This is a genomic window from Mesorhizobium sp. M1328, assembly GCF_040318075.1.
Lineage (GTDB): Bacteria > Pseudomonadota > Alphaproteobacteria > Rhizobiales > Rhizobiaceae > Mesorhizobium.
On the sequence record NZ_JAMYLO010000021.1, the window covers coordinates 57,028 to 114,698 of the forward strand.

At 59.3% G+C, this 57,671-nt stretch carries 46 protein-coding genes, 4 pseudogenes and 1 riboswitch (2 of these 51 only partly in view); of the genes and pseudogenes, 20 read left to right on the forward strand and 30 right to left on the reverse strand.

What is annotated here, in order from left to right:
- The 6 genes and pseudogenes from NKH23_RS27830 to NKH23_RS27855 form a co-directional block, all read left to right on the forward strand.
- Positions 1-1,357 carry the 3' portion of a Fic family protein gene (locus NKH23_RS27830; protein WP_353035816.1) on the forward strand. Its footprint begins 176 nt before the window's first position, so only the last 1,357 of its 1,533 coding nucleotides appear in the window; its start codon lies beyond the left edge, outside the window; the stop codon is at positions 1,355-1,357.
- 24 nt (positions 1,358-1,381) lie between these two features.
- The gene (locus NKH23_RS27835) at positions 1,382-2,278 is read left to right on the forward strand and encodes a hypothetical protein (RefSeq protein WP_353035818.1); all 897 of its coding nucleotides are present in this window, start codon (positions 1,382-1,384) and stop codon (positions 2,276-2,278) included.
- Between the two features lie 205 nt (positions 2,279-2,483).
- Positions 2,484-2,999 (forward strand): hypothetical protein, encoded by a 516-nt coding sequence (locus NKH23_RS27840; protein WP_353035820.1) that lies wholly within the window; start codon positions 2,484-2,486, stop codon positions 2,997-2,999.
- Positions 3,000-3,550: 551 nt separating this feature from the next.
- Positions 3,551-4,136: pseudogene (glyA, locus tag NKH23_RS27845) on the forward strand (serine hydroxymethyltransferase); the annotation flags it as partial.
- 54 nt (positions 4,137-4,190) lie between these two features.
- Positions 4,191-5,366, forward strand: a complete 1,176-nt coding sequence (gene metK / locus NKH23_RS27850) for a methionine adenosyltransferase (protein ID WP_353035822.1) — start codon at positions 4,191-4,193, stop codon at positions 5,364-5,366.
- Between the two features lie 110 nt (positions 5,367-5,476).
- Entirely contained in the window at positions 5,477-6,469 is a 993-nt protein-coding gene (locus NKH23_RS27855) for an adenosine kinase (protein WP_353035824.1), read from the forward strand.
- A gap of 32 nt (positions 6,470-6,501) precedes the next feature.
- On the opposite strand, the gene NKH23_RS27860 is transcribed toward NKH23_RS27855, so the two are convergent.
- Entirely contained in the window at positions 6,502-7,176 is a 675-nt protein-coding gene (locus tag NKH23_RS27860) for a transposase (protein ID WP_353035826.1), read from the reverse strand.
- A gap of 286 nt (positions 7,177-7,462) precedes the next feature.
- Here NKH23_RS27860 and NKH23_RS27865 point away from each other — a divergent pair.
- A pseudogene (locus tag NKH23_RS27865) lies at positions 7,463-8,779 on the forward strand (MFS transporter); the annotation flags it as partial.
- Between the two features lie 212 nt (positions 8,780-8,991).
- Positions 8,992-9,825, forward strand: coding sequence for a helix-turn-helix transcriptional regulator (locus NKH23_RS27870; RefSeq protein ID WP_353035828.1), 834 nt, complete (start codon positions 8,992-8,994; stop codon positions 9,823-9,825).
- 317 nt (positions 9,826-10,142) lie between these two features.
- Here NKH23_RS27870 and NKH23_RS27875 read toward each other — a convergent pair whose 3' ends face one another.
- Positions 10,143-10,397 carry a hypothetical protein gene (locus NKH23_RS27875; RefSeq protein ID WP_353035830.1) on the reverse strand — a complete coding sequence of 85 codons (255 nt, stop codon included), beginning with the start codon at positions 10,395-10,397 and terminating at the stop codon, positions 10,143-10,145.
- A gap of 555 nt (positions 10,398-10,952) precedes the next feature.
- Positions 10,953-11,153, forward strand: a riboswitch (cobalamin riboswitch).
- 95 nt (positions 11,154-11,248) lie between these two features.
- Between NKH23_RS27875 and metE the strand changes: the two genes are divergently transcribed.
- Positions 11,249-13,585, forward strand: a complete 2,337-nt coding sequence (gene metE, locus NKH23_RS27880) for a 5-methyltetrahydropteroyltriglutamate--homocysteine S-methyltransferase (protein ID WP_353035832.1) — start codon at positions 11,249-11,251, stop codon at positions 13,583-13,585.
- Between the two features lie 267 nt (positions 13,586-13,852).
- Here the strand turns inward: metE and NKH23_RS27885 are convergent, their stop codons facing one another.
- Together NKH23_RS27885 and NKH23_RS27890 are read right to left on the reverse strand one after the other, a co-directional pair.
- A complete protein-coding gene (locus tag NKH23_RS27885; protein WP_353035834.1) occupies positions 13,853-14,755 on the reverse strand; it encodes a dihydrodipicolinate synthase family protein in 903 nt (300 codons plus the stop codon).
- A 52-nt stretch (positions 14,756-14,807) separates the two neighbouring features.
- Positions 14,808-16,040 (reverse strand): trans-sulfuration enzyme family protein, encoded by a 1,233-nt coding sequence (locus NKH23_RS27890; RefSeq protein ID WP_353035836.1) that lies wholly within the window; start codon positions 16,038-16,040, stop codon positions 14,808-14,810.
- An 83-nt stretch (positions 16,041-16,123) separates the two neighbouring features.
- Here NKH23_RS27890 and pdxR point away from each other — a divergent pair, with 83 nt between their 5' ends.
- From pdxR to NKH23_RS27905, 3 genes and pseudogenes are all read left to right on the forward strand, one after another.
- The gene (gene pdxR, locus NKH23_RS27895) at positions 16,124-17,620 is read left to right on the forward strand and encodes a MocR-like pyridoxine biosynthesis transcription factor PdxR (protein WP_502912381.1); all 1,497 of its coding nucleotides are present in this window, start codon (positions 16,124-16,126) and stop codon (positions 17,618-17,620) included.
- A 159-nt stretch (positions 17,621-17,779) separates the two neighbouring features.
- Positions 17,780-17,878, forward strand: a pseudogene (locus tag NKH23_RS27900) (MOSC domain-containing protein); the annotation flags it as partial.
- A gap of 197 nt (positions 17,879-18,075) precedes the next feature.
- Positions 18,076-18,783 carry a B3/B4 domain-containing protein gene (locus NKH23_RS27905; protein ID WP_353035838.1) on the forward strand — a complete coding sequence of 236 codons (708 nt, stop codon included), beginning with the start codon at positions 18,076-18,078 and terminating at the stop codon, positions 18,781-18,783.
- A gap of 648 nt (positions 18,784-19,431) precedes the next feature.
- Here NKH23_RS27905 and NKH23_RS27910 read toward each other — a convergent pair.
- Entirely contained in the window at positions 19,432-20,487 is a 1,056-nt protein-coding gene (locus NKH23_RS27910) for a cytochrome-c peroxidase (RefSeq protein ID WP_352493370.1), read from the reverse strand.
- Between the two features lie 746 nt (positions 20,488-21,233).
- Complete coding sequence (locus NKH23_RS27915; protein ID WP_502912382.1) at positions 21,234-21,482, reverse strand: DUF982 domain-containing protein; 249 nt, start codon at positions 21,480-21,482, stop codon at positions 21,234-21,236.
- A 611-nt stretch (positions 21,483-22,093) separates the two neighbouring features.
- Between NKH23_RS27915 and NKH23_RS27920 the strand changes: the two genes are divergently transcribed.
- The gene (locus NKH23_RS27920) at positions 22,094-22,564 is read left to right on the forward strand and encodes a Ros/MucR family transcriptional regulator (RefSeq protein WP_352615682.1); all 471 of its coding nucleotides are present in this window, start codon (positions 22,094-22,096) and stop codon (positions 22,562-22,564) included.
- Positions 22,565-22,791: 227 nt separating this feature from the next.
- Here the strand turns inward: NKH23_RS27920 and NKH23_RS27925 are convergent, their stop codons facing one another.
- Positions 22,792-23,004 carry a cold-shock protein gene (locus NKH23_RS27925; RefSeq protein WP_023679670.1) on the reverse strand — a complete coding sequence of 71 codons (213 nt, stop codon included), beginning with the start codon at positions 23,002-23,004 and terminating at the stop codon, positions 22,792-22,794.
- Positions 23,005-23,375: 371 nt separating this feature from the next.
- Here NKH23_RS27925 and NKH23_RS27930 point away from each other — a divergent pair, with 371 nt between their 5' ends.
- The 3 genes from NKH23_RS27930 (at position 23,376) to NKH23_RS27940 (ending at position 27,931) form a co-directional block, all read left to right on the forward strand.
- Positions 23,376-23,603 carry a hypothetical protein gene (locus NKH23_RS27930; RefSeq protein WP_352764212.1) on the forward strand — a complete coding sequence of 76 codons (228 nt, stop codon included), beginning with the start codon at positions 23,376-23,378 and terminating at the stop codon, positions 23,601-23,603.
- 958 nt (positions 23,604-24,561) lie between these two features.
- Positions 24,562-25,983: a M16 family metallopeptidase gene (locus tag NKH23_RS27935; protein WP_352515954.1), complete on the forward strand. Its 1,422-nt coding sequence runs from the start codon at positions 24,562-24,564 to the stop codon at positions 25,981-25,983.
- 490 nt (positions 25,984-26,473) lie between these two features.
- Positions 26,474-27,931 (forward strand): NAD-dependent succinate-semialdehyde dehydrogenase, encoded by a 1,458-nt coding sequence (locus NKH23_RS27940; RefSeq protein WP_502912383.1) that lies wholly within the window; start codon positions 26,474-26,476, stop codon positions 27,929-27,931.
- Positions 27,932-28,762: 831 nt separating this feature from the next.
- Here the strand turns inward: NKH23_RS27940 and NKH23_RS27945 are convergent.
- From NKH23_RS27945 to NKH23_RS34715, 5 genes are all read right to left on the reverse strand, one after another.
- On the reverse strand, positions 28,763-30,901 hold the full coding sequence (locus NKH23_RS27945; protein ID WP_353035841.1) for a class I tRNA ligase family protein: 2,139 nt from the start codon (positions 30,899-30,901) through the stop codon (positions 28,763-28,765).
- Between the two features lie 200 nt (positions 30,902-31,101).
- Complete coding sequence (locus tag NKH23_RS27950; protein WP_352819008.1) at positions 31,102-31,881, reverse strand: phytanoyl-CoA dioxygenase family protein; 780 nt, start codon at positions 31,879-31,881, stop codon at positions 31,102-31,104.
- A 506-nt stretch (positions 31,882-32,387) separates the two neighbouring features.
- Positions 32,388-33,650, reverse strand: coding sequence for a lysine N(6)-hydroxylase/L-ornithine N(5)-oxygenase family protein (locus NKH23_RS27955; protein WP_353035843.1), 1,263 nt, complete (start codon positions 33,648-33,650; stop codon positions 32,388-32,390).
- Positions 33,651-34,261: 611 nt separating this feature from the next.
- A complete protein-coding gene (locus NKH23_RS27960; protein ID WP_352485074.1) occupies positions 34,262-34,471 on the reverse strand; it encodes a hypothetical protein in 210 nt (69 codons plus the stop codon).
- Between the two features lie 508 nt (positions 34,472-34,979).
- A complete protein-coding gene (locus tag NKH23_RS34715) occupies positions 34,980-35,285 on the reverse strand; it encodes a hypothetical protein (protein ID WP_502906959.1) in 306 nt (101 codons plus the stop codon).
- Here NKH23_RS34715 and NKH23_RS27970 point away from each other — a divergent pair.
- From NKH23_RS27970 to NKH23_RS27980, 3 genes are all read left to right on the forward strand, one after another.
- Positions 35,261-35,662, forward strand: coding sequence for a hypothetical protein (locus tag NKH23_RS27970; protein ID WP_353035845.1), 402 nt, complete (start codon positions 35,261-35,263; stop codon positions 35,660-35,662). The two genes, NKH23_RS34715 and NKH23_RS27970, sit on opposite strands and share 25 nt — an antisense overlap.
- Before the next feature lie 165 nt (positions 35,663-35,827).
- Positions 35,828-36,508 carry an OmpW/AlkL family protein gene (locus NKH23_RS27975; RefSeq protein WP_353035888.1) on the forward strand — a complete coding sequence of 227 codons (681 nt, stop codon included), beginning with the start codon at positions 35,828-35,830 and terminating at the stop codon, positions 36,506-36,508.
- A 202-nt stretch (positions 36,509-36,710) separates the two neighbouring features.
- Positions 36,711-36,977 carry a DNA -binding domain-containing protein gene (locus tag NKH23_RS27980; protein WP_353035847.1) on the forward strand — a complete coding sequence of 89 codons (267 nt, stop codon included), beginning with the start codon at positions 36,711-36,713 and terminating at the stop codon, positions 36,975-36,977.
- A gap of 19 nt (positions 36,978-36,996) precedes the next feature.
- On the opposite strand, the gene NKH23_RS27985 is transcribed toward NKH23_RS27980, so the two are convergent.
- The 18 genes and pseudogenes from NKH23_RS27985 to NKH23_RS28075 all read right to left on the reverse strand — a co-directional run bounded on the left by NKH23_RS27985 (position 36,997) and on the right by NKH23_RS28075 (position 55,833).
- The gene (locus NKH23_RS27985; protein ID WP_353035849.1) at positions 36,997-37,512 is read right to left on the reverse strand and encodes a DUF2285 domain-containing protein; all 516 of its coding nucleotides are present in this window, start codon (positions 37,510-37,512) and stop codon (positions 36,997-36,999) included.
- Between the two features lie 52 nt (positions 37,513-37,564).
- Entirely contained in the window at positions 37,565-37,804 is a 240-nt protein-coding gene (locus NKH23_RS27990; RefSeq protein ID WP_352908131.1) for a transcriptional regulator domain-containing protein, read from the reverse strand.
- Between the two features lie 28 nt (positions 37,805-37,832).
- Positions 37,833-38,465, reverse strand: a complete 633-nt coding sequence (locus NKH23_RS27995; RefSeq protein ID WP_353035851.1) for an acyl-homoserine-lactone synthase — start codon at positions 38,463-38,465, stop codon at positions 37,833-37,835.
- 82 nt (positions 38,466-38,547) lie between these two features.
- On the reverse strand, positions 38,548-39,282 hold the full coding sequence (locus NKH23_RS28000; RefSeq protein WP_353035853.1) for a helix-turn-helix transcriptional regulator: 735 nt from the start codon (positions 39,280-39,282) through the stop codon (positions 38,548-38,550).
- Between the two features lie 702 nt (positions 39,283-39,984).
- Positions 39,985-40,341 carry a DUF1883 domain-containing protein gene (locus NKH23_RS28005; protein WP_353035855.1) on the reverse strand — a complete coding sequence of 119 codons (357 nt, stop codon included), beginning with the start codon at positions 40,339-40,341 and terminating at the stop codon, positions 39,985-39,987.
- A 34-nt stretch (positions 40,342-40,375) separates the two neighbouring features.
- Positions 40,376-40,906 (reverse strand): Mov34/MPN/PAD-1 family protein, encoded by a 531-nt coding sequence (locus NKH23_RS28010; protein WP_353035857.1) that lies wholly within the window; start codon positions 40,904-40,906, stop codon positions 40,376-40,378.
- Positions 40,894-42,666, reverse strand: a complete 1,773-nt coding sequence (locus tag NKH23_RS28015) for a ThiF family adenylyltransferase (RefSeq protein ID WP_353035859.1) — start codon at positions 42,664-42,666, stop codon at positions 40,894-40,896. The genes NKH23_RS28010 and NKH23_RS28015 overlap by 13 nt, the downstream gene beginning before the upstream one ends.
- A 210-nt stretch (positions 42,667-42,876) precedes the next feature.
- Entirely contained in the window at positions 42,877-43,731 is an 855-nt protein-coding gene (gene purU / locus NKH23_RS28020) for a formyltetrahydrofolate deformylase (protein ID WP_353035861.1), read from the reverse strand.
- 18 nt (positions 43,732-43,749) lie between these two features.
- Positions 43,750-44,476 (reverse strand): annotated as a pseudogene (locus NKH23_RS34720) (electron transfer flavoprotein subunit alpha/FixB family protein); the annotation flags it as partial.
- A gap of 30 nt (positions 44,477-44,506) precedes the next feature.
- Positions 44,507-45,913, reverse strand: coding sequence for an aminotransferase (locus NKH23_RS28035; protein WP_353035863.1), 1,407 nt, complete (start codon positions 45,911-45,913; stop codon positions 44,507-44,509).
- 164 nt (positions 45,914-46,077) lie between these two features.
- Positions 46,078-46,575, reverse strand: a complete 498-nt coding sequence (locus tag NKH23_RS28040) for an Lrp/AsnC family transcriptional regulator (RefSeq protein ID WP_353035865.1) — start codon at positions 46,573-46,575, stop codon at positions 46,078-46,080.
- A 505-nt stretch (positions 46,576-47,080) separates the two neighbouring features.
- Positions 47,081-48,625: a fumarate hydratase gene (locus NKH23_RS28045; protein ID WP_353035867.1), complete on the reverse strand. Its 1,545-nt coding sequence runs from the start codon at positions 48,623-48,625 to the stop codon at positions 47,081-47,083.
- A gap of 6 nt (positions 48,626-48,631) precedes the next feature.
- Entirely contained in the window at positions 48,632-50,065 is a 1,434-nt protein-coding gene (locus tag NKH23_RS28050; RefSeq protein WP_353035869.1) for an NAD-dependent succinate-semialdehyde dehydrogenase, read from the reverse strand.
- Between the two features lie 193 nt (positions 50,066-50,258).
- On the reverse strand, positions 50,259-51,185 hold the full coding sequence (locus tag NKH23_RS28055; RefSeq protein WP_353035892.1) for a LysR family transcriptional regulator: 927 nt from the start codon (positions 51,183-51,185) through the stop codon (positions 50,259-50,261).
- A 121-nt stretch (positions 51,186-51,306) separates the two neighbouring features.
- Positions 51,307-52,209, reverse strand: coding sequence for an HpcH/HpaI aldolase/citrate lyase family protein (locus NKH23_RS28060; RefSeq protein WP_353035871.1), 903 nt, complete (start codon positions 52,207-52,209; stop codon positions 51,307-51,309).
- Positions 52,210-52,339: 130 nt separating this feature from the next.
- On the reverse strand, positions 52,340-53,491 hold the full coding sequence (locus tag NKH23_RS28065) for a CaiB/BaiF CoA transferase family protein (protein ID WP_353035873.1): 1,152 nt from the start codon (positions 53,489-53,491) through the stop codon (positions 52,340-52,342).
- Between the two features lie 15 nt (positions 53,492-53,506).
- On the reverse strand, positions 53,507-54,760 hold the full coding sequence (locus tag NKH23_RS28070; protein ID WP_353035894.1) for a methylaspartate ammonia-lyase: 1,254 nt from the start codon (positions 54,758-54,760) through the stop codon (positions 53,507-53,509).
- Positions 54,761-54,837: 77 nt separating this feature from the next.
- Positions 54,838-55,833: a succinylglutamate desuccinylase/aspartoacylase family protein gene (locus tag NKH23_RS28075; protein WP_353035875.1), complete on the reverse strand. Its 996-nt coding sequence runs from the start codon at positions 55,831-55,833 to the stop codon at positions 54,838-54,840.
- A 767-nt stretch (positions 55,834-56,600) separates the two neighbouring features.
- On the opposite strand from NKH23_RS28075, the gene NKH23_RS28080 reads away from it, so the two are divergent.
- Positions 56,601-57,671, forward strand: the 5' portion of a protein-coding gene (locus NKH23_RS28080) for an MFS transporter (RefSeq protein WP_353035896.1). Its footprint extends 582 nt past the window's final position; the window shows 1,071 of its 1,653 coding nt (coding positions 1-1,071); its start codon is at positions 56,601-56,603; the stop codon falls past the right edge of the window.

The following is a 57,671-nucleotide window of genomic DNA, read 5'->3' on the forward strand; positions in this document are numbered from 1 at the left end:
GGCACAGCAGCAAGACACCACCCCCTGGTACGCGAGCTTCTGGGAGTTCTGCTCCCTTTACTGCAATGACCGGTTCGGCAAGGACTGGTTCCTGTCACCGGAGCAGTCGCTGCTTCTGCACGCGGAAGCGCCCACTATTCCGCCTCAGGTGGTGGTGAACACCCCCAAAGGCACGAATAACAAAATCGACCTGCTGTTCGGCACTTCGCTCTATGACCTCAAGGTCAAGGAGATGCCGGCCGAACTGACAGAGAAAAACGGCCAGCGCGTGTTCACTGTCGAGGCCGCCCTTACCCGGGTGCCGGAAGCGTTCTTCCAGCGCGCCCCTATCGAGATGCAGATCGCCATGGCGTCGGTGCGCGACGTATCAACCGTTCTGGCCCTGCTGCTTGATGGCGGCCATTCCGCCGTGGCGGGACGGCTTGCGGGGGCCTTCCGTCGCGTAGGACGCGACTCCTTTGCCGATGAAATCGTGGCCGCCTTCAAAGCCGCCGGCTATGACGTGCGCGAATCCGATCCGTTCGCGGGACAAATTGGAGTGACAACTATTGCGGCGGGCGTACCGCCGTTGGTCGCCCGCCTGCGCGCGATCTGGCAATCGCAGCGCGAAGCCATCATCGAGATATTCCCGAAGGCACCCGGACTGCCGTCCGACAAAGACGCCTATATGAAGTTCGTCGAGGATATCTACGAAAGCGACGCCTACCATTCGCTGTCGATAGAAGGGTACAGCGTCACCCCGGAACTCATCGACCGGGTGCGCGAGGGGAGCTGGAATCCGGAGATTGATGAAGAGGACCGCAAGAACCGAGATGCGCTTGCCGCGCGTGGCTACTACCTCGCATTCCAGAAGGTCAAAGACTCTGTTGCCGCGATCATCAACGGCAAGCCAGCCGGCGCGTTGACGCGGGACACTCACCGGGAGTGGTACCGGGAGCTGTTCGCGCCGTCAGTGACCGCCGGCATCCTCAAAGCCAGCGCGCTTGCGGGATATCGCAATCACCCTGTGTACCTGCGCGGCTCGCAGCACGTGCCGCCGCGTACCGAAGCGGTGGCCGATGGTATGAATGAGCTGTTCGACCTGCTGGAGGCGGAGAAGGAGGCCTCCGTGCGTGCCGTGCTGGGGCATTGGCTTGTGGGCTATGTGCACCCCTATCCGGACGGCAACGGACGAATGGCGCGGTTCCTCATGAACGCGATGCTGGCTTCAGGCGGTTACCCCTGGACAGTCGTCAGAGTCGATGACCGGAAGGCCTACCTCGCAGGGCTGGAGGAGGCGAGCGGCAATATGAATGTGAAAACGTTCGCCGCCTTTCTCGGCGAACGGGTGAAGTGGTCCATGGAGAAGGCGGCGTGAGGTCGGTGGTGTGCCATGTTTAACTTGCTTGTCTCGGGTCGGGGCGAGTGGTGGGAAACGCCGCCGTTCACGTCAACCATTGACCGGTTCAAGGAATATAGCGGCGCCGAGGCCGAGGCTATCGACCTCGCGCGCCCTGAAACATTGCGCCGGCTGGAGGAAATCCCGGCGCTTTTGATGTACGAAGTCGGGGCGGGAGGCCCGCACGCGCGCGTGGTCCGGCACAGCCGCATACGCAATATCGTTCGGCGCGGACACGAACTGGCCTTCACCTTCGAGCCCGATCCGAAACATGCCTTTCTCGACCGGTCAGCGGTGTTGAGAATTGCGGACCGGCTGGGCATTCAACAGTTCGAACAGCACCGTACGCACTGGGCGATCAAGGATGGTGACATTCCGGCCGAGCTGATTGCCACCAGCACCGCTGAACGGGCGCAGCGCACCGTTGCCGTGGTTGCGGCAGAATATGTAGAAGCGCGCCGCGAGGGACGAAGGAGAGAAGCTGCCGAACTGGCCGAAGAACTGGAGGATTTTCCTCCCTCGCTGGAGAAAGCACTGTCGCTCGTCCCGGCGCGTATCCTTCAGCAGCCGACACCCGAATTATACCCGATCCTTGGGATAGAGCCCCGCACGCCCGAAGGCCGCAACGCCGTCGTGGCCGTCGTCGCAAGGGATCACAATGGGCAGGACTTGCCTGCCGACTGGTCTTATTCGCTGGCGTGGTTCCTAGACCTTTACGGCAGCGCGACGGAAGCGGGGCGCCTTGACGGCGCGCTGGCCGAATGCGCAACGCATAGGATCGCGCTCGGCACTGGCGAGGGAGAAGCCGCCGCCCCGGTTGAAGATATCGGCTACGCACTCTGGCGCTGTTCGCGAAGCCCGAAACTTATCGGCGATCTGCGCCGGGAATCGCTGAGATAGCGCAGGAGGTTTTGTCGCTTACCAAAATCAACGAAGCTTCCCATTCCCATTCTAGCAGCCAGAAGAGTGGGTGAGCTCTTTAAATATCTATCCGAGGAATCGATAAGCTCAGACTATCGCAAGTATACATAGTTTTTTCTGTTATAGGGTCTGCTCGGCTGCAGGCAAAGAGCCCGGATAAACTTCAGCACGAAAGCAGAATTGAATGAAGGTGGGCTACATGGAGTTCTCATTTGGGTATGCTTTCACCGAAAACCTTATCCGGTCATCGTCAGCCGCACCTGTAGGCGCGCCGGTCTTTCCAAACCTCATACAGGAGGGGCATTCTGGCTTTGACATCCGCATCAATTTCCCAGGGGTTCCGCTGTTTTTCCAGTACAAGCTTCCGGAGCTGATGAAGCGAGGAACTGCCTTTGAGGTTGCGAGCGGACATTGTCCCGGTTTGTCGATACCATTTTTTCGGATTGCGATGATGCGCAGGGATGTGTCGCGTCAGCATGAACTGCTTCTTCGGTTTGAGGCGCGCTATCCGTCAAACGTCTTCTATGCGGCTCCTTGTATTGCAAACATCAGCGATTTCGACCGCTCTTATAATGGAGCAACCGTAGCACGGCAGTCCATTTTCGTCTCACTAGAGCGCGCAGTCACTGACATTCTCGTAGCGCGGGAAATTGCGCGTGTCGATCTTGGCGTCGACCTGCTGGTGGCCCAACCACGCTAACGACATCATACCGCTGATTAGCCCAGCTTTTGTCTAGGCCACAGTTATGAGACTACGGACCACTTGGCCAGGAAGAAGACCGGATTGAAAGCGAACCTTCCTTGTCATCTTTGCATCACGGTCAGTCTGCACGAGATTGACCGCTGCAAGCCGGGAGCACGAGCGGGCTGGGCAAACGTTGCAACAGATCCATCAAGGAAATTCATAGACTCTTAGCAACTCCGGTTCGCTGTGAATGCTAGGCTTATTGCAACGTCTGAAGGCAGTGGGGTCCAAACCGTGGCGCCGCTTATTCTCCGACCCGCCGAACTGCGTGCAATTTCGGCTAAAGGCAATGGCAAGAAGAGCGCCCATCTTGTTTGTTCGACACAGCCATATCGGCTCAAAACAGTATCTTCACAGCCACCGACATTGTCCGGTCGATGGACAACCAACCATATAATTTGGTTCGAAAGCCGCAACATCTGTGGAGAACGCGAAATGACAAATTCAGCAGGACGAGTGCCCAGGCTTTCCAAGTGGCTTGGTCCTGACCAATGTTGACACTCGTCATTTTGTCAAGGAATGAAGATCGTTATCAAGCGCAGTATCATTCGAAGGGCAAATGCAATTTCGCCAGACGAATAGATCGCGCTGTCTTCCCTCAACTGCAAGGCGGCCCCCATATGAATGTTATCGCGGCGCTAGCTGTCGCTTTGAGGGAAGCCGCAGACCCGTCCTTCCGCAGTTTCGGCCAACAGATTGTCAAAAATGCCAAGGCTCTGGCCCACGCGCTTCTGGACCGAGGTTATGACCTGGTCACCGGGGGCACTGACAATCACATGCTGATCCTTGATCTTCGCGATCGACCACTATCAGGCAAGGCCTATGCCGAGCGGTTAGCGAAGGCAGGCATCATTACGAACTTTAATATGGTGCCGGGGGACCCGCGCCATCCTGAGGTCACAAGCGGAATTCGCCTGGGGTCGCCAGCAGTGACGTCAATGGGCTTGCGCGATGTGGAAACCGTGCAAATTGCTGGCCTCATGGACTCCGTCCTCCGGCGAGCCAGAAGACAAAGATCTCCATGCCTGCGTGCGAAGAGACATTCCCTACTTGTGCGCTGCGTTCGAGGTCCCGGGCCTCACCGACAGGTAAGGTGGGCTAAGCAAAATGCCCCATACAACTCCAACACCCGAAGCGAGGCATTTCATGGCTAGGCAGTTCGTGTTCTCTTCCGAATCGGTTGGCGCGGGACATCCGGATAAGTTGGCCGACAACATCTCGGATGCCATCCTCGATGCCATCCTCCGCACCGATCCCAAGGCGCGCGTCGCCTGTGAAGCGTTGGTAAAATCAGGGATGGTCGTTCTGGCTGGCGAGATTACCAGCGATGCGCAGGTGGATTATAGCCAAGTTGCGCGCGATACGATTCTCGATATTGGATACGACGACGAGGCCGTCGGCTTTGACGGCCGGCGTTGCTCCGTCGTCCATGCACTCACCGAGCAGTCGCCCGACATCAGCCAGGGCGTTGACGAGGGACGAGGGCAGGACCTCCAACAGGGAGCGGGAGATCAGGGCCTCATGTTCGGCTACGCATGCCGCGAAACCGATACTCTGATGCCTTTGCCGATCCAGCTCGCACATCGCTTGACGAAACAACAGGCAGATGTCCGGAAAGCACGACAGCTTGGCTGGTTGCGTCCTGACATGAAATCCCAAGTCTCAGTGCGCTATGAGGGGTTGCGCCCGGTCGCCCTGGATACCATCGTCGTATCGACCCAACATGACGAGCAGGTCTCGCAAGAGACGGTCCGCGAGGGCGTCATTGAGGAAATCATAAAGCCTGTCCTGCCGACCCACCTGGAGACGGAAGGCATCAGAATTCTGGTCAACCCGACGGGGAGGTTCGTAGTCGGCGGGCCGCGCGGCGACTGCGGTCTCACTGGACGCAAGATCATCGTCGATTCCTATGGTGGGATGGGTCGTCACGGCGGCGGCGCCTTTTCGGGCAAGGACCCGTCCAAGGTTGACCGCTCAGCTGCCTATGCGGCCCGGTATGTCGCAAAGAATATCGTCGCTAGCGGACTTGCGGACGTCTGCGAGGTGCAGCTTGCTTACGCAATCGGCGTGGCCAGTCCGGTTTCTGTCATGGTCAACACGTTCGGGACAGCGAGGGTTGAGGAAAGAAGGATCGAGCGCCTCATTCTTGAGTTGTTTGATCTCAGACCGAAGGGCATTATCAAGATGCTTGATCTCTTACGCCCTATATACCGCAAGACCGCGACCTATGGCCATTTCGGCCGTGAAGAGCCTGACTTCACCTGGGAGAAGACAGACAGGGCCGACGAATTGCGTCGCGAGGCAGGACTTGCCGCCCCGTGAGGGGCTGGCGCCGAACGGATTGGCAAGCGGAAAGCCCATTCCCACTGGCCAGACCGGCCCGCGGCCGGCATGCCAGAAAGCCGGTGGGTTTTTTGGCGGAGACATGAATTATGCCGGACTATGACGTGCTTTGTATCGGAAATGCCATCGTCGACATCATCGCCCAGTGCGACGAGGCGTTCCTGGAGACCAACGGCATCATCAAGGGCGCAATGAATTTGATCGACACGCGGCGCGCCGAACTGCTCTACAGCCGCATGGGCCCGGCCATCGAAGCCTCCGGCGGCAGCGCCGGCAACACGGCGGCGGGCGTCGCCTCCTTCGGCGGCCGCGCCGCCTTCTTCGGCAAAGTCTCCAACGACGCACTCGGCGAAATCTACGCGCATGACATCCATGCCCAGGGCGTCGCCTTCGACACCAGGCCGCTTAACGGCGAACCGCCGACGGCGCGCTCGATGATCTTCGTCACGCCGGACGGCGAGCGCTCGATGAACACCTATCTCGGCGCCTGCGTCGAGCTCGGCCCGGAGGACGTCGAGGCCGACAAGGCGTCGGGCGCCGCGGTCACCTATTTCGAGGGCTATCTGTGGGACCCGCCGCGTGCCAAGGAGGCGATCCGGCAGACGGCGAAGCTCGCCCATGCCGCCGGGCGCGAAGTGTCGATGACATTGTCGGACTCGTTCTGCGTCGACCGCTACCGCGACGAGTTCCTCGATCTCATGCGCTCCGGCACCGTCGACATCGTCTTTGCCAACAGCCACGAGATCAAGTCGCTCTACCAGACCGCGTCATTCGACGAAGCGCTGGCGCGGATCCGCAAGGACTGCAAGATCGCCGCCGTCACCCGCTCGGAAAAGGGCTCGGTGATCGTGCGCGGCGACGAGACCGTGACCATCAATGCGACCAAGATCCGCGAGCTGGTCGACACCACCGGCGCCGGCGACCTCTACGCCGCCGGCTTCCTCTACGGCTACACGCAAGGCCGCAGCCTGAAGCAGTGCGGCGATCTCGGCTCGCTAGCGGCCGGGCTGGTCATCCAGCAGATCGGCCCAAGGCCAAGGCAGAATCTGCGCCGAGAGGCCGAGCAGGCGGTATTGCTGTAGGTGGGGAGCCAAGAACCAGCTGCCCACCCTTCTTAATCCAGCCCGAGCCTTTTCTTCAGTTCCGCATTCTCCTTGCGGAGACGATCGGCAAGCAGGCTCTTTAGCCGCTTGTTTTCTTCCTCGAGCGCGACGAGATCCTTCAGCCCGTCACTGTCCGCCGCCGGCGCCGCCGCCTTCTTCCAAAGATAATATGTCTGTTCCGAGATGCCGGCTTGCTTCACCGCACTCTTGAGAGTAGCGCCGCCGGCGATCGAGGTCTCGATCTGCGCCAGCTTCTGGGCACGATCCTTCGCGGAGTAGCTCTTTCGGCCTGTTCGCGCTGACGGCGGTGCTTCAGTGGCCGCGGATATCGGCTTGGCGCCGTTCTTGCGGGCAGGCGAGCTCGCCTCAGCTTCTGGCTTCCTCGACCGCCGCGCTCTCGCCTTCGGTTTTGGCGTTTCCGTTTTGTCTGCCGGTTCGCTAACTACTGCTGACTCGGTTTCCAGAGGATTGGCCATGAAATGCTCCACTCGCGGTTCGTGCAAAGGTTCAGCATCAAGGACCACTACAGTAGAGTCAACAAGCTGACGATTTAACGGCTCGACTTCCTTTGTTGTCTCGGCCATCGCCGCGGCGATGTCGAAATTGCCCCAGATGGAACGTGCGGATTTTTGATGATTGCGCTTTTGTTTGACTTCCACGGTGAATGGTCGCGTCTGCCGCCTCATAGTTCCTTCCTGAATAGGAGAATGAAGTCGCCGCTCGAATTTTTGGCGCTTCCTGCTTAGCGCGGAGCATTATCGTATAGCCGCTCAACGGGCAAGTGATGCCGGTTCGATGGCTGACCCATCTGGGGGATTTGAGCGGCTTCGCGCGTCCTGCGCATGCCTGTAAGGCCGGCAAGTTTTCTGGGTTAGCAGGCGCGCACTGTGGCAGCTTGGCTTGTACGGCGAGGCCATGGTTGAGTGAGGCGAAACAAATCCAGCCCCGCGGTCAATCCCGAGGCTTCCAACAATGGCGAAGAGAACATCTTCACTCGTTCCTTTTGAGCACAAGACCTTCCGTTCGCTATGGTCGGCTGCACTCATTTCGAACCTTGGCACCCTAGTGGAAGGTGCGGCGGCAGCTTGGCTGATGACGAGCATCGCCACCTCCCATGGAATGGTGGCGCTCGTCCAGTCATCGACCACCCTCCCCTACATGATCTTCTCGCTCGCGGCGGGAGCGCTCGCGGACAAGTTTGACCGTCGCCGGATCATGTTGACTGCGCAACTGCTGATGGTCTGCGTATCCGCCTTCCTGGCGTTCCTGACCTATGCGGGGAACGACACCCTGGACCCTTCTGGGTCTCACCTTCCTAATCGGCTGTGGTTCGGCATTGCACGATCCCTCTTGGCAAGCCTCCATGGGAGATATCCTGCCTCGCGAACACCTGCCAAGCGGGGTTGCGCTCAACGGCATGAGCTACAATCTCATGCGCAGCATCGGGCCGGCGATTGGCGGCATAATCGTGGCCACAGCCGGTGCGGCCTTCGCGTTCCTCTTCAACGTCCTTTGCTACTTCGCTCTGAGCTGCGCTGTTGCGATGGAAAGCCGAACGGGCACGACAAGCGCTGCCGCGGGAGGCTTTCGGCAGTGCGATGGCGGCGGGCTTCCGTTACGTGCTCTTGTCGCCGAACCTTCTCAAGGTGATGTGCCGGAGTTTCATTTTCGGCCTCACCGCCGTTGTCATTTTGGCTCTCCTGCCGTTGGTCGCTCGCGAACAGATCAAAGGGACCGCAGTCACCTACGGCGTGATGCTCGGCTTCTTCGGCCTGGGAGCGATTTGCGGCGCGCTCCTCATCGGGCGGGTCCGAGAAGTTCTCTCCAACGAATGGGTCATTCGCGGTGCGTTCTTTGTATTGGCGATCAGCTGCTTCTTTCGGGCATGGAGCGAGCACGTTGGGCTGAGCTGTCTCAACCTCATGCCAGCCGGTGCGGCCTGGATTCAATCATTCTCGCTGTTTAACGTCACAGTGCAGCTTTCGGCGCCGCGGTGGGTGGTTGGACGCGCCCTCTCTCTATCAGACGGCCACATACGGCGGCATGGCGGCGGGAAGCTGGCTTTGGGGCGAACTGGCGGATGTCCAAGGTGTTTCGGGAGCCTTGCTCGTCCGCCAGCTGGTTCTTGTGATTGGGGGACTGATGGGCATCCTTCTGCCTCAGCCGGATTTTGAAACGCTCAATCTGGATCCGACCAACAAGTTCAGCGAACCGACGCTGCAACTTGACCTGCGGCCACGAAGCGGTCCGATCATGGTGATGGTCGACTATCGTGTCGATCAGAGAGATCCAGACTCGCCCACAATAATTATCTGAATTTCAGCAGTAATTTTTGATCGCCCATTCGTGCTGTGTACCAGCCCTGTGTCTTGCGCAAGTGGTCACGAACGGCTGCCGGAGCCTCGAAGACGCCCTAAAAACACATGCTGCGATTTTTGAACACGCTTGACGTGTTAGATTAATTCATCCACAATGCGTGTGTTGAACACGCGAGGTGAGTTATGAACATGAGAGAGCTTAGGGTTCGACTGGGCATGACTCAAAAAGATTTGGCAGAGCAGATGGCAACGACGCAACAGACTGTGGCCCGTTGGGAAACAGGCAAAACGCAGTTGAACGTCGAGCAGATCAAGGACCTTTGTCTCACGTTGAAATGCACGGTCGAGGAGCTGTTGGGCTGGAAGATTGATGTCGAGGAGTGGCGCACGAGCCCGTTTGCAATTGCCGATGCCGAAACGCGATACGGCACGCTCAGAATCAAGACGACTGTTGGCAGCCGCCAATATCCTATCGATGAAAAGGCGCGTGAATCGATTTTACGTCAGTTGAAGGAACTTCATAATCTTCGTAGAAATAACACAAGCAGGCCATGGCTGTATTGTTGGAGCCTTGACAACAAAATACTCTTGATAAATCCGCAATATGTCCGCACCATTGAGCTTATCGGTGACGATGTAGAGGAGATGCCAGAGTATTATCATCCAGAAATCTATCGGGCTTTGGATGACTGGGATAAGGGTGAGGTTTCAGGAAAGCTGAAGAAAGAATGCGATGCCATCATCGCAGAGATGGGTGATCAGGAAGCCGTGCGCATGGCCTCCTATGTTCGCGTCACATATGACGACGGAGAAGATGAGTGGAACTTCTTGGATGAAGAAACCGCTACGACTTTCTTCGGATTGGAAGCTGCGACCTTCGACGTTCCCCAGTGTAGTTTCGCCGAAGTGGAGGAAGAAGGTTACTACCGAGCGCGATACGCCAACCTTGATCGCGTCGCGGTGATGGAGGTTCCAAGCGACCGTTATCACAGATTGACCGCGCCCGAGGAAGCTTAGAACCATCCACGAAGGGCGCATGTTACATCTCGACCTTGCGTGGTGCGTTTTCAGTACGAGATGACGTTAAGCGTAGGTAGTGGCAGGTAAGAGTGCTCGACCAGAAGCTCAACTGCCTCCTCAATATCGCTGCCGATGTGCGGCAGGACACGTCCACGGGAGCGTGGATAGGCGTGAAGTTCCTGCACTCCACGGTCCGCTCTCCCATCGCCGGTGTGTGCCCGACGCCATCTTGTGGACGAGCTTGGCCGCCTGCACCCGGTTGTATTCCGGCTTGCGGTCCGCCTGGGCGGTCCGCCGCGATGGCTATCTCCATGTCAATCGGCGCCGAACTTTGACTGCCCGCTGCTTTCGATGAATTTGGCGAGGTCCCGCGCATAATCACTCTTGGTCTTCTCCTTGAGGCCCTGTGTCGCGAACTTGTGGTCCAGCAGGGCAAACAGGTCCAAGTCCCCTTCCGCCTGTGGCGCTGGCTTGCCCTCACCGCCCTCGGCTTCCCAATTGGGGACCGCTTCTGCGCGCTGCACCGTGGCGATTGTCCGCCCAAGACGCATCACAAGATCGAACGCCAAACCGTGCGCGTGCACGACGATTTGCCGCTCAGGCCTCATTTGGACAGGACTTGAGCTGGCCCGGTGGTTTGAGCCGGGTTACCTTGAGCCGGTGGGCTGCGAACAAGCAGTTCGAGGCATTGGCCTCGATCACTTCGCAACACGCCGCGGCGCCTGGCCTCGGTGTGCTCCCCCCGAAATCGTTGTGTCATATCACCGAGGGCATCACGGCCAACAGCTTCCACATGGGCAACAGCCTCGCCATTGAGCCGAATGTGGTCGCGAGCAGATCACCAACGAAGCGGTCGGAACCTCGGAGCCGAAGTTCGACGCCGAGGTGGTTCGCATGATGCGCTAAGCAGCACCACGGCGCTTGCCGGTATGTTTGCTGCCGGCAGCCGACGAACTCCTATCCTCCTGGACAAGGGCGCCGTGCGTCATTGCTTTGATTTACCGGCCGCTCAAGGCTTCCACAGTTTTCGCTTTCGAGGCGACCTTTGGAACATGCCAACGGAAATTTAACATAACGACATAAACATTTCTTTATGCGGCGTTGACAAAGAAGCGAACTGCTGTAATTGTCTCCCGCGTCGTGGTTCTCCGTACGGCGCTGCCGCAGCGGAGCTAAGAGGGAAGCCGGTGCGATGCCGGCGCTGCCCCCGCAACTGTTAGCGGCGAGCCAACCCCACTGATGTCACTGAGGCGAATAGCCTTGGGAAGACGGGTAGAGGCTATGACCCCGCGAGCCAGGAGACCTGCCACGGCGAATTACGTCCACGGGCGGGGTGTCTCGGTGGCCGCTGCAGCCTGGCGTTCGTGCCGGCCTGCTAGCGCCTTCCTTGTCACCGACGCCCCAACCATCGGGGTCTGGCATGACTGTCTCTCAGCAAATTCCTGTAGCAACGCTCGGCGTGCCCCGCTTCGGTCGTCGGCGAGAACTGAAATTCGCGCTTGAAAGCTACTGGTCCGGAAAATCGTCCGCTGCCGACCTTCTCACGACCGCGAAGGCGCTCCGTGCCGCTAGCTGGGAGGAGCAGCACGATCGCGGCGTGTCGAAAATCCCGTCGAACGACTTCTCGCTCTACGACCATGTGCTCGACACCGCAGCCATGGTCGGCGCCGTTCCATCCCGTTACGGCTGGAATAGCGGCGAGGTTCCACTTGACATCTACTTCGCAATGGCGCGGGGCAACCAGGGTCAGACGGAGGATTGTCGACACGCTGGTCACCAGCAGGCGGCTCATCGGTCTGATGTAACCGCGATGGAAATGACCAAGTGGTTTGACACCAACTATCACTACATTGTGCCGGAACTCAACGATGATCAGACGTTCGCCCTCTCGTCGACGAAACCGGTCGATTACTTCATCGAGGCTAAAGCTCTCGGCGTTCACACACGCCCAGTCATCCTTGGACCGATCACCTTCCTCAAGCTGGCGAAATCGCCTGCCGAAGGATTCGATCCCATCGCGCTCCTGCCGCGGCTGCTGCCCGTCTACGAGCAACTCCTGCAGAGGCTGAAGCTGTCTGGAGCCGACTGGGTGCAGATCGATGAGCCAGCGCTTGTCCTCGATCTGAACCCGAACGAACGAGCTGCGTTCGAATTCGCCTATGGCCAGCTGTCGAAAGCCGCGCCCGAGCTGAAGATCATGCTGGCTACCTATTTCGGGCCGCTGGGAGACAATCTCGAAACCGCGGTTTCTCTGCCCCTGGCCGGGCTGCATATTGATCTCGTGCGCGCTCCCGAGCAGCTGGAAACGGTGGGTCGGCTCGCACCGAAGGATCTGGTGCTCTCGCTTGGCTTGATCGATGGCCGCAACGTCTGGCGTGCGAACCTGCCCGCCATTCTCGACCGCATCAAACCGATCGTCGCCGGCTGGCCCTTGGACCGCGTCGAGATCGCGCCTTCTTGCTCGATGCTGCATGTGCCGATCGACCTCCGCATGGAGACGGAACTCGACGCGGACATCAGGTCGTGGCTCGCCTTCGCGGCCCAGAAGACCGACGAGTTGGTGTTGCTTGCCCGGGCCCTGTCCCAAGGCAGGGATGCGGTGGCAGGCGCGTTGAAAGCGTCTGCCGAGGCCGCCGCCACTCGCGTGACATCCACGAAGATCCATGACCCGCTGGTTGAGGGGCGGATCGCCAGCATTGACGACAGCATGAAGCGACGAGAGAGCGCTTTTGCCGAGCGCTCCAGAGTCCAGGCCGGCACGCTCGGGCTGCCGCCGTTCCCGACGACGACCATCGGGTCCTTCCCGCAGACGCCGCAGGTACGCAGGGCGCGGGCCGCTCATGCGAAGGGCCAGCTGAGCTATGTCGACTACGAGACCTTCCTGAAGAAGGAGATCGAGGCTGCAATTCGCTGGCAGGAAGAGATCGGGCTGGATGTGCTGGTGCACGGTGAGTTCGAACGAAACGACATGGTACAGCATTTCGGCGAGCAGCTGTCCGGCTTCGCCTTCACCCAGCATGCCTGGGTGCAGAGCTATGGGTCGCGTTACGTGCGCCCCCCCATCATCTTCGGCGACGTATCGAGGCCCAAGCCGATGACGCTGCGCTGGTGGCAATTCGCCCAGTCGCTTACGGAAAACCCTGTGAAGGGAATGCTCACAGGCCCGGTGACCATTCTCAACTGGTCTTTTGTTCGCGACGACGTACCCCGCTCCGAAGCATGCCGCCAGATCGCGCTCGCCATCCGCGACGAGGTGACGGATCTCGAATGGTCCGGCGCAAGGATGATCCAGATCGATGAGGCCGCGTTTCGCGAAGGATTGCCACTGCGCCAGTCTGACTGGAACGACTATCTCGACTGGGCTGTCGAATGCTTCCGGATCGCTTCAACGGGTGTAAAGGACGCGACTCAAATCCATACCCACATGTGCTACTCGGAGTTCAACGAGATCATCGACGCGATCGCTGAAATGGATGCGGATGTCATTTCGATTGAGACATCGCGCTCGAAGATGGAACTGCTGGACGCCTTCACGAGCTCCAAATATCCGAACGAAATCGGTCCCGGAGTCTACGACATTCACTCACCACGCGTCCCGGAAGTCGGCGAGATTTCGGATCTCGTCATGCTTGCCCGCGAGCGACTGTCGGATTCCCAACTGTGGGTAAACCCGGACTGTGGCCTCAAAACACGCAAATGGGAGGAGGTCCGCCCTGCCCTGATGAACATGGTCGATGCAGCACGTGCGCTCCGGTAGAAAGTGTAGGCCGGAGGGTTTCCTGGTTGCTCACCATGTGGTGAGTGACCGGCTGCCGCATGTCGGCCGTGAATGTGCCAAAACGCGATCACATCTTTTGAAATAAGTCACTCGAGCGAAATGTGCACTTTCCTTCGGCACGTGTATTAATCGCGCAGGAGTACCGTTTTCTCCCTGTGACGTGTCGAGTTCGATTCTCGGCTCGGTTCATCGAAATGCGCGGGTACATACATGACAGGTTCCTTCACTGGCCGCCGGGTTCGCTGTTCACCGGTTGACATCCGATGGCAAGCGTTCCAACGCGGCGGCGATCTGGCGCTTCGCTGCTGAGGGCAGAGGCAGGATGGGACGCGGGGGGTCGGCACGGCAAATGTCGAGTAATTCGGCAAGTGCATAGACGACGCGAAGGCTCGAGAACTCCTTGAAGAGGCTCCAGAGCGGCGCAAGCGTGGCATCGATCCGTCGCGCTTCGGCCGCATCGCCCTGTTGCGCCGCCGTGACGATCTTCACGCAGACCTCGGGCAGGATGCCGGCGAGGACGCTGTACCATGTGTCGGCGCCGGCGATTATGGCCTCTGCAGCGTTCCAGTCGCCGCTGTAGCCGATCGAGAACCCTTCCGGCACAGTGCGCCTCTGGTCGGCCAGATGGCTCTTGATCGCATCGCCCTTGTCTGTCGGATTCTTGATAGCGACAATCCCACCCACCTTTGCCAGGCGGCTGACGAGTGCTGGGGTGAAATGGAAATGCGTCGTTCCTGGATTGTCGTAGACGACGATCGGCAGGCCGCTCTCGCACGCCACCGTCGAGAAATGTTCGAACACCTCGTCATCAGTGAGCGGGGTGTAAGAGGCGGCGGCAAGCAACCCCGCGGCAGCCCCAAGGGCCTTAGCGTCCTGCGCGAGCCTCACTGCTTCGTCGGTGCGCAGCGCGCCCACACCCACCACGACCGGCATTTGTCCTCCGGTTTCGTCCAAGGTCTCGGCGAGCGTCCGTCGCCGTTCCTCGCGCGACAGATACATGTAGGTGCCGGTGCTGCCGAGAAGACCGATGGAGTCGACCTGAGCGGCGCCAAGCCGAGCAATCAGCTTGCGCAGAGCAACGGTATCGACGCGGCCGTCCCGATCGGTCGGCGTGATGGGAAACGCGGAAAGGCCGCTCAGGAATGCCATGGCAAGGCTCCGGGTTTGTACGTGAGCGCAGGACTGGCCGGACGACAGGTCATCACAAGGCGTCCAGAGCCCGCCGCAGGTCGGCGATTAGGTCATCGACGTCTTCAAGACCCACCGAGAGACGCATGAGGTCCTCGCCGACTCCATCGGCCAGATGCGCATCCTTGCGGATCGGCTGACGAGCACGGGTCAGGCTTGCCGGATGATAGATGAGGCTGTCGGCATCGCCGAGGCTGACAGCCCGGGTGATCAGGTTGAGCCGGTCCATCATCCGCCGCGCGCCCTCGAACCCAGCGTGGAGGCCAAAGGCCAACATGCCCGACCCTTGGGACATCTGCTTTCGCGCCGTCACCTGATCAGGGTGCGAGTCGAGGAAGGGATAACTCACCCATGCCACCGCCGGGTGCGCCTCGAGCGCCTGAGCCACCGCAAGGGCCGTGGCGCTGTGCCGTTCCATGCGCAGCGTGAGCGTCTTCAGACCGCGCAGGATCAGGAAGGCTGACATGGGCGAGAGCGCTGCGCCGGTGATGTAGCGCAGGCCCGTCTCGTGCAGCGTGCGGAGCGTTTGCGCGTCGCCGAGAATCGCCCCGCCAAGGGCATCGCCATGCCCATTGATGTATTTGGTCAGGGAGTGGAGCACGAGGTCGGCCCCATGTTCGAGCGGCCGCTGGAGCGCGGGCGAGGCGAAGGTGCTGTCGACCGCAACCTTTACACCGCGCGCGTGGGCGCGCTCGGCAATGGCAGCGAGATCAAGGATGCGGCTCAGCGGATTCACCGGCGTCTCGAAAAAAACAAGCCGGGTCCGCTCGGTGATCGCGGCATCGAGATTTTGAGGATCGGACAGGTCGACCGCGACGACCTTGATGCCGAAGCGGGGGACCGCCTGTTCGACCATGGCAAGCGTGTTCGCATAAAGCGTCTTGTGGACGATGAGTTCATCGCCTTGGGACAGGAGCGACAGGATTAGTGTGCCGAAAGCCGCCATCCCCGAGGCAACGACCAAACCTGCCTCGGCTCCTTCCAGATTGGCGAGCCGTTGCTCGAGGATCTCCGTCGTCGGATTGTATTCGCGCGCATAGAGCCTTCCGCCAAGGGCGGCGGCGGCCTCGTTCGCTGCCACGCTTTCGAATCCATAGGTCGAGGTCAAGAAGACTGGCGGCTGAACGGCATCGGAAAAGCGGGCCGGATCGTAGCCATGATGGATCGCCCGAGTGGCGAATCCGGGACCGGTGTCGTTGGGCGACCGCGTGAGAGCATCGGTTTCCGATTGATAGGAGCGGGTCATTCGGCCTCTAAGATCTTGCTTGGGTTTCCGAAAGATTGACGGCAAACTGGCCAATGTGAAATATCCAGTTGGCGATGAATGAAATGGTCCAGTCTTCAAGTGCCGGTTCTGCAGGTCGCTCGCACGCGATGGGTGCACGCCAGATCTACGAGGCTCTTCGCGAGCAAATCCTCGGCGGCGTCTATGAAACCGGTAGTCAGCTGCCGTCCTCCCGCGGCCTGGCAAATGACCTTGGGGTTTCGCGAACCACGGTGACGGTCGCCTATGACCAACTGACCGCGGAAGGTTTCATCGACGTCCGTCAAGGCGCACGACCTCGCGTTGCATCCTCGCTGATCGCTCCTGAGACGAGCCGCACTGTCGCGAAACGAGTCGGCCCGGTTCATCTGTCCGCCTATGGCGAACGACTGCGCGTTACGCCGCCCTGGCCGGATTATCTGCCGACTGGGCTGAAGGTCGATTTCCGCTATGGCGACCTGGCGCCGTCAGACTTCCCCGCATTGGTCTGGAAACGTGCGATGAACGAGGCGATGGGGCAGCGCCCGTTGCGTCTTGCCTATGACGACCCTCGCGGCTCGCGCCGGCTGCGCCAGGCGCTCCAGGGCTATCTCTGGCGCGCCCGAACGCTGAGCTGCGACCTCGAGCAGATCATCATCATCAACGGTTCGCAGCAGGGCCTCGATCTGTGCGCTCGCCTGCTTCTCGATCGTGCCGACCGCTTCGTCATCGAGGACCCGTGCTACAGGATGGCGCGTCAGGTCTTTGCCAGTACGGGTGCCTTGCCCATCCCCGTCACCGTCGACGAGGACGGGATGAAGACGGAGTTGCTGGCGGGGATCGGGGCGCGACTGGCCTATGTCACGCCATCGCATCAGTTTCCGCTGGGCGGCGTCATGCCGATCACGCGCCGCCACCAGCTTCTGGAATGGGCGCGGCACAACAATGCCTACGTGATCGAGGACGACTACGACAGCGAATATCGCTACGACATCAATCCGGTCCCTCCGCTGCACAGTCTCGAGGACCACGGGGCTGTCATCTACCTCGGCACGATCTCCAAAACGCTCTCGCCGATGCTGCGTATCGGCTACCTCGTCGTCCCGCCGGAATTGCAGGAGGTCTTCGCAACCGCCAAACAATTCGCGGACCGGCATTCGCCGGTGGCTGAACAGGAGGCTCTGGCCTCTTTGATCGAGAGTGGCGGCTACGAAAGCCATGTGCGGCGCGTGCGCAGGCTGAACGGCGAGCGTCGGGGGACGTTGCTGGGCGCCTTGCGGCGCAGCTTCGGAGATCGCATCGCTGTCCAGGGAGCAGAGGCCGGTCTGCACGTCGTCATTTGGTTCGACGAACTGCCGCGATCGCGGGAAACGACCCTGGTCGAAGCCGCCCGAGGCGCGGGCCTGGGGCTACACCTGATCTCGCCCCTTTACGAGCGGCAGTCGGACGAAGGCCACATCGATCGCATGGGGCTTGTCATGGGCTATGCCGCCTTGAGCATTCGGCAGATCGAGAAGGGCGTTGAGATCCTGCGAGCGGTTGTCAAGCAGGTGCAAGACGCGTTGCCGGGACACAGTGGCTAAAACGGCGGGGACGTGGCGTGCTGGCGAGGAAACCGACGCTTGGGCTGAACCGCATTTCGTTGCAAAGCCAACTGGACTGGGAAAACGCTATGCAACTGGTGCTGTTGATCAGGCCAGTTTGCGCGCAGGATTTTCGTGCGAGACGAATTTTAGCGATGCATGACCTGGCAAGGAAAGCTGCTTCACATCCATATCGCGCCCGCTGCCTCCTATGCAATGGAGGAACTGGCGGAGGCGCAGCTTGTTGCCGGCAGAGGCGGGCTCGAGCACCCGCAAGAGATAATCGACGATCTCTACCAGGCCTTGTCCACGGCCGAATGATGGAATTATGCGGCGCATGGTGCGGCATGCACCATGCCGATGCCAGAAGATCTGGACGATCGACAAGCACCTTTCTTCAAACATTTCCCGAACGACCCCCAGCGCAAAGCCTCCCCATGAGAAAAGAGCATCCCATGTCTTTCACGCCATTGGTTGCCCCCGAGATCAAGGCCCGCTACCCGGATTTTCATCTGATCAGCATTGTGGTGCGGAACGCTGAAATCGACGTGCCGGATGCACAGGCGTTGAACGACACGATTGCGGCGGCGGAACAGGCGGCGCTTCGCGATGACGCCCAAAGGGACGCGCATCTTGCGGCGTGGGCCGTTGCCTACGAGGCTTTCGGCACAAAGGCCAATCGAACGCCGTGCTCGGCCGCCGCGCTTCTCAAGCGGGTGCGGAAAGATGGCTCTCTCCCGCGGATTTCCCCACTGGTTGATGTCTACAATGCCGTCAGCGTGTTGTATGGCGTTCCGATTGGCGGGGAAGATCTCGATCTCTACCAGGGGGTCCCGAGACTTTTAATTGCGAAGGGAGCGGAGCCATTCGACACGATCCAGCAAGGTGAAATGGTAACCGAGCATCCCGAACCGGGCGAAGTCATCTGGTGCGATGATGCCGGTGTCACGTGCCGCCGCTGGAACTGGCGGCAGGGGCGGCGCACCATGGTCACGGTCGATACCCGCGCCATGTGGCTCGTGCTGGAAGCCCTCGGCCCAATGTCAGCTAAACAGATGACGGCCACCGGAGAGCATCTGATGGGACTTATCCAAGCGTTGTGCCCGGGTGCGCGAATCGAAACAGCGCGGATCGACGAGTCCACTACATCTCGTGTCCCTTAGGGCATGGCCCCACCTTCCGGAAAAACACCCCACCAGCCCTGTCCGGATCTGGCGCTCCTTGCTCGCTCCGCTGGCCTACACAGTTGATTGCGAACGACCCAGAACGGCTCTCGAAAACGAGCGTCGAACGAAATCAGATCACCGTTTGTTCTCCCTTAGCGTTTCGCGAAGTCCGGGATCGCACGAAGCTCTCTCAGGAGGCATTCTCCGTGAGGTATGGCCTCGATCTGGCAACGCTTCGAAACTGGGAGCAAGGTCGCTCGAAACCGGATGCAGCGGCGAATACTCTCCTTTGGACCATCGCCCGGAATCCGGAAGCAGTCGAAGAATCGCTGGACATGGAGGACGGAGTGGCTGCCCCTTCGCCCTAAGGGGGCCGATCACTTCGGCGCGCGGCAATTCGGCCGCCAGCGCGATGGCCGGCCGCCGCGCGGTATCGCCAGCGCGCGAGCCTCATGCGTCAGACGCCTTCCTTGGCATGTCGCACGCCAGATCCCAAACATGATTCCATCAGAACGAGCTGGTGACGGAAGCAGTGTCTGCACTTTGGAAACGAGCCATTTGCGTTCTCATGGACGTCGCGACTCGTCTCGTCCAGTAAAAGTCGCAATCATTGTCAATTGCGATGTTCCGCAGTCAGCTGGCCGTTTATTTTCCTAAGATCTGCGTTACAGGCCGGGGCGTTGTCGCCGTTTCGGCGGGTAAAATGGGATAGGCGAGCTCGGGTGCCTTTCCGGTCAGCGAGTTGAGGAAGGCAACAAGCAGGTCGACTTCTTCGTCCGCCAGTACCACGCCAAGCTGGGTGGTTCCCATGATGGCAACGGCCTGTTTCAGATCCCAAACCTTGCCCGAATGAAAGTATGGCGCGGTGAGTGCAACGTTGCGCAGCGGCGCCACGCGGAAAACATAGGAATCGTCGGCAGTATTGGTGACCGCAAATCGGCCCTTGTCTTTTTCCGGCAGGACCTCGGCGCTGGGCTGTTCCACGAGGCCGAATGGGTAATAGGCTTGCCCACCAACGTTGATACCGCCATGGCAGGACGAGCAGCCTTTGTCCATGAAAAGCGCCAGGCCCTGTTTCTGTTCGGAAGTCATGGCGGCGTCATCGCCATTCAGGAAACTGTCGAAGGGGGCCGGCGTGACCAGTGTCGCCTCGAAGGCTTCGATTGCCTTGGCGAGGTTGTCGAAGGTGACCCGATCGGCTTCAGCCGGAAAAGCTGCATCGAACCACTCGACATATTGCGGCATGGACTTGAGCGTGGTGATGACTTGGCCCGGTGTATTGGCCATTTCGATCCCGGCTTGGACCGGTCCCTTCGCCTGAGCCTTCAGGTCTTCGGCACGACCATCCCAGAACTGGGCGATGTTGAAGACAGCGTTCAGTACAGTCGGCGCGTTGCGCTGTCCCTTCTGCCAACCATGGCCGATCGAGGTTTCGTGATTGTCGTCGCCGCCGGTGGCCAGGTTGTGGCACGAGTTGCACGACAAGACGCCTGACGCAGAGACGCGTGGATCGAAGAACAGTGCCTTGCCGAGAGCGATCTTTTCCGGGGTGATCGGGTTGTTGGCGACTGCCGGCGTGGTGGGTGGCAAAGCCTTGAAAGTGGCCATTGCCGTTTCTCTGAGGTCTGCGGGGATCGAATCCGCAGCAAAGGCGGTGGCCGTCAGCAAGGGGACAGCCATCGTACTGAATAGGATTTTCATAAATGATCTCGCTGCGTCGTGCACGCAGCCACTCTGGGATATGCGGCTCATGAACGCCCTGCGCTAGATCAGTTGCGGGAGAGGACCGGGGGTCTGACACCTGTTTTTGCGGCAGAGCTTGGACCGTCCCGGAATTGAACGCTCTTCTCGATTGGATTTTGGGAGGCGGAGGATCGCTGCTCGGCAAGCGGCGGCGCCGGAGCCGTGCTCCGGTGCGCCTTCAACTATGAAGAAATCGGGGCCACCGTGTCGGATTCGGTTTGGGGCCGGTTATCTGTTCCGCAGCAGGTCCTGCTCGACTTCCGCCTGCCTTCGCCAGATCGACCTTGGCCCAAATCGATCCGCGATAGTGTCTTGTAGCACCTTTGCGGGACGATCTTATTTCGACTGTAGAGGGCCGTTTGGGGTGAGCAGAATTACACGAATTTCAGAGGCGCCCGAGTAGCTGTTTTAATTGGCTTGTAGGCCTCCATAGAGCGAATATTGGCAGACGACGGAGCACAATTTTGGCTTCGTTTATCATCTTGCTTCGATGGGACAACTGCTTTGCAATCATTACACGGTAATTTACCATCATGAATTTGAGAACCAAGTCCCACGCAGTGATTTTCACACCGGAGGCGTTGCAATGCTATCGCGAGAAGCTGATTTACAAATACAACAATCTACGCTCCAGATGCCGGCGAAATCTCGACACAATAACCTCGTCGGCGTACCCGCTCCAGCCTCACACACGACTGCGGCGCCTATACTTGCGCTTTTCCACTGCCCGACATGCAGGCAGCGAGCCATTGCATCGCCGAGGTTGCATCTTCCAATATGGCGACCTGTTTCGCAAAGCGGAAAACAGCCTTGCGCGCTGCGCTCGCAGGTTTTCGTCCGTTGTATGCATCAAAGCACGCCCTGAGGGCGGCTTCGTAGATCCGGTCTCTGCGATCTTCTGGCCATTCGTTGAGAAAATCGATAGCATCCGCAGGACTGGCAATCTCTTGCACGATGTGCGCTGCCCGCCTTACGAAAAGTGGGCTGCTGAAAGTCCCTGAGCTCATTCGTTCCTGCCGACCTGCTGAACCGCTAGTTTGCGTGAACAGGCGCCTCCTCTACACCCGCCCACCATTGCGGAATGTGTTGTCACAGCGATAGCGGTTCAATAGCAAAGCAGCGGCGTGATGTCCTCGGTTTACCAGCGGGCCAAACCCTAATATCCTGCTGCGAGAGCGGCTCACCGGATGAATCTACATCGTTTCGACCATTGCGAATCAACTCTTGATAGTTCCTCCACGCGCCATCAGGAAGCGGCCACTGCTCTGCCACCGATTTCACAGCCAAAGAGAGGATGGCGAAACAGAAATAGCCCGCTTCGTATCGAGATTACTGGTCATTTCGGCGCAAAGCTTACGGCCGAGACGCGCCTGAAAATGCGCAAGCACCGCGGCAGCTCGCCAACAACGGACGGATCAACGGTCACGACGGCGGGATACCGCGCCGTAGATCTCGCTGGACGAGCATCGCAATAATCCTGTCGAGACCTTGGTTGCTTTCAGCGGAGACCGCCACTATGAAGCGACGCTTCGCCGACTGTGTTTCACGCCGCCTGGAGAGTTTCATGACAGAAGAAGCCGAAAAAAACATCGACACCCTCATCGAGCTCACGGCCGATGTGGTCTCAGCCTATGTCTCCAACAATCCGATCCCGGTGGGGGATCTCCCTGCCCTCATCGGCCAAGTGCACGCGGCTCTGAAAGGGACGGCCCGAGGTGTCTCTACAGAAGAGCCGGTTGCCCTTACGCCTGCAGTCCCGATCAGGAAGTCGGTGACACCGGACTACCTCATCTCCCTTGAGGACGGGAAGAAATTCAAATCGCTAAAGCGCCATCTGTCGACCCACTATGGGCTGACGCCAGATGGATATCGGGCCAAATGGGGCTTGCCGGCGGATTATCCGATGGTCGCGCCGAACTACGCCGCGGCGCGCTCTTCATTGGCCAAGACGATGGGGCTCGGCCGCAAACCGAAAGCGCCGGAAGCGCCGGAGCCGGCGCCGACGAAGCGAACCCGCAAGAAGGTCGCGGCTTGATTTCGGCAATCGAGATTCGTTCTGGAGCGTTGCAGCCATCGGCTTAATCTGCTCGTCATATAAAAAGGCGGGGCCAACCCCGCCTTCCTTTCAAACAACTTTGTTTCATGAGGAATTCGCGACGCCTGCAGCAATCTGCTGCCCTCAGTTTTTGCTCGCTCCTATCGAGCGGCCGTGAGGACCTCCGGACCTACGCGCCCACTCTTGCCAAGACGCAGGAGAAAATTTCAACCAGCTTTGCTGAGGCTGCCAGCGGAGGACTTGCCGGTGCGGCGATCCTGCTCGATCTCATAGTTGATCTTCTGGCCGTCAGCGAGGGTCGAGAGGCCCGCGCGTTCGACAGCGGAAATGTGGACGAAAACATCCGGACCGCCATTGTCGGGCTGGATAAATCCAAACCCCTTGGTGCTGTTGAACCACTTTACCGTTCCAGTAGGCATATACGTGTTCCTCCTTAACAATTGCAACGTGGGCAGGCCATTAGGCCTGCCGACTCATAGCCGAGACTTGGGCGCAGTAAAAAGCGAAAAATTGTTAAACCCCGATCAGCTGGCGTACTCCATTTTGGCCGAAGTCGCCAGCGAGCACTGTCCTACACTACCGCTCGAGCATGGCCGGAAGCGCCCGATCCTTCCAACGCTCCTCAGCCCCACGTCTACGGCTGGTGCTTGGAGGCACGGGACGTAAGGCCGACCGCTGCTCGTGCCGCCAGGTCAAAGGCCGGGTAGTTCACGGAGCTACCTTCGTGCATAACGGCTTGCCAAGCGCTTGAAGGAGTTTCGAATTGGATTGTTTCAAGAGGGTCGAGGGGTTGATCGATGCCACCAGCGTGGAAGCGATCGATAACGCGCGCGTTTTGCTGGACCAGTTCAAGGGCAAGTCAGAAACAATCGCCCAAGCGATCGACGACTTCCTACTTGATTTCATGACCTTGCTGTTTGTGGTAGAAGCTACCCGCGAGCGGTTCCACAGTCCGGCGAGGCGGTTGGCGCGCATCAGATTGAGCAGGATCAGGCTGTTACTCACCCGATGCTCTTGACCTTAGGGACCACGCCGCCAGCGATGCGTTTGCAGCCGCAAAGAAGGCAAAATCTGTTCGCCGGCAAACCGAGCACAGCCAGGCGGTATTTACGCAGATGAATTCGATCGCGACCGCCAAATTCTTCTGTTTGGTACCCAGCGACGACGGCAAGCGCGGACAGCTTCCGTGCTGCTGTCCTCCCGCGACAAACGTGCCTGCATGCCCCCTATCCACGGCGAGCTCGACGGTTATTTCTCACGTTTGACCAAGGTCCCGCGCAAACACTCCCCTTTCCCGCAGCAACTCATCAGGCTCAACGGCCTCGCGGCAGGCGCATTACGCCAGAAGCGCGCAACCGCATCGTTTTTTCCCGCCCGACTCTTACGATCTTCGTTTTCCGACGCCTCGCGGATATCGCCCAACTTGCCGATTTTGGATCAGATCCGTCCTAGCGCGCGAGCGGGCTCCGCGCTCGAGTTGGCTGGGCTGCTCACGCCTCTGCCCTTCAGCATCGACCCGGTCTGGCTGTCGAGGACAGGGTTCAGCTGGGGCGACCAACATCTCCATTCTCACCGTCAGTGCAGCGGCCATTCGAAGCGCATCCTATACCCCTCCCCGGCAGCGCGCCCAATCGTCTTCCTAACAAAGAAGATATTCTCAGCCGCGCGCGTCGCGTTCGGCCCTGTCCGATGTCCGACAATGTCGGATGCGCAACATGGCAGAGCCCGATTTGTCCACTGCCTCGAACGGTATCTGATCTGGCACGGTGCATGCTTGGTCATCCGCAAGGCGTCGCGGACCAAGGAGAATCCGTCCCATGATCACCTCACCGAGAAATACCGCCGCAGGTCTCCTGGGTCCATCCAAAGATGAGGCTCGGGTAAGGCCTGGCCCCACGAAGAGCTTATTCATCTGCCTCGGCGCTGCCCGCCGATCCTCCCACGCGGGGAGACGGGGACGCAGCGCCTTCATCAAAATGAGGAACAAATCACTTTGCCTCGAACCTTGCCTTTCGACCAGCCACCACAACCGGAGCCATCGATCGTCCGCCTGGCTGCGCAACGCGTTCATTGCCACCGCGCTGGCCCTGGTGACGACCGCTCCGGCTCTGGCCGCCACCGCCGGCGGCAAGGTGACGGATTTCCTGCTCGACAACGGCATGGAAGTGGTCGTTATCCCCGATCACCGCGCGCCGATCGTCACTCATATGGTCTGGTACAAGATCGGCAGCGCCGACGAGCCACCCGGCAAATCAGGCCTTGCCCATTTCGTCAAGCATCTGATGTTCAAGGCGACGACCAACCACGCCGCCGGCGAGTTCGACCGAGCCGTCTCAGCCATCGGCGGCTACAACAACGCCTTTACCGCCTATGACTATACCACCTTCCTCGAGACGGTGGCGCCCTCGGCGTTGGGTGAGATGATGGGCTTCGAGGCCGATCGCATGTTCAACCTCATCCTCAACGAGGATGATATCAAGACCGAGCGCGACGTGATCCTGGAGGAGCGCCGTTGGCGCAGAGAGACGAACCCGCATGCTCTGCTGGACGAGGAGGTCAACGCGACGTTGCGGCAGAACCAGCCCTACCGCATTCCGGTCATCGGCTGGATGCAGGAGATGGAGAAGCTGAACGGCACCGACGCATTCACCATCTACAACAAATACTACCGACCGAACAACGCCGTGCTGGTGGTGGCCGGCGACGTAGAGCCTCAGACGGTGAAGGCGCTGGCCGAGAAGACCTATGGCAAGGTTGTGCGCGGGCCGGACCTGCCCCCGCGCAACCGCCCGGACGAGCCGGAGCAGAACACCAGGCGCACAGTGACGCTGACCGATCCGCGCGTTTCGGTGCCGAGCTTTTCCACTCATTGGGTGGTGCCGTCCTATCATACGGCAGAGCCCGGCGAGGCCGAGGCGCTCGACCTGCTGGCCGAGATCCTCGGCGGCGGTAACCGCAGCCGGCTATATCAGGAGCTTGTCGTCAAGCAAGGCATAGCCTCGGCGGCCGGCGCCTCCTTCCAGGGCACCATGCTAGACGACACCAATTTCACTATCTCCGGCTCGCCGCGCGGCGATGCAAAGCTCGTCGATCTCGAAGCGGCGGCCGTTGCCGAAGTCGCCCGGATCGCCAAGGATGGCGTCACCAGCGACGAGCTGGACATGGCCAAAGACCGCTATATCCGCTCGGTGATTTTTGCGCACGACGAGCTGGACCACATCGCCAACATTTATGGCAAGACGCTCACCACCGGTGGCAATGTGAAGGACGTGCTCGAGAGGCCGGACCGCGTCCGCAAGGTCACCATCGACGAGGTCAAGGCGGTCGCCGCGCGTTATCTGGTGCTCGACCATTCGACCACAGGCTATCTTTTGCCGCAGCAACAGGCGGGGAATTGATCATGAGCTCCATCCCCATGCAAATGCGCCGGCCGGTCTTCCCTCGGCGCGCCTTCGCCACCCTGTTCCTCTCCATCCTCTTTCTCGTCTTGCGGGCGCTCGCCCGGTAAACGGGATCTGTTTAAAGCCGCGAGGAGCGGTTTTCGCGGGCTTTGCCAGGCATTTGCCGGTTGAGGCGTTTTTGGGGTGCGCTCCTCCTCAGGCCAGCCTCTCTTCGAGTGGATAGAGTCGCCGATTCGGCGCAGGCCACCAGCATCCACTCCGCGCGGCTGGCGAAGCCGAGTGTCCGTTGTTCAATCGTTCGACTAGTAGAACCGCGAGGCATCTTCTAGCGTATTCAGGTATTCTCCCTTTCCAGTTGGGTACCGTGGTCTACCAGCTGTCTGGCCGAGGCCCTATAAGGAACCCGGACGTCACGGAGTACATACCGCACCTGCTATATATACCTGCTGCGTTGAGGAGGAATCCGGTATTGCCCCTGTGCCTGCCGATGATCCGTCACCTGAGATCCCCTGACCTGTTTGGACCCATTGATCGCGTGCCGGCACTTGGCACGCGGACTAGCGAGCGGACATTCGAGGTCCTCAACCCGTCGACTGGCGAAGTGCTGGCAGAACTACCCGACATGGGTGTCGAGGAGACATGCGCTGCGATCGACAAGGCCTATGTCGCTCAGCCTGGATGGGCAGGGTTGACCGCACGTGAGCGCAGCGACGTTCTATGGCGATGGCATCAGTTGATCATCGACTACGCCGACGATCTCGCCGAGATTCTCACCGCGGAGATGGGCAAGCCGCTTGCCGAAGCCAAGTCGGAGGTATCGCATGCTGCGGCGTATCTGCAATGGTACGCCGAGGAGGCCAATCGCGTCTACGGCGAGACGATCTCCGCACCATCGATGGACCGCCGAATGCTGGTAATCAAGCAGCCCATCGGAGTTGTTGGCACGATAACGCCATGGAATTTCCCGGCCTCGATGGTGGCGCGCAAAATCTCGCCAGCCTTGGCGGCGGGCTGCACGATCCTCCTCAAGCCCGCTGAACAGACGCCGCTCGTGGCGGGAGCAATGTTCGCCCTCGCCCATCAGGCTGGCTTTCCCGAAGGCGTCGTCAACCTGATCTATGCGTCCGAAGGTGACGCGGTCGGCCGCGAACTTTGTACCAATCCCAAGGTCCGCAAGATCAGCTTCACCGGGTCGACTGAGATCGGGCGCCTTCTCATGCGCCAGTGCTCGGACCAGATCAAAAAAGTCAGCCTTGAGCTCGGTGGCAATGCACCTTTCATCGTCTTCGATGATGCCGATATCGATGCCGCGGTTGACGGTGCGATCCAGGCGAAGTTCCGCAATGCCGGCCAGACCTGCGTTTCGGCGAACCGCCTTTACGTCCAGTCGGGCGTTCACGACGAGTTCGTCGAGAAATTCGTGGAACGGGCTCGCCAACTTCAAGTTGGTGACGGTTTCGCTCCCGGAGTGGACATCGGACCGCTCATCGACAAGCACGCTTTGGCCAAGATCGAATCCCATATTGCCGATGCAGTCGCCAAAGGCGGCGCAATTCGATGCGGGGGCAAACGCATCGGCACGAATGGCACGTTTTTCCAACCGACAGTCCTGACCGGTGTCTCCAGCGAGATGACCGTCGCGCAACAAGAGACATTCGGGCCGCTGGCACCGATTATTCGCTTCAAAGATGCGGATCAGGTCGTGCGTGAGGCCAACGACACGATCTACGGCCTCGCGGCCTACTTTTATGCCTCCAACCTGAAGCGTGTCTGGCGTGTGGCCGAGGCCTTGGAATATGGAATGGTCGGGGTAAATACCGGCCGGATGTCTTCAGAAGCGGCGCCGTTCGGTGGGATAAAACAGTCCGGCATCGGGCGGGAGGGATCCCGCCATGGCCTCGAGGACTACCTAGAAATGAAATATCTCTGCATGGGCGGCATCTGAATTTTCGGCTTGCAGGGTTCACAGACCGGGTAACCTGGCGAGCGATCTCCAAATATGTGAATTGTAGGATCGCCTCCTCGATTGGGAACTGAGGGGTGGCTCCGTACCCGAGCAAACACGCAATCCTGAAGGAGCACCCTGGCTGGACTTATCTCTCGACGAGACTAGCGTCTGCATTGTCGGCGAAGACGGCGTGCATGTGACGGAGGATACGCTTGCGAGGGATTTGGCGGCCCTCGCCGACTATCTTCAGGCGACGGGCTGTCTTTGCGCGGGTCTGGTTGGAAGCTTGTGCACCATCGCGATCGTGAACGCTGGTTGTGCGCAATATCCGGTTTCTGGGGCAGAATTTTGAACCTGCTATCTTCCGATTGTCAGTAGCTCAGTTGTTCTTCGGCCGACTGCCGCGCCAGTACAGGCTCGGACAGATCGAAGATACCATCAGGCAAGCATTCGCATTCGACATTTCCGGTGATCGGCGCACGATCCAGGGCGCGCCAGGTTCACCAAGCGCCTCGAACCGCATGACGGTCTTGACCGGCTGGAGGACGGAAATCCCGCGATGCCGAAGAGGTTGGTCAGCGCAGTCGAGCCCACACGGCATTTGCGGCACGAAACAGCAAGGGTTGGGAAGCGATCGGCCGAGCGGTCCTCGAAGGCGCGGGCCAGGGTGACGACGATGCGTTGGTTCAGGTCCGCCAATCTGGTCTCTACCGTCTGATAGCGGCTTCGGTCGCCAGTGACAGCGAGTAAAGATATTTGGCATCATCGGCTTTGATTGCCGCGCAGATCTGGTCGAGATTGGGACAGCTCACTGGTGCACCTTTGGGCTCATAGTGCTTCCTCCTCATCGAGATGAGGATTGCCGGATTTGGCGTAGAACATCAACACGGGTCCGAGATCAAAGCGCGTCCCGGGCGCAAGGCGCTGGACGGACCGGGGCCATGTTTCGGTTGAGACGCCATCGATGCCTCGCGCCAGCGTTCTGGCGAATCGGGGCATCAGCGGAGCAAGTGTCGGTGCCAGAATCGCAGCGGCCGTCGTCTGAAGGGCTAGCGAAGTCCGATTGCGGGCGGGATAGAAACGTCGCGCCGCCGCATAGTCTCGCGCCCGACGGTAGATCACGCAATCGCGCACGAAATCGCAGACCTGAGCGGCCGCGCGCCGGACCGAGAAGCCTTCGTCCGAATAGGCGCGCTCCATCGCCGCGCGATAGATCTCTATCCGAGCAAAGAAGGCGCGGTCGACCGGGCTCCAGTCGCCTGCATCGGGTACACGGCCGGCAAAATCCTGCTTGATTTCCTGGTTCAACGCATCAAGCCAGTTCAGCCATATCCCTTGGAACACCTCGTTCTCGGTGCGGCGCAGCGCGTCCAGCGTGAAATCGGTCCGCTCACCTTCCGGGCGTGTCAGGCCCAAATGGAGGCGCACGACGTCGACTGTCTTTGGGCTCAGAACCTCCTTGCCCCAGACCGCATGGCGGCAGCTGGTTGAGAACTTCTTGCCGTCGAGCAGGTAGAACTCGTTGACGTGATAGTGGATGCGTGGCGTCCAGTGAGAGAAGACCTCTGCGTAAAGAGCTGGGTAGAGTAGCGCGTGGTAGAACGAATTGTCGAAGCCGAAGAAATGGACAATCTGCCAGTCGTTGCCGGGCATCTCCGCCTTCCAGTTGCGACCCAGCAAGCGGCCGAGCGCCTGGATGTTGTAAAGAAAACCGAAGGCCATTTCCGGCCAGACCCAGATCACTTGCCCCGGGAACCCTTCGGCCGGCAGGCCCCAGTCCGAGGGGTGGGTAATGGGCACTGAAAAGTTGCCGCGTCGGCGTAGGCGCGCGAAGAGATCCAAGATCCGTAGCGGGACGCCCGACGCCCTTAGATGCCGGTCGATATTGTCGTAGCATCGGTCCAAGGCAAGTTCCGGGCGGCGGACGGAGCCGACCAGCGGCGCCTCGGTAGACTGCCGTGACCGGGCTGCACCCAAGTCGTGGCAAAGGTTTGGGGCGCCGCATTCCTCGCAGATGTTGCCACCGGCGGAGCCGCCGCAATCGGGGCAGAGGCCGCTAACATCCGGCTCGTAAAGATAGTGGCCTGTCACAGCGTCGAAAAGCGCAGGGCTCTGGCGCAGATCTACCGCCGTGCTGCTCAGAAGACTGCGGAAACACGCGGCTTGAAACTCGCCGTAACCGTCATCGCCCATTGTGGGTTGGAAGCTGTGGACGTCACAATCGAGAAGTGCAAGCGTGGCGCGAATCTCGTCGGCGTAGTAGCGCGCCACGTTTGCAGGCGTCGATTGATCGGCATCGGCGCGTGTCGTGACGTAGCTCTGGTTGTCATCGCTTCCAGTGAGGTGATATGCTTCGACTCCTTTCATGCGCAGGAAACGAGTATACACGTCGGCGCCGAAATAGGGGCCAGAAAGATGCCCCAGATGCAGATCGCCATTTGGCGTTGGCGGCGTGGAGAAGACGAAGATCGGCCCGCGTGGAGCCGTGGTCTTTGCAGCGGCATCAAGGGCGGCCTCGCCGTCTCGCCAGTAGACATCGACGAAATCTAGGTCTTCGTTTCCGTCGTTGCGCAGCACATGCGCTTCAAAAGGCTGGAACAGAACGATATCGCCCGCCTCGACCGAGATTTCCCCACGGTCGATCGTGACCTTGCCCGCGCCAGACAGGACCACGAAGGCCTCGATTTCGTCATGCCGATGGGGCTCGGATGTAACGCCCGGTGCCAGCCTACCGAACGAAAAACCCGTGCCGACGCTTCCCGTTCCAAGCGTGGCCATGTCGATACCGAACGCCCGCGACAGCTCCGTTCGAGAAAACGTGTATTTGCGCATGACAACGAACCTAAGCTGTTGAAGCCGTGGGATCTTCGGCTGCCAACGCAACAGCCTCTTGTCCAAGTTGCGCAGAGAAGCGGCAGCCCAACCCGTTGGCGGCCCCGGCCAGAATAATGCGGCTCTGGGCCGCAAGGCGGGCGACGAGGGGGGCGCCAGTCGGGCTGTAGGCGTCATAGAAGACCGCCCTGCGACCACCTCCATAATCCACGTGCCGAAGCGTCGTAACGGGCTGCGGTCGCTCCGCGAGCCCGCAAATCAGAACGCCATACTCTCCGCGCATTTTCGAGCGGCCGATCAGTTTCGTGTGCATGCCTCCGCCTTGCTGCGTGAGCTCAATCGCGATAGAAAATGCCATTTGGGGGCTTGAGATTGTCGAGATCGGCCACTTTGCCCTCGGGTGGGTTAAGGGCGCGCTTAAGCACGTTATATTCAGCGCGGGTCGGTCCACCGGTTGAAGCACGCTGGAACACCAAGTAGAGTGTCCGCCGCGAACGATTGCTTTTGTTCGGTCGTGAGTAGTGCGGTGCGTAATCGTCGAAGATGAAGATGTCGCCAGCCTTCCATACTACGGGTTCCCAGGAGAACATTTCGGCGACTTGAGGATCGATCACCCCACCGGCATCCATGGGAAACACCCCCTTCTTGTGGTTGCCGGGGCTGAAGAAAAGCCCGCCGTTTTCCGGGTCGGAGTCGTCGATGCCTATGGCAACCACCGCATGGACCATCCGGTCGGGGAGTTTGTGTGGAATGTGATAAATGTCCTGATGCGGGAGATAGCCGCCGCTGTCGGGGTAGTGGAAAATCAGCAGCTCCTTGAGCCTGCGCGAATCTTCGCCAAGCAAATCCTCGACCGCTGACTGTATGCGCTGATCTTCTAAGAGCAAACGACGCAATGGATCATGGAAGTCGAGAAAATTCTCGATCTTGGAGATGATCTTTCGATTGTCCGTCGTCTTCTCGAACCACATGAGCCATTTATCATCGCTGACATCCCAGCGTGACATATCTTCGACAAAAATAGAGATATCTTCCTGAGCCGCCGGAGCGAAGAACCTTTCGAGCCTGACGTATCCGTCTTTCTGCCACTTTTCTCTTTGTGCATCAGTCAACATACGAAAAGCCTCCTGTTGGAAAGACTGGTTGGTCGGACATCCCAATTAGGGCAGTCGGGCGCTGGTCAAGTTGCGGGTCCACAGAGACGGACTCACGTCATGTGGGACGGCGATGCTAAGTGCGTTCCGCTCCGGCGGATATTGCCCGCAGAAGCTCGGCGCGAGACTGCCTATGTCAGGCTCAGCCGGGTCCAGGGGTTCCGTAAACTGGGCCGGATCAATCGCTTCACCCGGTCCAGCCACGACACGCATTGCTAAAGGCCGGCACCATCCGCTGACCGCCGACCCAGCCATGGCCGGCAAGACCACGGCGCTCTTTCGAGTGAGCGACCTGGTACGGTCTTGACAACCGTAGGGGAAATGCACGCCCCCAGAATAATGCGATGCGCCGCTTGGTCCAAGGGCTTGTTCGGTCACGATGATTTCGGAGAAGCCTCCGGCCTTCGGCGCAGCGGAGGCGGACATCATTCCTAGGATGCCACCGCCGATAATCAGAAGTCTACGAGTCATATCCCGCTGCCCATTTCTTCGGCTACGGGGTCGGGCCAGCGCTCGATCGAGGTATGGCTGATGAAGCCCGGATGCTCGGGGTTCGCGCATGGCGCGCGCCCAAGAAGGCTATCGAGGATGCGGCGCGCGCGCCAGGCCAGCAGGCTTAGGTTCGGATCGGCCAGGCCGCGCTGCCCGAGGCTCGCGTTTTGTACGAAGATGCGTCTGTCACCCGGTCCGTCCCAGCTCACCGAAAAATCCTCGCGAATAGCTAATTCATTGTCGATCTGCTCCAGCCGGTGCGCGATGGGTGCCAAGAAGTCTGGGACCGCGTTCTCGTAACCGGTGGCCAGGATGACGATGTCAGCCGTGACTTCTTCGACCTCGTCCATGCCGTGCTGCAGGGTCAGTCTGTGACCCGCGCCGGCGTTGATGCAGTGCGAGACGGTGCAGCCCGGCCGCAGTGTGATGTCGCATCGGTTTGGCTCGAAAAATGCGTGGCGGTACAGCGCCTGATAGATCGCGCGCAATGTACTTTCCGAAATGCCGTCCGAGGCAAGCACGAAACGCCGCAGGAGCAGCTTGCGCTGCGACTCGCTCATCGCCGCGAAACGATCCGAAAAGCAGGGCATGAACAACTCGTTTGTGAACGGGCTGTTGTCGAGAGGCAGGTAGTTCTCACGCTGCGAGACCCAAGTGATCGAGGCAGGCCGCCGTTCTTTCGGCAGGCCGACAAGGTGCAACATCACCTCGGCTCCCGACTGGCCTCCGCCAACCACGCAGACATGCTTTCTCCGCACCTCAGGATGGATGTGCAATAAAACAGATGAGTGGAACAGGTTGCGTCCAGTCCAGCCCTGAAATTGAGACGGAATTTGCGCCTGCTTGCCAATGCCGACCACGAGGTTTCTGGCGCCGAGAACCGCCTTATCCGTCCGCACCCGGAACTCGCCGTCAAATCGGATTTCGCGCACCGTCTCGCCGCCACGTACAAGTGGGTTCCTTTGGAAGACCCAGTTCAGGTATTGCTCAAACTCAACTCTGAGCACGGCTTCGAACTGTGCGTTCAGGAAGTGGTACAGACGCCCCTTCTCGTGCAGGAAGTTTACGAAAGTGTAGGCTGATCGCGGATTCACCAGCGTGACCAGATCCTTGAAGTGGCTGACCTGGAGCTCCGAGGAATCAAAAGCGATGCCTGAATGCCAGCGGAAGTCGACCTGCCGATCCAGGAACAGTGCCCCTTGCCCAACTTGCTCGTGTATCTGACACGCGAGGCTCAAATTGGACGGCCCAGCACCGACCCCAACGCAAGATAACTCCACTTGGCTTTCCTCCTATAGAATCTTCCCACTAGGCGGCTTGTTCGCGGCTAGTATCGGCCATAGCCATTGGCCCCCTCGCGGACGTTTCGATCCCCGGTGCCGACCGGATTTGCGAGAATTGTCCTGCGGGTTGTCGAATGTAGACCCGAGCATTCCAGCGCGGTGACAATCGACGGGTCATGCCGGGGACGTGGGTTGGGGGCATCAACGTATATCCTTTCCGCCCGCCTCGATGACCGCCTCGCCGTTACGCGAGACGCTTTCCAGGCCCATCAGGTGTTTGAAGCCGGCCGAGTCGCCCGCCTCGACCATGACGCGCCGGCCTTTCGCCGGCTTGATGGCGGGCGAGAGCGCGGTTTTTCTGCGGCGACGGCATTTTCGGTGCGCATGATCATGGACGACGTCTCGCTGATGCGTTCGCAGAATCCCGTGCATGGGCCGTGCCAGAGAAGGAAAACCTTGTTAAACAGCGGGTTGGCGGATTTGCGATCCTGTCGGAAATCCGACATTGAGGGGGGACGCCACCGGCGGCGCCCGATTTGCACGTCGATGTCGCCTTTTCCGAATAGCTAATCGGGCACCTTCTGCACCAGAATACTTCTCATGGAGACCAGCACGAAGCCTTCATGAACGGACAGTGCATAACCCGGTGTCTCTGCCGGACAGATCGCGATATGCCGTCTCCCATCGAGGTCGGCAGTTGCAAGAGCTGCCAAATCCTTCGCCCTATCGTGCCGTTGCACTGGCTCGATCCCGACATCCTCGGAGGCGGCGATCATGAAGAGTGACGCATCTCATGTCCGCCGCGACGCCTCTCTCATGAGGAAGCAATTCTCTGTGTTGGTGTCGGATCGATGCTCTTGATGACATGGTTGCGGATGGGCGCATGCCCAGACCTGAGCGCATCAATGATTGCGCGATCTGGGAACTTCACCAACTGGATTGTCGAATCTCTGTAAAGATAGCGGGAAGGAGAATTGCGTTCTGACCACTCTGCCGGTTCCAAAAGCACATGCGCCATTCGGTTCCTGCGACTCAATCCAGGCGGAGGGATGAGGCCGCAAAGCAGTCTTTTGCGCGCCCACCGGTGGGCCAGGGTGGAGCCGTCGTAAACGCAGTTATTCGATGATCGCCGCCGCGGAGTCCTCAGGCTGTGCCGCGCCCGGCACCGGCGACCTAGTGGTCGTCGATCGCCCCGTAGCCGATGTCGATCTGAAGCTCGGCCAGTTTCGCGGTGAGCTTCATTGCTATTCCGCCGTGCCCACCGAGCTCGCACAGGAGGTTCTCTCAGGCGGTCACGGCTGCATTCGTTGTCGGATCTTCGACGATGTCGGACATGAGACACAGCGCCATCAGGGTGATCGCATTGTTCTGAAATGATTTTTTCATTTGGCACGACACCTGCAAAGCAGTCCGCAAAACGCGCTGCGGCACGGACAGAGGAGAAATCATGCCATGATCAAGCTCGCCGAACATGCGGTCGCAGCCGCGAAAACTGAGCTTTCCCGGGCCGACGGAAGACTTTGCGCCTGTTTTCCAGGCGACATCACTCTTCGGGTTAGCCGGACATGACCGTATTCGATTTCCGCCCAACGCTGAATGCTCCGTACGATGATCCCCATCTTTGGCTCGAAGATGTAGAAGGAGAACAGACACTTGCCTGGGCCGACAGCCAGTCTGCCAGGACCCTGAGGCACTTCGGTGGAACACAGTTCGATCGCGACCACGAGGCCCTGACAGCGATCTTCGACCGTCCTGACAAGGTTCCCGTGATCACGCGCCGCGGTCAGTACCTCTACAATTCTGGCAAGATGCCGGAAATCCGCACTACTATGGCGCCGGGACCACCCTTGCCGCCTATCCGCCGATCCTGCTCGCCACCACGAAGCGGGACGACCGCGTCCCACCCGGGTCACGCGCGTAAGACGGCCGCAAAGCTGCAGGCCTTTGGTTATCCCGCTTACTTCTAAGTGAGTACAGGTCGATGATTGCGAGCACGGCGCAAATAATTGGTGCGCGGTCCCACGCAAACTGCGCATGAGCGCTCCGCCAATCACGCAATTCGAACAAGACTTTTCGTAGTTCAGTGCATCATTTCTAAACAGCAAGGAGAGAATATCATGGCGAGAAACCAAATGCGCGCGGCACGGGGAGTAACAGCGGCCGTTTTCCTCATCGTGATGGGACAGCAGGCCGTCGCGGCGGACCTTGCGCAAGCCGCGAGCGTCCCGCAGGCGGGAGCCTCGGTCACGGAAGCGCCAAGCCCTTGGCAGATCCGCCTGCGTGCGTTGGGGGTCGTCACTGAGGATTCGGGCTACGTCAAAGCAGTGCCCGGCTCCGATCTTTCCTATTCGAACACGGTGACGCCGGAATTCGATATCTCCTATTTCTTCACGGACAACATCGCCGCCGAGCTCATACTCGGCACCACCTATGCAAACATCGGGGGCCAAGGAGCGATCGGCGGGCTGGGCAAGATCGGCAAGGTTTGGCTGCTGCCGCCTACGCTCACATTGCAGTATCATGTTACCAATTTCGGCGCTTTCAAGCCCTATGTTGGTGCCGGCGTGAACTACACGATATTCTATAACCAGGATGTCGGCAGCGCCGACGCTCTCAAGGTTAGGAACACGTTCGGCGCCGCGCTGCAGGTCGGGTTCGACTACATGGTGGATCAGCACTGGGGCGTCAACTTCGACGTGAAGAAGCTTTTCCTCAAGCCAGACTTCGACGTCACGGTCGACGGCGCGAAGCTGACGGGGAAGGCTGCGCTCGATCCGTGGTTGATAGGCGCAGGTGTCACCTACCGCTTCTGATACGCAACGCGAAGGCGGCCTGCTACAGCCGATCTGAAATGAAGGGCGCCTCGGGCGCCCTTTCCACGCCGGCCGCTGCACGGGCGAGTCGACCCGGATCATTGGGGGGTGGGGCCTTGTAACCCTTGGGCATCCACATTGAGTTTCTCAATCCGCTGGCGGAGGGCTTCGCGGAGGCCGTTTTGCGGGGGTATAATCAGCGATGTTACAGCCCAAATCGATCACGCCGATTGCCGACGAAGTCCCCTGGTCGGAGAGCCTTACGAGCTACGACAGGCAGCATTTCACGATCTATCTGCGTATTCTGGATGCCTGTGCCGACCATGCCGGCGAGGAGGAGATGGCCAATCGCATTCTCGGCATTGACCCGTCCACTGAACCGGTCCGCGCCAAAAAGGCTATCCGCAGCCATATCGACCGTGCTAATTGGATGGTGACGACCGGCTACAAGGAACTGTTCGCCGGCTGACGCACAGCGCGGATCTCATTCAAAGAAGGAAATTCAGATATTCGCCGTTCATGAGCGCACGGCCACGTGAGACGGCGCGGCGGATACGATCGCGCAGGTGATCTTGAGGATCGTTCCAGTCGGACCGGACGCGCGCTTGGCCGACCAGCGCTTCGGCGATTTCGCGATGTGATGCTCCGGCAAGCGCGCCATCGAGAGCGCGGAGGACGAAGTTCAATCGGGGCCCGCGTCTTTCCGGCGGAAACAAGCGCGCGGGCAGTTTACCGCAGGCACAAAGGGCATTGAGGCACTCCAGCGCTAACAGACGATGCTTCGAAAGTGCTGCCGGCCAGATCGCCTCGGTGCGCAGGTAAACAGGATGCAGGACATCCGCTCCCGAAACAGCAAGCTGGAGGCTGCGCTCCGCATCGCGAAGAAGAACCTCCTGGCTCTTGTCGGGCATCAGCAGGACTGCAGCACGACATGGCAATGCCGCCAGCTCGAACGACGATATAGTCGACGATGCAAATTGCCGTTCCGCGATGACAGGCAACACGCTTGGGCACCGGCGGGGACACCAAAACACAGGCGCATTGCGCCCGTAAGATTCAGCGAAACGAAACACCCCAGCGCGACAGGTTGCCGGCCGACGCGATCACCTCGACGGTGGTTCCATGCGGCAAACTGCTGGCCTGCCGGCGCGCAGCAAGCACATCATGCTGGAATACCGGATTGCGCCGCAAAAACTCCCAGGCCCAGCCACGCAGCGTCAGCTGAGCGGCATAGTCGTATGACCTATCATTCCACCAGTCGGGCAGATCGGCGTCCGTCGCAAGAGACGTGGACATGACTGTGCTCTCCTGCCGGGCGTCACATTCACGCCACCCGGCGAAGCACCGGCGCCCATAGCACCGGACTGTCGATACCGCTATTTTGTCGTACCGCATGGAGTGTCGCTTTCGACACTTCGAGGTAGCCCGCCAGTGCGCGTGTCGCGCCGATCGTGTGCGGGTTGCCGATCCGCTCGAGGGGCCAGCCGGCGCGACGAAGAATGCGCTCCATGCGCAAGTCGGTGACCGTGACGACGTGGCTGAGCCGGCGTGAGAGGCCGAACTCGATCATGCCGGCGAAGAGCTCGTATGTGCCGAGAGCGATACCGCCCGCTCCCTTTTGCGCAGATGAAGCTATGTCGAGCGCAAAACGGCTGCTTTCCCACACGCTCGGATCCTCAGGTGCAGCCCTTCCTTCCAACAACATGGGAAAGGTATCGCGAATCATGGTCGGGCCCGCTGAGGGCAGAAGGCGAACGCAACCCTCCACCCGGCCGTCGAAACCGCGCAACAACAGGTAGTGCGGTCTGAGCGCGTCAAAGGAATCGATTTCATAGCCGCCATTATCCTGCACGTCCCAGCCTAGGCGTTCCTTGAAGACGCGAAATCGAAGCCGATACATTGCATGCAGTCCGTCAGCAAAGTCGTCGTAGCACTCAGGCGCAATAAGCTGGATCATCATAGGCCTCCAATAGCGGGAAACATTTCCTCGCCATTGGAGACGATCCTTCGCGAAAGCGCAGCCTGTGCAGTTCCGGAGGTCAAGCCGACTTTGGAAGCGAAAAGCCTGAAGCCGCCAGACGCGTAATCGCCTGTCGGGTGGTTGTCACGCCAAGCTTCTTGCGGACGTTTGCCAGATGGAACTCAGCCGTATACCGCGAGATCTCCAGGATGTCCCCGGTATCTCGGGCGGACTTGCCACGCGCCGCCCACTGCAGGCACTCGTATTCACGCGGCGTCAACAACACACCGCCAACTGTTTGATCGCCCGATAGTCTGCAGCGGACGAACGTATGAAAACAGCTCGCGAAAAACGGAAGACCTTGCTCGTAGCGATCGGCCACGCGAAAGTATGCAGGATCGGGCTTGTCAGCGGCAAAGGTCATAGCCGCAAAATTGCCGCGACCATCAATGATCGGGATCGTCACGCCGCAGCGGATGCCGAACTGCGCTGCTTCCTCGAAAAACCTAAGCTGAGGCTCGGACAGATCAAAACCTTTTAGGTCAAATCCCCATCGAAATGGGGACTTTCCATAGCTTGCACGTAAAATGACCGGGTCGACGTTTTGATACCGGTTCTCAAGATAGCGCGCTCTCCAGAGCGCCGGATAATTGGAGATGAGCATGGGCCTGCCATCCGACCCCGGCGGCATGGAGAGGTAGGCAAAGGCGAGTAGATCGAGACTTGAGGCGACATCGGCCAGGGCTCCGCGAAAATCGCTCTCCTCGACACTCGCCGATAATTTTTCCAGGAATGTCTCGAAGACAATTCGCATGTCCTTCCTCATTGTCCTGACTCAATCTCTCTGCTGTGCGCCACCCGGCCTGTAGACCCCATCGTAAGCCGACCTCACAAACTGGCCGGGCTGACCGTCTTTACAAATGCCGCGACGGTTGCGCATATCATTAGCTCGCCAGCCGTAGCTACGCGGCGATCTCGGACGTTTTTATCTGAAATGCTACAGCACCCTCACAACACAAGAAGGTGCTGATGGAGCAGTTCGAGAGTGCGAAGCGCATTGGTGGAGAGCAGCGGCCGGGCTGAAATTGGGTCACCGAATCCAACAAAAAGACGCGCGGTGCGAGTGTTCGTCTTTGACAATTTCGACCGGTGATCGGCAACGCGGCCATTGTATTCCTATGCAGCTATAACCGACGTGATCAGGTCGGAAATCGTCAGGCGTGTTGGTAGCAGTGCTTTGGGCGATTTATGCCAGGTGGGTAGAAGCTGTTGCTCCCATTTGACAGACCGAGCGGCGATTCCGTCGAGTTCGTAGTTCGTCCAGCCTTTCTGAAGAACGGCTCTGACAAAACGACCACGCCGAAATGGCTGTTCGCTAATCCCTGATCGATCCGCCTGAGGCTGTTACCGATCCGAAGCTCAAATAACTCACACCAGACTGCGAGTCCATCATTCAGCGCCAGTGGACAGACGGCATCTTCCTTATCTTCGGAAACATGGGAGATGAACATTTCGTCTATTGGCGATTCCCGTCTGTGGATGTTCCCGGCGGCGTACTTTCCCTGACCAGGGACGAAACAGAACACAGAGATTCGCGCAATTCGGGTAGAGGCCCGGGCAATTTCCTGATGCTGGAACAAGTGCTGCCTTTAAGCCCCTGCATATCGACGGCTACATGCCAATGCACCGACTTGGGAACCTGCAGGCGGACTGGCTGCTTCGCAAGCCGGCCAATATACTGATGTCGTTCTCCGCGCCCGTAATTGCTGCAACTTGTCAAATCCAGCAACCTTAGATTGGCTCCCGACGTGAGCGTGATCTCGGCCATCTGACCGCGAGAAAACTGCCACAAATCGCAATGCGTAAAACTCATCTCCCCCTCATCCTGTGTCGGCCAGAATTTTGATTTAAGCTGTTACGATCTCCTCGCCTGCTTCAGAAGAGGGACTCGTGTAGGCTTCGATAGTCGCTTCTCTCTCATCCAGGAATTCAAAGAGAAATACCTTGGTCCGCAGTTGGCAGAACCAAGAGTGCAAAGACCACTCACCCGGTTTGCCGCACATGAGCATCATGACGGGCCTCTGATTTCGCGCCGTCGGGGTTTTTATGATCGTTTTCAGGCATACTCGATCCGTCCAGCTCAGGCGGTTCGAAACGGCATCGGGGTGGGTGTGCCAGTCCCCGAGATACGTGTCCAACCTCCCGGAACGCTCATAGTGCTTCGCAATCTCCGCCTGTTGCCAGCTTTGATCAGGGAGAAAGCTGCTTCGCTCGTGAGATGCTCGGGGCCCGGCCGGGATCATTGCTGTTATGACGGCAACGTTGCTTTCGGCCCAGTACCCCATGAAGGTCCCACCCGTTTCCCGATCATACCAGAGGTCGGCATCGATCTGCATGTCCTGCATGATCGCCCGAGGCACCCACACTATGGCTTGCATCCGCATTCCTTCATGGGAGGCAACCCATCCACCCGCCAAGACGGCGGCACCCGCTTGATGCCGTCATGCAATGTGAGGGTGTGAACCAAGGATTCCTTGAACTCGGCTGGCTGCGAGAGAATGTCCACGGTCAACCGGACAGCTTCCAGCGATAATTCATGAAGATCGAATGAAGCCCCAGTGAAGGTCAACTCGGCGCATCCAGCCGGCTGATTTAGCGCGGAGATTTCTCCTGACCCAGGAGCTTTCTCGATCAAACCTTTCGCGTAGGCAAATTCGCGGCAGGTTGGACAGCCGGATTTCGGCTGATAGGCCGCAACGACGCCCCCCTTCAAAGAGAGCGTCCCGAAAAGAGAGATCATCGGTTTGCCTGCGGACTTGCAGTGATCGGCCAGCAAACGTGAGATTCCGGAAGAGGCCGTTGCATCGATGACGATGTCCGCCTTCCCAAAAATCGGCGGTAGAACTGAATGGTCTCCTCCGTTCCCGTCGGCCGCCGTGGCTATGCCTACGGTCTGATGGATCGCCTCGACCTCGACGCTCCGGTATTCGGATTCCACGTGGTGCTTGACGGCGGTCGTCTTTCGCATTCCCCAGGCCGTCGCACCAAGCGGCCATCGGATCGAGTTTCCTGGTTCGACGATGTCATGGTCGATGACGGTGAGATGGGAACAGCCGTTGCGGGCAAGCTCGATCGCAACTGGGGCACCAATAGCTCCCATCCCGAAGACGGCAATCACCTTATCCTTCAAGATGCCGGCCGATGGAACTCGGGCGCCGATGTCTGTGGCCCCGGCGCGGAGCGTGGGAACTATGATCATGGAGGGGCTGGTCCCTCTCTGTCCTTGCTTCACAGCCCGGAACGACTTTGCTGGTCCGTAACGCAGTGGAAATAGCCAGGTGTCGCCGTCAACACGGTGGCTGAGTTCCGTCGATTGGACCGTGACGGACATCGAAATAGCGGGCGAGCCACTATTGATCACGTCGCCTCCAAAGGTAAGCTGGCCCTGCGCCTTCCGCCAACCCTCGGGCGATGGCGGCGCGAAACGACCTACGCGCCTCCACGGAAATATGCCCGTGACCTTCTTCAATTGAAGTCCGGGAGGAAGCGGAAATTTCCGGGCAGCTAGAACGGACCCGTCCTTCGCCTTGATTTCCTCGACCACACCCTGGAATCTAATTTTGTCGTCCATCTTTTGAAGGGAGTAAGACGCCCGCAACGTGCCCTCTGTTTCAGCTCCTACATTCCAGGCAGTGTCGATCAACATATAGCTGCCGTCGACATAGCCATCGAATGCCGGGGCGAAGGCGTTCCACCAGAATTCCATCGGTTCGCCCTGTGGATCCTCCATGCCCGTACCATTCAGAGCGTTGGCGAGTTGCTTCTCCAGAAGTTTCGCCAATGTCCACTCGATGGACCACAGTCCTGTGTCACGGCCCAACAGGCAAAGGTTGCCGTCGGTCGGTGAGCAATGCTTGTGCGGAAAAGTTTCCGGGTTTCCTCGAAGGGCGACTTGCGGGCGCACGAAGGGATAGCTGTCGGGGAAAACTGCGCGAAGCTGGCAGACTTCCCCGGATGCCAGCGGCCATTCGAACTCGATGCTGAGCACCCCCTGTTTCAGTTGGTCTTCGTCTATTCGCAGCGAGTCTCGGGCGAAGAATGCCAGGTCACGGAGTTCGAAATCCAGTCGTCCGACACAGGTATGCTCCCAGTGGGGGAGTATACCTGTTTTCAGATCGCCGTAGCCTATCCAGGTCATCCTACTGGACGATCCGGCAGCTGAGGTGGGTCCTTGGGGCCAGGCGGAACGCCGGGCGGACGACCCGGAACGCCATCTGGCGGGCCTGGGACCCAGTCGGGGGGGCCCGGCGGGGTGTGGCCTGGGTTGCCGGGGATTGGGGGCCGTGCCATGTCGATTCTCCTTTGTGATTGGTCGAAGATACAGATTTTCACATTGAGGCGTTCTCAGCTAAGCTGAGAACACGATTGCTTTATTTCCGTTGAGCATAATCCGCCGCTCCACATGCAGCTTGACGGCCCGTGCAAGGACCCGGCTTTCGATGTCGCGGCCCGTCGCAACGAAATCCTCCGCGCTCATTGCATGCGTTACGCGCTCAGCCTCCTGATCTATGATTGGACCTTCGTCGAGGTCGGGCGTCACGTAGTGCGCGGTAGCGCCGACAAGTTTCACTCCGCGCTCGTATGCCTGATGATAGGGCTTTGCGCCCTTGAATGAGGGCAGGAAGGAATGATGAATGTTGATCATCTTGCCGAATAGGCACGTTGACACGGCGTCAGACAGGACCTGCATGTATCGCGCCAGGATCACGAGGTCCGCGCCAGTTTCGCTTACGAGACCGAGCAGCTTTTGTTCCGGCTCGGTCTTGTTGTCCTTGCATACCGGCCAGTAATGATAGGCGACCCGCTCCCGCTCAGCGACCTCACGGCTGTCTTCGTGGTTAGATACGATCGCCACCACGTCAGCCTTCAGCCAACCGACCTTGATTTGATAAAGCAGATGAAGCATTGCATGGTCGAATTTCGATACCATTATGATGATCTTCGGCCTACGGCGCGCATCGACGGTGTGAAGACACAAGCCGAAGCGGTCGATTGCCGGTTTGAGCGCACGCTCGATTGAGGCGGTCGAAAGCGACTCGTCTCCTTCAACGGCCAGACGCATGAAGAAGCGATTGCTGGTGCGGTCCCAGAACTGGCTGCTCTCGGCAAGGTTGGCACCGAGCACAGCCAGTTCGGTTGCAACGGCCGCGACGATGCCGGGACGGTCATCGCAGGTTAAAGTTAGGATCTGGAGTTGAGACATTGTACCCTGGGTCAAATTCGATCTGGAGAGCTCGGGTAGGATAACGAAAACGTCGCCGACGAGGCGTAGTCGGCGACGACCTGGAAGATTGGAGCTTCCTCGTCCCTTGTTGATGGCGACAATGGCCTTCGAGTTCCTTTCATGCCGGCAAGGTGCTGGATGGCACCGGAGATGCCGACGGCGGTGTAGAGATTGGGCGCGACGACCTTCCGGTCTGGCCTACATGCCGGTCTCTGGGCGCGTAGGCGGCGTCGACCGCGCCGCGGGAAGCGCCGACGGCGGCACCGAGCCTGTCGGCGACGGGCGGGATGACTTCCTAGAATTTTCTCAGAGGAGCACAGCGCACGGCCACCGGAGATAACGATCTTGGGCGAGATCAACTCCGGACAGTCAGTTTCGAAGAGCTTGTTTTCGATGAAAATAGAGAGACCCGGGTCGGCTGCCGCCGAGATATTCTCGACGGCAGCCGCATTGCCTTGGGAGGCGCTTGGAAACGAAGTGGTGGGCACGGTGATCACCTTGTTGGTGTCGGTAGACTGCACCGTCTGGATGGCGTTGCCGGCATAGATCGGCCGCTTGAACGTGTCAGGCGAGACCACTTCGATGATCTCCGACGCCTGCGCGGCATCGAGCAGGGCCGCCACGCGCGGCCCCACATTCTTGCCCGACGGGGTCGCCGGCGCGATGACAGCGCATAGGCGCCCGCAAGTGAAACGACGAGTGCCGCCGTCGGTTCGGCGAAACGCGGCAAGCTCGTCGGCCTTGGCGAGCAGCATCAAACCGCGCCCTCAGCCTTCAGCGCGCGATAGGTCGCATCGACTGATTTCGCAGTCGCATCGACGATGATGTCAATCTCTTTTCGGGTAATGATCAGAGGTGGGGCAAAGCCGAGAATATCGCCGTGCGGCATAGCTCGCCCGATGACACCATTCTCAAACAGAGCAGCGGCGGCGCGCACGCCGACCTGAAGTCCGGGCTCGAATGGCACCCGTTCTTTAGGATCCCGCATCAGTTCCACGGCGGATAGGATGCCGACGCCGCGAACCTCGCCGACAATGGGATGTCGCTCCAGTTCGGCTTTCATACGGGCTTGCCAATACTGTCCGACGTCCCGAACATGTTCCAGGATATTTCTTTCCTTAAGCAATTTAATGTTAGCAAGCGCGGCCGCCGCGCAAAGCGTGTGACCGGAATATGTCCAGCCATGGCCGAGTGGGCCGTGCTTCTCCGTTCCTTGTTCCAAGACCGACCAGACGCGGTCGCCGATAATTGACCCGGAGATGGGCAGGTAGGCGGAACTCAAACCCTTGGCGATGGTTACAAAATCCGGGCGCATGCCGTAGAGGTGGGAACCGAAGTTTTCACCGGTTCGCGCGAAGCCGCAGACCACTTCATCGGCGATCAGAAGGATATCGTACTTGTCGAGCACCCCTTGAATCGCGGTCCAGTAACCCTTTGGGGGTGGAACGATTCCCCCGGTCCCAAGTACCGGCTCTCCGATAAAGGCTGCAACTGTCTCGGGGCCTTCAGCGAGGATAAGGGCTTCAAGTTTGTTAGCACAGCGCCTGGAGAACGCTTCTTCGCTTTCGCCATCATGCGCCTGGCGGTAATGGTGGGGCGCCGTCGTATGGCGCACCAAATTCAGAGGCAGGTCGAAGAACTCGTGAAAGAAGGGAAGGCCTGTCAGGCTACCGGTGACCAGCCCGGACCCGTGATATCCGCGATGCCGCGAGATGATCTTCTTCTTTTCAGGGCGGCCGAGGATGTTATTGTAGTACCAGACCAGCTTGATATTGGTTTCGTTGGCGTCGGAACCGGAAAGGCCGAAATAGACCCTTCGCATGTTCTGCCCGAAATATTCGACCACGGCCTCTGCCAAGAGGGCAACCGGCGCCGTGCCTTGGCTGGCATAGACATGCGCGAACGGCAGCTCATGTGCTTGCTTGGCAATGGCGTCGGCTATCTCGGAGCAGCCATACCCCATATTGACGCAATAAAGCCCGCCGAAACCGTCAAGGCTCTTTCGGCCTTCCGTATCCCAGATGTAGACGCCTTCTGCGCCGGCCATAATCCGGTTTGGCGTTTCGCCGCGACTGTGCTTGGCTAAGTGCGTGGACGGATGGAAGACGAAGCTTCGATCCTTCTCCCGGAGTTGCTCGGTTCCCAGATTGCTCAAGCGCATCGTCCCTCTCCTCGCGATCGGCCGGCGGAGAACACTCGGCCAGCCGTCTCTTTAACAATCAGCATACCGGCAAACACCTCTTGAGTTTCACGGAAATTTACGTCTTTGGCCGACGAATTCGCGGAATCGGCACCAATCGCCGTGGAAACCAAGGCTTCGGGAGTTTACCGTTGTCGTAGCGCGGACAAGGGGATCGGTGAATTGGATTTCACTGGTTTTGTCACGACCAGGCTGTAGTATTGATCGATACCCAAGCCTGCCTGCAGCAGTCCCTCCATGAAATCCTGATACGCAGCCATAGAAGGAGTTGAAACGCGCATCAGATAATCGACCCGCCCCCCTATAGCCCAGCAGTCAAGGATTTCCGGGAGGTCTTGGATCGCAGTCTCGAAGTGCCGCTGGTCCTCGAGACGGTGTCGATCCAGAACCACCTCGACCATCACAAAAACAATGCCCCCGACGAGGGCTGGACTTAATCGCGCGTAGAACCCCTCAATGATCCCTGCGGCTTGAAGCATACGAAGCCGCTCCGAACAGGCCGAAGCCGAAAGGTGAACACGTTTTGCGAGCTCGCTTTTCGAAATCCGACCGTCTGACTGAATCTCTGAGAGAATCCGGACGTCCCAAGCGTCTAGTCGCATAGGGTCGGGTTTCGACTTCATGACCTTTGCTCTCAAGCCGTGGTCGACAGCGCAATCAGTGCCAACCAACTATCATTAATTCAAGTGATCGAATGTAGTGGACGGCATCCATTCTCGGCCCGCAATGTGCCAGAGTGGGGTTGTCGAAAATCAGGTGAGGGAGTTCGAAGCATGGAATGGCTGTGGAACCGGTTGGCTGTCGCCCCGCCGCCTACCGGGGCGGTGACGCAGTTGGAGAGATATAGTCGCCCTTCGGCGGAGACCTCGTCGTAAATAGATAGCGCATTTTTTTTGGATCTCCGCTGCTTTACCTGATTGGCACCCTCGACAGCACCCGAGCATCGATCGCGCGGACGGCATGGTCGATGCAGTGTTTACATCGGCGCATTTCGAGATGAATTGAGGGCCTTTCTTCTTTGGCTCGCCGAGGAGCCTAGGCGCCCGTGTTGCCGCTACGGCCCAGAGTCCGGGCGCCCAGCCCGATTTCGCGACATGGAGTATGGCCGGGTCGCCCGGCCGGGAAGACTCAAACGCCGATACTGCGTGCGATGCTGTCGGCCGCCATGCGCTTACGCCACTCAAGAGGCCCGGAATTGTGAATGGAGTTTCCCTCAACATCGACGGCCATGATGACCGGCATATCTTGTACCTCGAATTCATAGATCGCTTCCATGCCAAGGTCTTCAAAGGCAACGATCCGCGCCGCCTTGATCGATTTTGAAATCAGGTACGCAGCGCCACCCACCGCGATGAGATAGGGTGTCTTGTGTCTGACAATCGACTCGATGGCCGCCGGTCCCCTCTCCGCCTTACCTAGCATCGCGAAGAGCCCGGTCTCGGCGAGGATCTTTTCACCAAAAACGTCCATCCGGCTGGCGGTTGTTGGACCAGCAGGCCCGAGGACCTCATCCCTCACCGCGTGGACTGGTCCGACGTAGTAGATCACGCGCCCCCGCAGATCGACCGGGAGCGGCTTGCCGGCATCGATCAGGTCGACCATTCGCTGGTGGGCGGCGTCACGGCCCGTCAACATTTTTCCGGACAAAAGAAGGGTTTCCCCGCAGCGCCACGATGCCGTCTCTTCCTTCGTGAGCCCATCGAGATTGACCCGACGGACGCCGCTTGTATGCAAGTCCTCATGACCGATCGGGGGCCATTCGGAAAGATCGGGCGGTTGGAGCTGTACCGGTCCTGTGCCGTCCAAGGTAAACTTCAAGTGCCGGTTAGCGGCGCATTGCGGGATAAGTGCCACAGGCTTGGACGCCACATGTGTAGGATAGGTCGCAACCTTGACGTCAACCACTGTCGTCAGACCACCAAGGCCCTGGGCGCCAATGCCCAGCGCGTTAATTCGCTCATAAAGCTCGATCCGCAGTTCCTCCTCCGCGTTTGAAGACCCCCTGGAAAGCAGTTCAGACATGTCAATCGGCTCGTTCATGGCTTCCTTGGCCAGCAGCATCGCCTTTTCAGCGCTACCACCGATGCCGACGGAGATCAGGCCGGGTGGGCACCATCCGCTGCCAAGGGTCGAAATGGTGTCGACCACCCAGTCGGCAACGGACGCGCTGGGGTTTAGGGTGGTGAAACGCGCCTTGTTTTCCGACCCGCCGCCTTTTGCAGCGATGGTGATCTCAATCTGGTTACCGGGCACGAGCTCGATGTGAATGACCGCCGGCGTGTTGTCGCGGGTGTTGACCCGTCCGGCGAGCGGATCGGCAACGATCGATGCCCGAAGGGGGTTGTCCGGGTCGAGATATGCCCGACGGACGCCCTCATTCACGAGGTCAGCGAAACTGGCCGTTGATTTGATGCGGGCGTCCATGCCGACCTTTGCGAAGACTACCACGAGGCCGGTGTCCTGACAGATCGGCCGCCGCCCGAAGGCGGCCATGCGAGAGTTCAGCAGAATCTGCCCGATGGCGTTCTTTGCCGCCGGGCTCTGTTCGCGCGCGTATGCCTGCGAAAGGTACCGGATATAGTCGGGGGGATGGTAGTACGAGATGTACTGAAGGGCATCGGCGACGCTCTTTGTGATATCCTTGCCGGCAATGGTCCGTGTTTTTTTATTCACGAAATCTCATCCGAATGACCCGAACCCGTTGACCAGCTTTAGGTTCTGGAAGCTCCGCAAACCCTGTTCGCCGCCCTCATATCCATAGCCGCTCTGTTTAACGCCTCCATACGGTGCATCTGCGGAAACCCCTTTCAGGTAATTTACACTGAGGGCGCCTGCCGAAAGACCGCGTATCAGCGCCTGTTTCGCATCGTCGGCGGCGGTGAAGAAGTAGGCGGCAAGGCCATACTCGGTGGCGTTGGCTTCTTCGATCGCCTCCTCGATCGTGTCGAACGGCGCCACGGTGAGGATCGGCCCGAACGGCTCGTCATGAAGAACTTTCGCATCCTTTGGCACCCCTGTCAGGATGGTCGGTGGCCAGTAAAAACCCGGCTGGTCGAGGCGGGTGCCGCCGGTTTCGATGCGGGCGCCGCGATCGACCGCATCCTTGACCAGACGCTGCATGGCCTCGATTTGCCGCGCGTTTGCCATCGGTCCCATCTCCGTCGCCGGATCGTCCGGTGGGCCGATCTTGATTTCGCGGGCGACTGCGGTCATCCGGGACAGAAACTCTTCATAGAGAGGCCGCGCGACGAGGATTCTGCTGGGCGCGTTGCAGCTCTGGCCCGCGCACTCGAACTTGTATTCCGAAATTGCCGGTACGGCGTTTGCCAGGTGGGCATCCTCGCATACAACGACCGGGGAGTGCCCACCGAGTTCAAGAATGCACCGCTGCAAGTTATTCGCGGCAAGCTTGGCGAGCTGTTTTCCAACCTCGGTAGAGCCCGTGAAAGTCAAGATCTTCACGATCGGCGAACTGAGTAGATGCCGGGATATTTGCACCGGAACGCCGAAGACGAGATTGACCACGCCGTCCGGGATGCCCGCTTGTCGCAAGGCTTCGACGAAATGGACAGCCGCGCTTGGTGTCTCTTCAGCCCCTTTTAGGATCACCGGGCAGCCTGCCGCCAAAGCAGGGGCGAGTTTGCGGGCAATGAGAACGGCCGGGTAGTTCCAAGGCGTAAAGGCAGCAACGACTCCAAGGGGCTCCGGGACGATCATCCGGTTCGGGCCCATCCGAATAGGGGCCGACAGCTCTTCGGCGTGGGTGCCGTTCCACTCCAGTGTTTCGACAGCGCGCGCGTACTCACCTGTCGCTTCGGCAATCGTCTTTCCCTGTTCGGCCGACAGGTCCCTGGCTGCGGCTCCACGCTTCGCTGCCAAGATCCTAGCGGCCGCTACCAGGATCTCGCCACGTTCTTTTGCAGGCCGTGAAGACCAAGCCTTGCGGCTGCGTTCTGCCGAAGCAAGGGCCTCATCCAGGTCCGGCGCTGAAGCCGCGGCCACCGAGCCAAATACCTTCTCTGTCGCCGGATTGATTACCGGCAGACTGGTTTCGTCACCACCGTCTCGCCACCTGCCGTTGATGAAAAGCTGATAGCTCGTGGCGTTGGACATCGCATGCTCCGCTTGACTGAATTCTTGCCAATGCGAGACCAGCCGATATGCCGATCCGGGCCATGGGCTCGCTTCTCTGCAGTTTCATCGCGATGGTCGCGCCCGGTCAAATATGGAATATCGACCAAAACCATCTGGAATCCAGATTGATATCGCTCAAGCAGCCGCTGAGGAGCGATAGCACTGAAACTGCCTAAGTCCGGTCGGGAGCCGTGGCTGACCAGTGCCTGCCCTCGATCAATGTATTCACGACCTTGGGGATTAGCTTGCGGACCGCAGAAACGGCGGGAGAGCGCTCATCTTTCGGGTTGACGGCGAGCACAACGGAACGGGTGATCACTGGATCAACGATCTTGACCGTTCGGACTTGGCCTTGAGACGCCTCTTTCTGAATGGCTGACGGGGTAAGAATAGAATAAGCCTTTCCTTCCATGACCATGTTGATGATCGTAGAAAGGGAGTCGACTTCGAATCTGACGTCAAGCGCACAACCGTGTTGCGCAACGACATCAGCCACCGAACGCCTGACATTGTTGTTGCGCATTGGAACCGCCAGCGGAAACGCGTGCAGGTCGGCGAGCGGAATCGACTCTTCGAAAGGCGGTTCACCCGGCGGCACCACCAGGCAAAACTCTTCGCGGGCCAGCACCGTCATTTGCCCCACGCTCTCGGCAGTGCGGTACAGGACCGCCAGATTGAAGCGGCCAGCAGCCATCCACTCCTCCAGCGGTCCCGTCATGCCCTCGATCATCTTAAGCGAGATCCTCGGCAATTCGTTTCTTACCGATTCAATCAGGGGACCACTAAGGACGCGAGCGGCTCCGGACGGAATGCCAATGGTCACCTCTCCGGAAGGAGCGGCCACCGAGTTGGTCAGTTCCGCCTCAGTGAGCTGAATTTCCTTCAGAATGATCCGCGCGCGCTCAAGCAGCTTGTCTCCGGACGCCGTGACGCTGACACCGGTCCTGTCGCGAACGAGCAGCTGGGTGCCGAATCCTTCCTCGAGTTGACGCACATGCAGGCTTAGAGCGCTTTGAGCAACGTTGAGCGTCGCCGCTGCCTTCGTGAAACTGCCGGCTTCGACGACGCCGACAAAGTATCTTAACTGCCTGATGTCCACGATGAACAAATCCAAACCGGGCAATCCCCAGTGCCTTCTTATCTATCTCGAAATGAGATGGCAGGCAAGCAACATTCGGGCCATGCTCGAAAACCAGCGTCCGGCTGCTGATAAAGGCAGGTCAGTTATTGCTGGCGAGAGCCAGGATCTCGTGGGCGCGCCGCACCACCGGGGGATCAATCATCTTACCATTCAACGAGAATGCAGACTGGCCACGCGTGGCGGCATCGTCTTCCGCCGCGATGACGCGTCGGGCCCACTCGAGTTCCTGTGCGCTTGGCGAGAAAGCCTCATTGAATATGGCAACTTGTTTCGGATGGATCGCCAAGGCTCCGGCAAAGCCAAGCCGCCGCGCATGCGCCGCGGTTTCACGAAGGTTATCAGGGTCGGAGAACTCGCCGATGCTCCCTACGAAGCCCAGCGGGAGCAACCCGGCCGCACGCGCGGCAAACAGAACAGAAAGGTTCGGCACCAACAGAAGGTCGAACTCCGGAGAGCCGCCAACAGCGGCACTGAAGTCTTCAGGACCAAGCGCCATTGCGACCATCCTTGGATGCGCCGACGCAATGGCCGCGAGCCTTTGCAAGGCGCCCGGAGTCTCGATCTGGGCAAGGAACCGGATGCGTCCCAGCGGAAGATTTCTTTCCCGTTCAAGTTCCGAAACCGCAGTCGCGATCTCTAATACCCACTCGGCCGAATCCGTCTTCGGAAGAACCAGCGCGTCAACACCTGACATCACCGCTGCATCGAGGTCGGCCGCCAAAGCGCGCAAACCATGATTCACGCGGACCAAAACAGATGCGCCCTTGCGCGCCACCTTTGCCACGGATTCAGGAAGCTGCCGCCGTGCCTCGCCCTTCTGATCCTGGGGAACGGAATCCTCCAGGTCGAGAATGACGCCATCTGCACCCCGCTCATGGGCCGTCTCCACAAAGCGCGGAACGTGAGCGGGAACGAAGAGTAGGGATCTCCAGAGGGGTACAGACGTCGCGCTTTCAACGGCCGAAATTGTGTCCTTGATCATGGAGTACTCTGCGGCCGATTTTGGCGAGGGCGATGCCAGTGAGTTTTCTGGGTGGCCGGCGTGCCCAGATGATGCGAGGTACCAGGCTCTTTGGAAATCGCGAGTGCACTCACCTTAACCAGACGCGCGCTCACGCTGAGGCGGCTCTTTCGCGCAAATGCCGCAGAACCTCCTCGCGGACAGTCTCCGTATGAGCGCCAAGAGCGGGAACTGGGCGAAGCGAGGGGTGCTCGGAGTTGAAGACCGCAGCCGGCGCTATCGTCTCGACGGTTCCTTCGGGAGTGCCAACCTGCACCCTGCGAATGTGTGGATGTGTTGAAACATCCGCCACTTCGTTCAGTCGGCCATATGCCAAGCCCGCCGCCTCGAGCTCGCGCATTGCTTCGTGGCAGGATAGTTCAGAAAAACGCAGTTCAATGATCTCATCAAGTTGCGCCCGGTGACCGAGACGCTCCATGTTGTCGGCAAAACCAGGTGCGCGTGTAAGCCCCGGCTGCTTCAGGAACTTCTCGCAGAAATTCACCCATTCACGGTCATTCTGAACCGAAAAGATGACCTCTTTGCCGTCGGCACAACGATAGGCGCCATATGGCGCTAGCGAGGGGTGTTTCACGCCGGCGCGTACCGTGTGATACCCGCTGTAGTCGTTTTGCAGAACCGGCACGTTCATCCAGTCGGCGACGGCATCGAACAGTGACACCTGGATGCTTGTCCCTTCGCCGGTGACCTCGCGGTGATACAGCGCCTGAAGAATGGCGCTATGCGCTGTCATGCCCGCTGAGATGTCGCAAACCGAGACCCCTACACGCGCGAGCCCTTGTTGGTTGCCGGTGATCGCGCATAGACCGGTTTCAGCCTGGACGATGAGATCATAAGCCTTCAAATGGGAATACGGCCCTGCATCCCCGAAGCCAGAGATGTCGCAGGTGATCAGCCGCGGATATCGTCGACGGAGATCAGCAGACGCGAAACCCAGTTTTTCGATACTGCCCGGCTTCAGATTCTGGATGAAGACGTCAGCACTGGCGATGAGCGGTTCTAGGACGGCCCGGTCAGCCTCCGACCTCAGGTCCAGACACACCGATTCCTTACCCCGGTTGAGCCAGACGAAGTAAGCGCTCTGTCCCCGCACCAGTTTATCGTAGTGTCGCGCAAAGTCCCCTTCGGGCCTTTCGATCTTGATCACCCGGGCGCCGGCGTCCGCAAGGCGAGAGGACGCATAAGGCGCGGCCACGGCCTGCTCCACGGCTACGACAGTGATCCTCTCAAGAGAGTTCTGCATGCGACACCGTGCTTTTCATCCAATGTTTTCGTTTTGAGTCCGACGACGGTTCAGCATCGCCAGCAACCGGTTTTGTTCGTTCCCAACAATTGAGAATGCCTCGTCGACACCCATTCCGGGCTTCGCAAGCATCATGTCGGCCTGGGTTGCCACCGATACGTGGACAGAGGCTTGGGCGGAGAGATCAGTCTCGGTACAGCTTCCCCCGACATACGCCCCTACCCTATTCTCTTTGCAGATGAGAACGGCCCGCGCTGTGTCGGCAATTGAGCCGACATCCGGGGTCTTGATTTGAACGAGATGCGCAGCCTTCGCTTCGGCAAAGAGCCGGATATCCTCAAGCGTATTGCATCTCTCATCCACGACAATGCGCGCGCTGGAACTCCGGTCATCCAAAATCGAGACAATTTGGGCATAGTTCTCAATTTGAGCTTGCGTCGAACCAAAGTCCGCTGGGGATTCGATGTTGAGCGTGAAATCCGGGACCGTATCTGCAATCTTGCAGATAAAGTCCGCGATGCTTTGCGGCTCCAGGCCCATTTCCTGGCCGATCCAGCCATACACATCGAAATGTAGCACCGGATGATACCCCGGGCCGCCGATTTGGTGGGTACGCGTTGCAACCCACTTCACGAACTCCATGAAGGTATGGCCGTCGACGCCGAATTTCTGCCGCGAGTTGATCAGGCCGTGGGGAAGCACATCCACCGCCTTTAAGATCATTTTGTCTACGTTGATTTCCCGAGCATCACCGCTCTGGCAGTAGATCGGGACCCTACGCGTCGGCAACGGTAGGTTAAATTCACAGCATATGATCTCCGCCATCGTCTTACGTTGAAGATGGGCCGCCGCGCGTAGGAGCGCCTGGCTGAGGCCATACTCAATCGCGAGGGGTAGCCGCTCTTGTTCGAATGGTTCGAAAACCTTCGCGCAGGCATGAAGGTAAAAAGACGCATCGACATCAAGAAGCCGTGGCGCCACGACGCGCGACGTCAAATCCGAGATTTGAGCAGTTTCAAACAAAGGATCGCGTCCGCCGGTCCCAGAGTACTGGACGTTCATCATGTCGCCCCAAACAACGGTGCCGTCGGTAAGTACGAGCCCGACGCTGAGCGAAGATGCTGGCATGCGAATCGAATTGAACCCAGGTGTTGTCGGTTCGCCGACATAGATGAAGCCGTCCTGGGTCGCGCCCGACCTAATGGCAGCTTGATCGTCATAGAAGAATGCGCCATTGCCAGGCGCAAGGAGGACGTCTTTGATCTGCAATTCGGTCACTCGATTCATCCTGACGGGATTAAATTCGTTCCGCTACTGGCACGCGAGGCGCTAGCTGCACCTGATTCTTAGATCTTCAGCGGCCGCGCAACGAGCGCTACCACTTTGTTGGCGTCGACATGCGCCCCCGATGCTATGGCCAAGACGATGGACGTTCCAGGCGCGCGGATACCAATGGACTCAGCGGACAGCGAATCCATCGGATGCAGGATGCCTATGAGATCTCCCTGCTTCACTTCATCCAGCACCGAGCAGCGAGGTTCGAAGATGCCCGGCGCAGGCGATTTCAACTCATCGGAGGGATGCGTTTCGAGTGTTTGGCCGGAGCTCTGATGTCGCAACGTTGGATACTCGGCTTTGCCCTCGACCAGCCGGAGCGCCATGAGCGCGTTGCGTACTCCAGCCTCGTAGATCGCGAGATTGTCCGCGCCGACCGTGCCCCCGCCGAATTCAGCGCAAACAAATACCTTGCCCTGGTTTTGGGCCGTGATATCAAACATTCCAGCCGTGTCGTTGTGTTGCCAGACCAATGTCAAGGGCAATTTGAACGCTTCCGCCATTCTCACCGTCCTGGCCATGAGATCGGGATCGGCAATGGGGTGCGTTGTGGCCGCCGGTGGAAAATCCCACGTTGGTCCGAAGCTGTGCAGATCAAATACGGTGTCGGCCATCGGCAACAATACGCGCGAAACCGCATCCGCGATTCGTTCGGTCACTGACCCGTCGGCGCGGCCCGGAAAGACGCGATTGAGATTCAACCCGTCGAGCGGAGTATTGCGGCTCCAGGCCTGCACGGCCAATGGATTGAGCACCGGTATGACGATGACCCTTCCACAGGTTTGCGCTTCTGGCAGCCACTTAATAAGCCGTCGCGCGACAATTGGCCCCTCCAATTCGTTGCCATGATTTCCGCCGGTGACAAGAAGGCGCGGTCCCTCTCCTTTATTGAGACTGAAGACCGGGAGCAAAAGCTCTCCCCGGTCGGCACCTCCCGGGACAACAAGACGCCCCCTGCTCACGCCGGGCGTATCGAGATCAAACGTAAGATGTGGTGCTTGGCTCATTGTTCAACCTATTGCGAGTATTCAGGCGACCTGGCGCCGGTTTACGATAGCTGATGCGCGTTTGCATTCTCCTGCTCTGGCAGTATGCGCCGCGCGGTGTTCAATTCGCCAATATAATGTCCCGGAGGGTGCCATCGCGTTTTTAGATGGCCGCCGCCTGGGGCTTGGTGGAACTACCGCTGCTCGATGTTCACGAGGAAATAGGGGGCCGTGACGAATAGCTGGCTCCCCCCTACACCCCAGGACCGCCAGCGTGCTTGCTCGCCACACGGGCCAGCCCTCAGGGATCTTGTCAAGCTTGTGCAGATACTGGAACGTTTCATCACCGATCGAGGGCTAAGAAGCATATTGCCCGCTACCGCGCTTTATCCTGGCGGACATTATCAGAGGCCAGATGCGCTGCCCGTTGCCCCAAGACGCCGAGCTTATGCGAGGGCCGAGGCCGTCTCGTCGGCGATGACTATGCGAGGCTTGAGGGGCCGCTTCGACGCAATGTGCCGAACCGCTGGCGCGGGCCACCGACAGTGCGGGCTGGACTTTGCGGCCGACGAGGGCCTTGGTCATGCCGCCCAATAGGGCCGGCATGCGGAGCTTAGGGCCATCTCGGCGCTAGATGACCCAGATATAGATACTGCATTTGACGCAAGCCAGCAGGTGATCAATCTTGGACTGGAATGAAATTACAAAATGGTGGCAGCTTGCGCCTGCACATCTTCCGCGCAGGCGAGTTTATACGAACCGTCACACGGGAGGCGACGCTCCGAAATATGAGCAGAGCGGTGCGCGCAGATACAGATCCAATTTCGCCAGCGACGTTTGCCCCGCTCAGAAACCCGACCTTTCGTTCGATCTGGCTCGCCACACAGGTTTCCAGCCTCGGCTGGTTGATGCAGACTGTTGCCATTAGCTGGTTGATGGCGACGATCTCGACTTCCGATCTGATGGTTGCGCTGGTCCAGGCTTCGTCGAACCTGCCCGCTTTCATCTTGTCCGTCTTCGCCGGGGTTCTCGCCGACAATTACAGTCGGCGCCGGGTTATGTTCGCCGGCCGCTGCCTTATGGTGACAGCCTCCGCGATGCTCACTGCGTCCGTGGCGCTGGGCTTTGTCAGTCCGTGGATGATCCTCGGCTTCAGCTTCTTGATCGCATGCGGCGGCGCTCTCAACGATCCCGCCTGGCAGGCTTCGGTTGGCGATATGGTGCACCGACGCGAGGTTCCCGCTGCCGTCACCTTGCTCTCCGTCGGCTTCAACACTGTGCGAACCGTGGGCCCGGCGCTCGGCGGCATCGTGGTGGCCTCGTTCGGGCTTTTGACGGCTTTCGCCGTAACCACACTCACCTACCTTGTCCCTATGGTCACCATATGGCGCTGCAAGTGGAAGGTTCGCTCCTCACCTCTCCCGCGTGAGTCGGTGAGGACGGCGATCTACGATGGATTGCGCTTCACGGCGATGTCATCGGAAATCAAGGCGGCGATCGCGCGCGGGACCCTCTTTGGCCTGGCGGGCATCGCCATACTCGCACTACTGCCGCTGATTGTCCGCGATCAGCTGGGAGGAGGACCGCTGGCTTATGGCACGCTCATGGCTGGCTTCGGCACAGGCGCTGTCCTCGCCGGCGTCTCCAACAGCGTGTTCAGACGGAGCTTGTCTCAAGAACGACTGATGATGCTCGCGTGCCTCGCCTGCGCGGCATGCTCCCTCTCCCTGGCACTGACCTCTTCGATCGTCGTGGCCGCAATTGCGCTGGCCTTGGGCGGCGCGGGTTGGGTCACCGCTTGGTCCGGGGTTGGCGTGAGTGTGCAGCTGGCGAGCCCGCGCTGGGTCGTGGGGCGCACC

What these genes read in the sequence shown, in the direction of transcription:
- NKH23_RS27860 (WP_353035826.1), bottom strand. Translation starts at nt 7,176, where the DNA reads ATGAGGCGGCAGACGCGACCATTCACCGTGGAAGTCAAACAAAAGCGC.
- NKH23_RS27885 (WP_353035834.1), bottom strand. Translation starts at nt 14,755, where the DNA reads ATGGCATTCCTGAGCGGCCTTTCCGCGTTTCCCATCACGCCGACCGAT.
- NKH23_RS28075 (WP_353035875.1), bottom strand. Translation starts at nt 55,833, where the DNA reads ATGAGCCAAGCACCACATCTTACGTTTGATCTCGATACGCCCGGCGTG.
- NKH23_RS27910 (WP_352493370.1), bottom strand. Translation starts at nt 20,487, where the DNA reads ATGAAAATCCTATTCAGTACGATGGCTGTCCCCTTGCTGACGGCCACC.
- NKH23_RS27840 (WP_353035820.1), top strand. Translation starts at nt 2,484, where the DNA reads ATGAAGGTGGGCTACATGGAGTTCTCATTTGGGTATGCTTTCACCGAA.
- NKH23_RS27960 (WP_352485074.1), bottom strand. Translation starts at nt 34,471, where the DNA reads ATGATCGCCGCCTCCGAGGATGTCGGGATCGAGCCAGTGCAACGGCAC.
- NKH23_RS27935 (WP_352515954.1), top strand. Translation starts at nt 24,562, where the DNA reads ATGAGGAACAAATCACTTTGCCTCGAACCTTGCCTTTCGACCAGCCAC.
- NKH23_RS27870 (WP_353035828.1), top strand. Translation starts at nt 8,992, where the DNA reads ATGAACATGAGAGAGCTTAGGGTTCGACTGGGCATGACTCAAAAAGAT.
- NKH23_RS27980 (WP_353035847.1), top strand. Translation starts at nt 36,711, where the DNA reads ATGTTACAGCCCAAATCGATCACGCCGATTGCCGACGAAGTCCCCTGG.
- NKH23_RS28040 (WP_353035865.1), bottom strand. Translation starts at nt 46,575, where the DNA reads ATGAAGTCGAAACCCGACCCTATGCGACTAGACGCTTGGGACGTCCGG.
- pdxR (WP_502912381.1), top strand. Translation starts at nt 16,124, where the DNA reads ATGGTCCAGTCTTCAAGTGCCGGTTCTGCAGGTCGCTCGCACGCGATG.
- metK (WP_353035822.1), top strand. Translation starts at nt 4,191, where the DNA reads ATGGCTAGGCAGTTCGTGTTCTCTTCCGAATCGGTTGGCGCGGGACAT.
- metE (WP_353035832.1), top strand. Translation starts at nt 11,249, where the DNA reads ATGACTGTCTCTCAGCAAATTCCTGTAGCAACGCTCGGCGTGCCCCGC.
- NKH23_RS28050 (WP_353035869.1), bottom strand. Translation starts at nt 50,065, where the DNA reads ATGTCCAACGCCACGAGCTATCAGCTTTTCATCAACGGCAGGTGGCGA.
- NKH23_RS27890 (WP_353035836.1), bottom strand. Translation starts at nt 16,040, where the DNA reads ATGACCCGCTCCTATCAATCGGAAACCGATGCTCTCACGCGGTCGCCC.
- NKH23_RS27925 (WP_023679670.1), bottom strand. Translation starts at nt 23,004, where the DNA reads ATGCCTACTGGAACGGTAAAGTGGTTCAACAGCACCAAGGGGTTTGGA.
- NKH23_RS28035 (WP_353035863.1), bottom strand. Translation starts at nt 45,913, where the DNA reads ATGCGCTTGAGCAATCTGGGAACCGAGCAACTCCGGGAGAAGGATCGA.
- NKH23_RS27940 (WP_502912383.1), top strand. Translation starts at nt 26,474, where the DNA reads ATGATCCGTCACCTGAGATCCCCTGACCTGTTTGGACCCATTGATCGC.
- NKH23_RS28005 (WP_353035855.1), bottom strand. Translation starts at nt 40,341, where the DNA reads ATGAGTTTTACGCATTGCGATTTGTGGCAGTTTTCTCGCGGTCAGATG.
- NKH23_RS28010 (WP_353035857.1), bottom strand. Translation starts at nt 40,906, where the DNA reads ATGCAAGCCATAGTGTGGGTGCCTCGGGCGATCATGCAGGACATGCAG.
- NKH23_RS28000 (WP_353035853.1), bottom strand. Translation starts at nt 39,282, where the DNA reads ATGCGAATTGTCTTCGAGACATTCCTGGAAAAATTATCGGCGAGTGTC.
- purU (WP_353035861.1), bottom strand. Translation starts at nt 43,731, where the DNA reads ATGTCTCAACTCCAGATCCTAACTTTAACCTGCGATGACCGTCCCGGC.
- NKH23_RS28060 (WP_353035871.1), bottom strand. Translation starts at nt 52,209, where the DNA reads ATGATCAAGGACACAATTTCGGCCGTTGAAAGCGCGACGTCTGTACCC.
- NKH23_RS27950 (WP_352819008.1), bottom strand. Translation starts at nt 31,881, where the DNA reads ATGTTGACTGATGCACAAAGAGAAAAGTGGCAGAAAGACGGATACGTC.
- NKH23_RS28015 (WP_353035859.1), bottom strand. Translation starts at nt 42,666, where the DNA reads ATGACCTGGATAGGCTACGGCGATCTGAAAACAGGTATACTCCCCCAC.
- NKH23_RS28065 (WP_353035873.1), bottom strand. Translation starts at nt 53,491, where the DNA reads ATGCAGAACTCTCTTGAGAGGATCACTGTCGTAGCCGTGGAGCAGGCC.
- NKH23_RS27975 (WP_353035888.1), top strand. Translation starts at nt 35,828, where the DNA reads ATGCGCGCGGCACGGGGAGTAACAGCGGCCGTTTTCCTCATCGTGATG.
- NKH23_RS27855 (WP_353035824.1), top strand. Translation starts at nt 5,477, where the DNA reads ATGCCGGACTATGACGTGCTTTGTATCGGAAATGCCATCGTCGACATC.
- NKH23_RS27920 (WP_352615682.1), top strand. Translation starts at nt 22,094, where the DNA reads ATGACAGAAGAAGCCGAAAAAAACATCGACACCCTCATCGAGCTCACG.
- NKH23_RS27905 (WP_353035838.1), top strand. Translation starts at nt 18,076, where the DNA reads ATGTCTTTCACGCCATTGGTTGCCCCCGAGATCAAGGCCCGCTACCCG.
- NKH23_RS27995 (WP_353035851.1), bottom strand. Translation starts at nt 38,465, where the DNA reads ATGATCCAGCTTATTGCGCCTGAGTGCTACGACGACTTTGCTGACGGA.
- NKH23_RS27970 (WP_353035845.1), top strand. Translation starts at nt 35,261, where the DNA reads ATGACCGTATTCGATTTCCGCCCAACGCTGAATGCTCCGTACGATGAT.
- NKH23_RS27990 (WP_352908131.1), bottom strand. Translation starts at nt 37,804, where the DNA reads ATGTCCACGTCTCTTGCGACGGACGCCGATCTGCCCGACTGGTGGAAT.